53 protein-coding genes, 4 pseudogenes and 1 CRISPR repeat array (2 of these 58 running past the window's edge) are annotated in these 57671 nt (G+C 49.5%); of the genes and pseudogenes, 14 read left to right on the forward strand and 43 right to left on the reverse strand.

The window, feature by feature from the left end:
- The 7 genes from thiE to BBD42_RS03110 all read right to left on the reverse strand — a co-directional run.
- Positions 1-95: the 5' end (the start) of a thiamine phosphate synthase gene (gene thiE, locus BBD42_RS03080; protein ID WP_099516947.1), read on the reverse strand. It extends 535 nt beyond the left edge of the window; only the first 95 of its 630 coding nucleotides appear in the window; it begins with the start codon at positions 93-95; the stop codon falls past the left edge of the window.
- A gap of 124 nt (positions 96-219) precedes the next feature.
- Positions 220-1233: a ThiF family adenylyltransferase gene (locus BBD42_RS03085; RefSeq protein ID WP_056035920.1), complete on the reverse strand. Its 1014-nt coding sequence runs from the start codon at positions 1231-1233 to the stop codon at positions 220-222.
- 20 nt (positions 1234-1253) lie between these two features.
- Positions 1254-2306 carry an ABC transporter substrate-binding protein gene (locus BBD42_RS03090; protein ID WP_099516948.1) on the reverse strand — a complete coding sequence of 351 codons (1053 nt, stop codon included), beginning with the start codon at positions 2304-2306 and terminating at the stop codon, positions 1254-1256.
- 80 nt (positions 2307-2386) lie between these two features.
- Positions 2387-3154 carry an ABC transporter permease gene (locus tag BBD42_RS03095; RefSeq protein ID WP_099516949.1) on the reverse strand — a complete coding sequence of 256 codons (768 nt, stop codon included), beginning with the start codon at positions 3152-3154 and terminating at the stop codon, positions 2387-2389.
- Complete coding sequence (locus tag BBD42_RS03100; RefSeq protein ID WP_099521424.1) at positions 3151-4050, reverse strand: ABC transporter ATP-binding protein; 900 nt, start codon at positions 4048-4050, stop codon at positions 3151-3153. The genes BBD42_RS03095 and BBD42_RS03100 overlap by 4 nt, the downstream gene beginning before the upstream one ends.
- Before the next feature lie 5 nt (positions 4051-4055).
- Positions 4056-4727 carry a thiaminase II gene (gene tenA, locus BBD42_RS03105; RefSeq protein WP_099516950.1) on the reverse strand — a complete coding sequence of 224 codons (672 nt, stop codon included), beginning with the start codon at positions 4725-4727 and terminating at the stop codon, positions 4056-4058.
- 456 nt (positions 4728-5183) lie between these two features.
- Positions 5184-6482 carry an acetylornithine deacetylase gene (locus BBD42_RS03110; protein ID WP_099516951.1) on the reverse strand — a complete coding sequence of 433 codons (1299 nt, stop codon included), beginning with the start codon at positions 6480-6482 and terminating at the stop codon, positions 5184-5186.
- A 410-nt stretch (positions 6483-6892) separates the two neighbouring features.
- Here BBD42_RS03110 and BBD42_RS03115 point away from each other — a divergent pair.
- Positions 6893-7126 (forward strand): annotated as a pseudogene (locus BBD42_RS03115) (aminoglycoside 6-adenylyltransferase); the annotation flags it as partial.
- A gap of 111 nt (positions 7127-7237) precedes the next feature.
- Here BBD42_RS03115 and htpG read toward each other — a convergent pair.
- The 3 genes from htpG to BBD42_RS03130 form a co-directional block, all read right to left on the reverse strand.
- The gene (htpG, locus tag BBD42_RS03120) at positions 7238-9118 is read right to left on the reverse strand and encodes a molecular chaperone HtpG (RefSeq protein WP_099516953.1); all 1881 of its coding nucleotides are present in this window, start codon (positions 9116-9118) and stop codon (positions 7238-7240) included.
- Between the two features lie 130 nt (positions 9119-9248).
- Positions 9249-9947 carry an HD domain-containing protein gene (locus BBD42_RS03125; protein WP_099516954.1) on the reverse strand — a complete coding sequence of 233 codons (699 nt, stop codon included), beginning with the start codon at positions 9945-9947 and terminating at the stop codon, positions 9249-9251.
- Positions 9931-10605 (reverse strand): hypothetical protein, encoded by a 675-nt coding sequence (locus tag BBD42_RS03130; RefSeq protein ID WP_099516955.1) that lies wholly within the window; start codon positions 10603-10605, stop codon positions 9931-9933. Before BBD42_RS03130 ends, BBD42_RS03125 begins: the two co-directional genes overlap by 17 nt.
- 190 nt (positions 10606-10795) lie before the next feature.
- Here BBD42_RS03130 and BBD42_RS03135 point away from each other — a divergent pair, with 190 nt between their 5' ends.
- On the forward strand, positions 10796-12376 hold the full coding sequence (locus tag BBD42_RS03135; RefSeq protein ID WP_099516956.1) for a choice-of-anchor I domain-containing protein: 1581 nt from the start codon (positions 10796-10798) through the stop codon (positions 12374-12376).
- 111 nt (positions 12377-12487) lie between these two features.
- On the opposite strand, the pseudogene BBD42_RS03140 reads toward BBD42_RS03135, so the two are convergent.
- Positions 12488-12871 (reverse strand): annotated as a pseudogene (locus BBD42_RS03140) (histidine phosphatase family protein); the annotation flags it as partial.
- A gap of 374 nt (positions 12872-13245) precedes the next feature.
- Positions 13246-14859, reverse strand: coding sequence for a xylulokinase (locus BBD42_RS03150; protein ID WP_099516958.1), 1614 nt, complete (start codon positions 14857-14859; stop codon positions 13246-13248).
- A 393-nt stretch (positions 14860-15252) separates the two neighbouring features.
- On the opposite strand from BBD42_RS03150, the gene BBD42_RS03155 reads away from it, so the two are divergent.
- Positions 15253-15693, forward strand: a complete 441-nt coding sequence (locus tag BBD42_RS03155) for a GrpB family protein (RefSeq protein ID WP_237163348.1) — start codon at positions 15253-15255, stop codon at positions 15691-15693.
- A 203-nt stretch (positions 15694-15896) separates the two neighbouring features.
- Here the strand turns inward: BBD42_RS03155 and BBD42_RS03160 are convergent, their stop codons facing one another.
- The 3 genes from BBD42_RS03160 to BBD42_RS03170 form a co-directional block, all read right to left on the reverse strand.
- Entirely contained in the window at positions 15897-16175 is a 279-nt protein-coding gene (locus BBD42_RS03160; protein ID WP_099516959.1) for a DUF4085 family protein, read from the reverse strand.
- 542 nt (positions 16176-16717) lie between these two features.
- Entirely contained in the window at positions 16718-17530 is an 813-nt protein-coding gene (locus BBD42_RS03165) for an AAC(3) family N-acetyltransferase (RefSeq protein WP_099516960.1), read from the reverse strand.
- Positions 17531-17547: 17 nt separating this feature from the next.
- Positions 17548-18297, reverse strand: a complete 750-nt coding sequence (locus tag BBD42_RS03170; RefSeq protein WP_099516961.1) for a class I SAM-dependent methyltransferase — start codon at positions 18295-18297, stop codon at positions 17548-17550.
- A 171-nt stretch (positions 18298-18468) separates the two neighbouring features.
- On the opposite strand from BBD42_RS03170, the gene BBD42_RS03175 reads away from it, so the two are divergent.
- Positions 18469-18738, forward strand: a complete 270-nt coding sequence (locus BBD42_RS03175) for a hypothetical protein (protein ID WP_099516962.1) — start codon at positions 18469-18471, stop codon at positions 18736-18738.
- Positions 18739-18779: 41 nt separating this feature from the next.
- Here BBD42_RS03175 and BBD42_RS03180 read toward each other — a convergent pair whose 3' ends face one another.
- Entirely contained in the window at positions 18780-19625 is an 846-nt protein-coding gene (locus BBD42_RS03180) for a MurR/RpiR family transcriptional regulator (RefSeq protein WP_099516963.1), read from the reverse strand.
- A gap of 298 nt (positions 19626-19923) precedes the next feature.
- Between BBD42_RS03180 and BBD42_RS03185 the strand changes: the two genes are divergently transcribed.
- The 6 genes from BBD42_RS03185 (at position 19924) to BBD42_RS03205 (ending at position 26377) form a co-directional block, all read left to right on the forward strand.
- Positions 19924-20754 carry a DUF8171 family membrane protein gene (locus tag BBD42_RS03185; protein WP_099521425.1) on the forward strand — a complete coding sequence of 277 codons (831 nt, stop codon included), beginning with the start codon at positions 19924-19926 and terminating at the stop codon, positions 20752-20754.
- A complete protein-coding gene (locus tag BBD42_RS03190) occupies positions 20751-22697 on the forward strand; it encodes an ABC transporter ATP-binding protein (protein ID WP_237163349.1) in 1947 nt (648 codons plus the stop codon). The genes BBD42_RS03185 and BBD42_RS03190 overlap by 4 nt, the downstream gene beginning before the upstream one ends.
- Positions 22684-23511: an energy-coupling factor transporter transmembrane component T family protein gene (locus BBD42_RS03195; RefSeq protein ID WP_237163350.1), complete on the forward strand. Its 828-nt coding sequence runs from the start codon at positions 22684-22686 to the stop codon at positions 23509-23511. Before BBD42_RS03190 ends, BBD42_RS03195 begins: the two co-directional genes overlap by 14 nt.
- A gap of 35 nt (positions 23512-23546) precedes the next feature.
- On the forward strand, positions 23547-24305 hold the full coding sequence (locus BBD42_RS03200; protein ID WP_237163351.1) for a PHP-associated domain-containing protein: 759 nt from the start codon (positions 23547-23549) through the stop codon (positions 24303-24305).
- A gap of 302 nt (positions 24306-24607) precedes the next feature.
- Positions 24608-25060, forward strand: coding sequence for a hypothetical protein (locus tag BBD42_RS31500; RefSeq protein WP_150131502.1), 453 nt, complete (start codon positions 24608-24610; stop codon positions 25058-25060).
- 75 nt (positions 25061-25135) lie between these two features.
- Positions 25136-26377 carry a sialidase family protein gene (locus tag BBD42_RS03205; protein ID WP_099516964.1) on the forward strand — a complete coding sequence of 414 codons (1242 nt, stop codon included), beginning with the start codon at positions 25136-25138 and terminating at the stop codon, positions 26375-26377.
- Positions 26378-26668: 291 nt separating this feature from the next.
- A CRISPR array of direct repeats spans positions 26669-27175; the repeat unit is 33 nt; unit sequence GTTTCAATCCACGCACTCCATACGGAGTGCGAC.
- Positions 27176-27380: 205 nt separating this feature from the next.
- Here the strand turns inward: BBD42_RS03205 and cas2 are convergent.
- The 11 genes and pseudogenes from cas2 to BBD42_RS03260 all read right to left on the reverse strand — a co-directional run bounded on the left by cas2 (position 27381) and on the right by BBD42_RS03260 (position 40626).
- A complete protein-coding gene (gene cas2 / locus BBD42_RS03210) occupies positions 27381-27671 on the reverse strand; it encodes a CRISPR-associated endonuclease Cas2 (protein ID WP_099516965.1) in 291 nt (96 codons plus the stop codon).
- 8 nt (positions 27672-27679) lie between these two features.
- Positions 27680-28711 (reverse strand): type I-C CRISPR-associated endonuclease Cas1c, encoded by a 1032-nt coding sequence (cas1c, locus tag BBD42_RS03215; protein ID WP_099516966.1) that lies wholly within the window; start codon positions 28709-28711, stop codon positions 27680-27682.
- On the reverse strand, positions 28708-29367 hold the full coding sequence (cas4, locus tag BBD42_RS03220; RefSeq protein WP_099516967.1) for a CRISPR-associated protein Cas4: 660 nt from the start codon (positions 29365-29367) through the stop codon (positions 28708-28710). Before cas4 ends, cas1c begins: the two co-directional genes overlap by 4 nt.
- Positions 29354-30220: a type I-C CRISPR-associated protein Cas7/Csd2 gene (gene cas7c / locus BBD42_RS03225; protein ID WP_099516968.1), complete on the reverse strand. Its 867-nt coding sequence runs from the start codon at positions 30218-30220 to the stop codon at positions 29354-29356. Before cas7c ends, cas4 begins: the two co-directional genes overlap by 14 nt.
- Positions 30221-30272: 52 nt before the next feature.
- Positions 30273-32197, reverse strand: a pseudogene (gene cas8c / locus BBD42_RS03230) (type I-C CRISPR-associated protein Cas8c/Csd1).
- Positions 32194-32916, reverse strand: a complete 723-nt coding sequence (cas5c, locus tag BBD42_RS03235) for a type I-C CRISPR-associated protein Cas5c (RefSeq protein ID WP_099516969.1) — start codon at positions 32914-32916, stop codon at positions 32194-32196. The pseudogene cas8c and the gene cas5c overlap by 4 nt, the downstream one beginning before the upstream one ends.
- Positions 32917-32933: 17 nt before the next feature.
- On the reverse strand, positions 32934-35402 hold the full coding sequence (gene cas3 / locus BBD42_RS03240) for a CRISPR-associated helicase Cas3' (protein WP_348272586.1): 2469 nt from the start codon (positions 35400-35402) through the stop codon (positions 32934-32936).
- 473 nt (positions 35403-35875) lie between these two features.
- Positions 35876-36406 carry a DMP19 family protein gene (locus BBD42_RS03245; RefSeq protein WP_099516971.1) on the reverse strand — a complete coding sequence of 177 codons (531 nt, stop codon included), beginning with the start codon at positions 36404-36406 and terminating at the stop codon, positions 35876-35878.
- Between the two features lie 168 nt (positions 36407-36574).
- Positions 36575-37576: a FecCD family ABC transporter permease gene (locus BBD42_RS03250; protein WP_099516972.1), complete on the reverse strand. Its 1002-nt coding sequence runs from the start codon at positions 37574-37576 to the stop codon at positions 36575-36577.
- Positions 37569-38579 (reverse strand): FecCD family ABC transporter permease, encoded by a 1011-nt coding sequence (locus tag BBD42_RS03255; protein WP_099516973.1) that lies wholly within the window; start codon positions 38577-38579, stop codon positions 37569-37571. Before BBD42_RS03255 ends, BBD42_RS03250 begins: the two co-directional genes overlap by 8 nt.
- Positions 38580-38661: 82 nt before the next feature.
- Positions 38662-40626 carry an AraC family transcriptional regulator gene (locus BBD42_RS03260; protein ID WP_237163352.1) on the reverse strand — a complete coding sequence of 655 codons (1965 nt, stop codon included), beginning with the start codon at positions 40624-40626 and terminating at the stop codon, positions 38662-38664.
- Between the two features lie 214 nt (positions 40627-40840).
- Between BBD42_RS03260 and BBD42_RS03265 the strand changes: the two genes are divergently transcribed.
- A complete protein-coding gene (locus tag BBD42_RS03265; protein WP_237163353.1) occupies positions 40841-41068 on the forward strand; it encodes a helix-hairpin-helix domain-containing protein in 228 nt (75 codons plus the stop codon).
- Between the two features lie 348 nt (positions 41069-41416).
- Here BBD42_RS03265 and BBD42_RS03270 read toward each other — a convergent pair whose 3' ends face one another.
- From BBD42_RS03270 to BBD42_RS03315, 10 genes are all read right to left on the reverse strand, one after another.
- The gene (locus BBD42_RS03270) at positions 41417-41926 is read right to left on the reverse strand and encodes an SMI1/KNR4 family protein (RefSeq protein WP_099516974.1); all 510 of its coding nucleotides are present in this window, start codon (positions 41924-41926) and stop codon (positions 41417-41419) included.
- Positions 41927-41963: 37 nt separating this feature from the next.
- The gene (locus tag BBD42_RS03275) at positions 41964-42353 is read right to left on the reverse strand and encodes an iron chaperone (RefSeq protein WP_099516975.1); all 390 of its coding nucleotides are present in this window, start codon (positions 42351-42353) and stop codon (positions 41964-41966) included.
- Between the two features lie 753 nt (positions 42354-43106).
- A complete protein-coding gene (locus tag BBD42_RS03280) occupies positions 43107-43571 on the reverse strand; it encodes an OsmC family protein (protein ID WP_099516976.1) in 465 nt (154 codons plus the stop codon).
- A gap of 48 nt (positions 43572-43619) precedes the next feature.
- Positions 43620-44651 carry a cysteine peptidase family C39 domain-containing protein gene (locus BBD42_RS03285; RefSeq protein WP_099516977.1) on the reverse strand — a complete coding sequence of 344 codons (1032 nt, stop codon included), beginning with the start codon at positions 44649-44651 and terminating at the stop codon, positions 43620-43622.
- 267 nt (positions 44652-44918) lie between these two features.
- On the reverse strand, positions 44919-46313 hold the full coding sequence (locus tag BBD42_RS03290) for an ADP-ribosylglycohydrolase family protein (protein WP_099516978.1): 1395 nt from the start codon (positions 46311-46313) through the stop codon (positions 44919-44921).
- A gap of 2 nt (positions 46314-46315) precedes the next feature.
- Positions 46316-47272 carry a nucleoside hydrolase gene (locus BBD42_RS03295; protein WP_099516979.1) on the reverse strand — a complete coding sequence of 319 codons (957 nt, stop codon included), beginning with the start codon at positions 47270-47272 and terminating at the stop codon, positions 46316-46318.
- 178 nt (positions 47273-47450) lie between these two features.
- Positions 47451-48392 (reverse strand): ABC transporter permease, encoded by a 942-nt coding sequence (locus BBD42_RS03300; protein WP_099516980.1) that lies wholly within the window; start codon positions 48390-48392, stop codon positions 47451-47453.
- Entirely contained in the window at positions 48385-49431 is a 1047-nt protein-coding gene (locus BBD42_RS03305; RefSeq protein WP_099516981.1) for an ABC transporter permease, read from the reverse strand. The genes BBD42_RS03300 and BBD42_RS03305 overlap by 8 nt, the downstream gene beginning before the upstream one ends.
- Positions 49428-50984 carry an ABC transporter ATP-binding protein gene (locus BBD42_RS03310; protein ID WP_348272587.1) on the reverse strand — a complete coding sequence of 519 codons (1557 nt, stop codon included), beginning with the start codon at positions 50982-50984 and terminating at the stop codon, positions 49428-49430. Before BBD42_RS03310 ends, BBD42_RS03305 begins: the two co-directional genes overlap by 4 nt.
- A gap of 105 nt (positions 50985-51089) precedes the next feature.
- The gene (locus BBD42_RS03315; protein WP_099516982.1) at positions 51090-52214 is read right to left on the reverse strand and encodes a BMP family ABC transporter substrate-binding protein; all 1125 of its coding nucleotides are present in this window, start codon (positions 52212-52214) and stop codon (positions 51090-51092) included.
- Positions 52215-52464: 250 nt separating this feature from the next.
- Here BBD42_RS03315 and BBD42_RS03320 point away from each other — a divergent pair, with 250 nt between their 5' ends.
- Both BBD42_RS03320 and BBD42_RS03325 read left to right on the forward strand, forming a co-directional pair.
- The gene (locus BBD42_RS03320) at positions 52465-53217 is read left to right on the forward strand and encodes a helix-turn-helix transcriptional regulator (protein ID WP_099516983.1); all 753 of its coding nucleotides are present in this window, start codon (positions 52465-52467) and stop codon (positions 53215-53217) included.
- Positions 53218-53253: 36 nt separating this feature from the next.
- Positions 53254-53642, forward strand: a pseudogene (locus BBD42_RS03325) (formylglycine-generating enzyme family protein); the annotation flags it as partial.
- Positions 53643-53720: 78 nt separating this feature from the next.
- Here BBD42_RS03325 and BBD42_RS03330 read toward each other — a convergent pair.
- Together BBD42_RS03330 and BBD42_RS03335 are read right to left on the reverse strand one after the other, a co-directional pair.
- The gene (locus BBD42_RS03330; protein ID WP_046231510.1) at positions 53721-54011 is read right to left on the reverse strand and encodes a hypothetical protein; all 291 of its coding nucleotides are present in this window, start codon (positions 54009-54011) and stop codon (positions 53721-53723) included.
- Between the two features lie 331 nt (positions 54012-54342).
- Positions 54343-54525: a DUF3934 family protein gene (locus BBD42_RS03335; protein ID WP_046231511.1), complete on the reverse strand. Its 183-nt coding sequence runs from the start codon at positions 54523-54525 to the stop codon at positions 54343-54345.
- A gap of 494 nt (positions 54526-55019) precedes the next feature.
- On the opposite strand from BBD42_RS03335, the gene BBD42_RS31680 reads away from it, so the two are divergent.
- Positions 55020-55247 carry a hypothetical protein gene (locus BBD42_RS31680; RefSeq protein ID WP_172455376.1) on the forward strand — a complete coding sequence of 76 codons (228 nt, stop codon included), beginning with the start codon at positions 55020-55022 and terminating at the stop codon, positions 55245-55247.
- A 259-nt stretch (positions 55248-55506) separates the two neighbouring features.
- Here the strand turns inward: BBD42_RS31680 and BBD42_RS03340 are convergent, their stop codons facing one another.
- From BBD42_RS03340 to vanT, 4 genes are all read right to left on the reverse strand, one after another.
- Positions 55507-56166, reverse strand: coding sequence for an alpha/beta hydrolase (locus tag BBD42_RS03340; RefSeq protein ID WP_099516984.1), 660 nt, complete (start codon positions 56164-56166; stop codon positions 55507-55509).
- Entirely contained in the window at positions 56141-56296 is a 156-nt protein-coding gene (locus BBD42_RS31685) for an alpha/beta fold hydrolase (RefSeq protein WP_172455377.1), read from the reverse strand. Before BBD42_RS31685 ends, BBD42_RS03340 begins: the two co-directional genes overlap by 26 nt.
- Positions 56297-56334: 38 nt before the next feature.
- Positions 56335-57012: an ATP-grasp domain-containing protein gene (locus BBD42_RS03345; RefSeq protein ID WP_237163354.1), complete on the reverse strand. Its 678-nt coding sequence runs from the start codon at positions 57010-57012 to the stop codon at positions 56335-56337.
- Between the two features lie 174 nt (positions 57013-57186).
- Positions 57187-57671: the final stretch of a serine racemase VanT catalytic subunit gene (gene vanT / locus BBD42_RS03350; RefSeq protein ID WP_237163355.1), read on the reverse strand. The gene runs 763 nt beyond the window's last position; only the last 485 of its 1248 coding nucleotides appear in the window; its start codon lies off the right edge, out of view; the stop codon is at positions 57187-57189.

Consider the following 57671-nt stretch of genomic DNA (forward strand, 5'->3'; position numbering starts at 1 on the left):
ACGCCGCCGTAAATCGCTTCCTCCATTACCTCGATTAAATCGCGGCCCGGATGAAATTCCTCGCCTGTAATCGCATATAAACGAAAATCCTTCATATTCACACATTCCCTTCGCTGTTGGAGACTATGACGAAATAAAGTGCCGCTAATTTATTGACAACACTCCCAAAAGCGTGGAGATTTTGCCAACAAAAGCGGGTACTAATTTTCTCGCAGCTCCTTAGTTTCCGATATAACGGGCATATAAGGTTTTGGCACGGACCATATCTTCCGTTCCCTGCACAAGCACACGCCCATCGGGGAACAGCACGAGCCGCTCGCCTTCCGGCAGCTCGGCTTTCAGCAAATAAGCGTTATGCGTAAGCTCCACAGCAATCGGTTCCAGCCTTTGCCGCCACTGCTCCAAATGAAGCGGAGCGCCGCCGGAAATTTGCACGGTGCTGCGTCCGCATAGCGAGACCGCCGCATCCTGCTCTGCTACCTGCAAAGCCGGATACTGCTTCAGCTGGCAGCAAGGGCACTGCTTCGCAGGCTCGCCCAGCTTCATCTCGAATGCGTGATTTTGCCATAAATCGAAGGTCATTAGGCTGTTTCTTCTTTTATCCGCAGCTCCGACCAAATATTTAAGCGCCTCTACCGCTTGGTAGGAAGCGACAATATCCACAACTGGCGAAATAACGCCAATCATATCGCAGGTTTGTCCGCCCGCATCCGCCGATTGAATAAAGCAGCGCAGACACGGCGTAGCGCCCGGCACGAGAATCGCGCTCATGCCCCGCGAGCTGACCGCCCCGCCATAAGTAAACGGAATGCCGCTGCGGAAGCAAGCATCGTTGAGCAGAAAGCGCGTCTGAAAATTATCCGTCCCATCAAGCACGAGATCGATATCCGCCAGCAGCGCGTCGATATTTTGAACGGTGACGTCAGCGACAATCGCTTCAATTTTGACATCGGAATTGATTTTGCGCAGCTTCTTCTCGGCGGCAACTGCCTTCGGATAGCCGTTCTCGACATCCTCTTCGTCGTAAAGCATCTGCCGCTGAAGATTGCTGCGTTCCACATAATCACGATCCACGAAACGGACGAGCCCGACCCCCGCTCTGACCATATGATTGGCCAGAACAGTGCCGAGCGCTCCCATTCCTATAATAAGCACAGCGCTTTCGCTTAGCTTGCGCTGCCCTGCTTCACCAATTGGCGTAAACAACATCTGTCTTGAATAGCGTTCGTCCATACGCCGTATTCCCTCCACCATTATAGGTTGCGGAATGCATCCTCCGCCTTGATCTCTTTCGTCAGCTGGCCATGCTCCTGCAGCCATGAAATGACATTGCTCCACGACTCCGCCGTCTGGCTGCCGAAAGCTTCGGAGCCCGCATCCATGAGCGGCAGCAATACCTGCAGGCTTTGCTTCTCGATCTCGGCATCGAGCGGATAATCCGCGCTTTGCTTGTCGAGCAGCACCTGAAGCGCCTCATCCGGATGGCTAGCCGTATATTCCTGCCCTTTAGCCGCAGCGTCGATAAACTTCTTGAACACTTCGCTTTTGCTGGCAACGCCATCCTCGCTCGCTGTCATAACAAGCTCGTAATAATCCGGCACGCCATAATCGGCAGGGTTCAGCGCAATCAGCTTCTCGCCTTCCTTCTCCAGCAGCAGCTTCTCGTGGTTCACATAGCCGCCGATAATCGCGTCAACCTTCTTCGTGGTCATGGCCGGAATCAGGTCCCAGCCCACATCGATATAGTTCAGTGCTGACGGATCGCCGCCGTCGGTTTTCACCATCGTGTTCACGTACGCTTCATCCAGCGGAATCGACGGGTAGCCGATTTTTTTGCCGACCAAATCCTTAGGCATCTTCACGCCGGACGATTCCAGCACGAACAGCTGGTTCAGCGGGTGGCGCACGAGCGAGGCAACCGATACAATCGGAATTTCCTCTGCGCGGGCAACAGCTACCTGCATTTGATAGCTGATCGCCAGATCCGCTTTGCCTGTTGCGACCAGCTTAAGTGCATCATTCGTATCGGCCGGCACCTGCAGCTTCACATTGAGACCCGCTTCCTTGAAATAACCTTGCTCCTCCGCCGCATACAAGAACGTGTGCACCGCATTCGGATACCAGTCGAGCAGCACCGTCAGTTCTTGCGTGCCTTCAGCGCTATTTGCCGTGTTTTTATTATCCGAGGAGCAGCCCGCCATAATGGCTAGCGTCAAAGCCAGACATGCTGCAACCCATGAGCTGCGTTTCCATTTGGAAGCTTTATTTTTCGTAAAATTACGATTACCTTCATTCTGCTTACGCATAAACAACTTACCTCTTTCTTGTTCTATTATAGTATATAAAAGGCCATAAAGCTTGAGCGGCACTCCGCTCTGGGGCCCCCTTACTGGCCTACTTTCGATTCTTTCCGATAGGATAGGCAAATTCGCTCAAGCGCCAATACGGCCAAAAATAGCATAATGCCCATTGCCGACAGCAGCAGCACGCCGGAAAAAACACTTTCGCCGCGCAGCATATTCGCCGCCCGCTTCGTGTACATGCCCAGGCCCGCTTCGCCGCCCAGCCATTCGCCAAGCGTAGCGCCGCCGATGCTGATTGCCGCTGCCATTTTCAGCCCTGTGAAAAACTCCGGCAGCGCCGAAGGGATTTTCCACTTGAGAAACAGCTCGCGCTTGCCTGCTCCCATCGTCCGCAGCAGCTCTCCGATATCCGGGTCCGCCGAGCGGAAGCCGTCCGCCGTATTCATCGCAATAGGGAAAAAGGTGAACAGCATGACAACCGCGATTTTACTGCCGATTTCATAGCCAAACCACATGACCATAATCGGCGACAGCGCAATAATCGGAATCGTCTGCGAGGCGACAACGAGCGGATACAGCGTTTTGCGTGCAAGCGATGAGCTGTCGATCCAGATCGCCGACAACGTTCCCAGCACGATTGAAATCGCCAGCCCCAGCAGCGCCTCGCCTAATGTGATGACGAAATGCCGCGCCAGCAGCCCGCTGTTCTCCGCCATGGAGACGAGCACATCAGACAGCCGCGGGATAATATAATGGGGAATTTGGAATATTCGCGTTCCGGCTTCCCACAAAACGGCTAGCAGGAGGATGAACAGCACAACTGGCATATGCTTCTTGAAAAAGCGCTTCATCGGCTTCCCCCCTCTAAACTAGCCGCTGTGTGCGCATGCCCGAAATGCCCAAGCAGCTGGCGTTTTAACGCCACAAACGGCTCGCTCAGCATCGTCTCGTAGGTGCGTGGACGCGCCAGTGCCACCGGATATTCTACCAGCTCGGCAACCGGCGCCTTCGCCGCCACCAGCACCCGGTCCGACAGAAGCAGCGCTTCATCTATATCATGGGTTATAAAAACAATCGTTTTGCGGTGCTGCTCCCAAATTTGCAGCAGCCATTCCTGCATGCTGACTCTCGTCATCGCATCAAGGGCGCTGAACGGCTCATCGAGCAAAAAGAGCTCGCCGCCGCCCAGCAGCGAGCGAAGAAACGACACCCGCTGGCGCATGCCGCCCGACAGCTCATGCGGATATTTCGCCTCGGTTCCGGCGAGGCCGAAATCCGGCAGCAGCTCCCGTACCCGCTGGCGCGCTTCCTTCTTCGGCGTTCCTGCCAGCTCCATGCCGAGCGCGGCATTATCCAGCACCGTCCGCCACGGCATAAGGCAATCCTTCTGCGGCATATAGCCGATCTTCGCCGCCTGCTGCTGGCGATTCACGCCGCCAATCGTAATCGTTCCGGCTTGCGGCTCCAGCAGCCCGGCCAGCAGACGAAACAGCGTCGTCTTGCCCATGCCGCTCGCCGCAAGCACGCTGACGAACTCGCCCTGCTTAATATGCAGGTCAAGCCCTTCAATCAGCGGCGGCCCGCCGGGAAAAGCATACGTCAGTCCGCTGACGCTAAGGCCTGCTGGCTCGTTGTTTTCGCTATGTGCAGAAGCGGTCGTTCTCGCTGCTGCTTCTGCTTCTGCATCTGCTGTCTCGCTTGCCCCAGCCGCTTTTTTAAGCCCCTGCTCTCCCGGCTGACCTTTCATTACGCTCACACTGGCCACTCCTCACGGCGATATGCCATATCCCAAAATAAATATTCCATCTTCGATGTGGTGACAAAATGCTCCTCCAGCTTCGCAAGCTCCCGCTCTGGAAGCCCTGCTGCCAATTGGTCCATTAGGCCAATGCACCAGTTCGTCAGCTCGCCGAACTCCTCCGAGCTGTACATGAGGATCCACTCCTTATAAAGCGGATGCTCCAATGCGCCCGGATATTCAGCGAAGGTTACGCCAATTTCGCGGTAGCTCCACATGCATGGCAGCAGCGCTGCCACAACCTCCGCGAGCGAGCCATTCGCCGCCACGTCGAGCATATATTTTGTATACGCGATATTGCTTGGCGCAGGCTGCGTGCCTTCGAGCTGCTCGCGCGTCACGCCAAAACGGTCGGCATACTGGCGGTGAAGCTCCATTTCCACATGCAGCGTGGAATGATACAGCCCGGCGAATTTGACCATTGTTGCCATATCGCCAGCTTTTATACTGCCGTAGGCGAACAGCTTTGCATAGTCGATCAAATAGACGTAATCCTGCTTGAGATAATAGATGAAGCGCTGCGGATCCAGCGTGCCTTCCCGCATTTCCACGAGAAACGGATGCTCATGGCTTTTCTGCCACACTTCGCGGCTTGCTTGATATAATCTATCGCTAAATTTGCTCATCATGTCCTCCGGGCGCCGGATGAGCAAGGATGCTGCACTGCGTAAAAGTTCAGCCTCCGATCGCTGCGCTTCTCCAGCTCAAACCTTTCACTCCGCTCTGCCCTTTTTCATCCGGCTTTTTATTTAACAGAGAGTGATTCTTTAACTCTCATAAGCTCATCACATTTACTCAAAGACATCTATTTCAATAAAAACTGCTACTTTTAACTTACTCTCATTAATCCGACTTATGTTCGAGGACTGACGTTCCGCTATTTCCGCGATTTGGCCACTTTAATCTTGTTCGCGGACAGGAAATCCGCTATTCAGTGAAAAACGGGGACTATATAGGCTTTTTGCAGCCAATAACTGCATCTGAGTCCGCGAACAAGGCAAAATCATTGTTTTTCACAAATTAACGGCTTCTCTGTCCGCTCGACAACTACACGCTGCATAATGCACGCTACTCACTACACGCTACACGCTGCTCTCTGCTTCCGCTTTCGGGCGGTTGCACCAGTCGGCGATGAAGCCGAGTATAACTTTTGTATAATAAATGAGCTCGTTGCTGTCGACACTCTCGTCTACCGCATGGGCATGCTCCAGCTGGCCTGGACCATAGATGACCGTCGGAATGCCTTCCCTGCCGATCCAGCCCGCATCGGTTACGCTTGGGCTCATGCCAACCACAGGCAGTACGCCGAGCACTTGCTGATGGCTTTGCTCCAGCGCCTTCAGCCCCGACCACTGCGGATTCAACTCCTGCGAAGGGAAAATTTCGCCGCGCTCCTCGATCATCGAGCGCCCTCCCCAGCGGAAGGTTGGCGGATTGTGGCGCATCCACGGATCGCCCTGCGCCACGCCTAGCAAATGCTCTTCAATCTCGGAAGCTATCGTTTCATAATCTTCATTCGGGTAAAAATGAACCGTAATCCATAACGAACAGCGGTCCGCAATAAAAGCGGCATGACGCCCGCCTTCAATGACCGCAGGGTTAATCGTATTGGAGCCGGGAGGAAAACCATCATAGGATTTGCTCACTGCCCAGTGGCGCTCCAAATCTTGAAGCCCGGCGATCAGCTTGGCCATTTTTTCAATCGTGCTGGCTCCTTGAACGCCGCCTCCGGCATGGATCATGCGCGAACGCATACCATCATGGAACGTCTCCGGACTTTGCAAGGTGACCCAGCCGGTTATAACGCCGCCCTGGCCTTGAATCGCCAGCCCGCTCGTATCAGCGACGATGGCGAAATCCGCTTCGCAGCCGCGCTCCATACAAGCGCGAGTGCCTGCCTCGCCCGCTTCCTCGCCAATAACGGCTTGGAACAGCAAATCCCCTTTCAGCTCCACACCCGCTTCGGTCAGCAGCTTGCTTGCAAACAGCAATGCCGCAAGCCCGCCCTTCATATCGGCGGTTCCACGCCCATAGGCGCGTCCATCCTCTAGCACCAGCTTGAACGGATCACGCTTCCAGCCGCCGCTGTCGCCCACCTCGGCAACATCCATATGCCCATTGAGCAGCAGGCTGCGATAACGCTCGCTATCGGTGCCCCGTTTTACCGCTGTCACGTTCGGATCGCCCGGGTAAACCTCCCACAGCTCAGTTGCAAAACCGTTCGCTTGCAGCTGCTTCTCCAAAAACTGCTGCGCTTCCAGCGTATTGCGTGCCGGAGGGCTGACGGTTGGATACGCCACCAGCTCGGCTAACAGTGCGAACAGCTCATCCTGGCGCTCATCCACCTGCTGCTGCAATGCTTCAATCCACGCTTCTGTCATCTACTTTCTCCCCTTTCCTGAAGGAAAGCAATGCTCGCAGCTTGTCCAAAATACCGCCCTAGACAAAGCCGCTTTTTTCCGCGGAGAAATACAAAAAAACCATTCGAGAATACACGAATGGCTAGGTTTCGTTATGTTCTCTACGCCAGCATTACCTGGATCAGATTAACGGTCAGGAAAACAAGTTCCCTATCTCAGCCAGACTTTATCCAGCACCCGCATTTCGTATGAAATTAGTTTAACTATAACGGAATACTTGAGAATAGGCAACGGTTCTATTGTGATTGCAGCTGTTTCCTTTTTGGCGGGCAGTAGCCTAAGCAGCTGTAAGCTATAATGAAAATAGAATTTTCTTTATAAAAAATATATAAAAAATGGAACGACAAATTTTAGAAGGGAGTATTCTACCATTGCGAAGCGAACAGGAAATGATGAAGATGCTTATCGATTTTGATGTTTCCTATTTTGTGACCGATATGGAGCTATTCCCGCCCGAATTGGGCAATTGGTTTTCTGATCTCATTATTTTTGAAGATGTTGTGCAAAATGAAGTGCTCCCAACTGACCGTCAATATTGGACGAAGCCGCCAACTGCAAAAGAATTTGACGATTGCTGCAATGAATTTTGGATGGTTTCTACTTACTACGATACAGCCATCACCACATATACAGAACGCATCTATAAAAAAGAGGGCCTTCTCTAAAGCAGCTTAACGCTGCTCTAGGGAAAGCCCTCTTAAGCATGCTTATGGCTGTTACACCATAATTTTGCACATTGCGTTCGTAAATTCAACCGGATCTTGAATTGGCAAACCTTCGATAAGCAGCGCTTGGTTGTACAGCAGGTTCGTGTACAGGCCGAGCTTCTCTTCATCGCTGGCGAAAGCGGTTTTGAGCGACTGCAAAATCTCGTGGTTGACATTGATTTCGAGCACCTTGTCCGCTTTCACATTTTGGCTGTCCGGCATCGCTTGAAGAATTTTCTCCATTTCAATGGACACTTCGCCCTCCGAGGTCAAACATACCGGATGCGATTTCAAGCGCTTCGAAGCGCGAACACCGGATACTTTGCCTTCGAGGATCGTTTGCATTTTCTCAAACAGATCCTTGTTATCAGTCGCCTCCGCCTCTGTCGTTTCCTCGCTCGGATCCGCTTCAATGCCAAGATCGCCGCTCGATACGGATTTAAATTCTTTATCCTTGTATTTCAAAATCACTTTAATCGCAAATTCGTCGATATCGTCCGTGAAGTACAAAATTTCGTACCCTTTGTCCAATACCATTTCCGTCTGCGGCAGCTTCTCGATGCGGTCAATCGAAGCGCCCGAAGCATAATAAATGTACTTCTGATCTTCCGGCATGCGCTCTACATACTCATCCAGCGATACGAGTGTTTTCTCCTTGGAGGAGCTGAACAGCAGCAAGTCCTGCAGCGTATCCTTGTTTGCGCCGTAATCGTTGTAGACGCCAAATTTCAGCTGTCTGCCGAATGCTTTGTAGAACTTCTCATAGCTGTCGCGCTCGTCTTTGAGCAGGCTGATCAGCTGGTTTTTAATTTTGTTTTTGATGTTTTTGGCAATGAGGCTCAGCTGGCGGTCATGCTGGAGCAGCTCGCGGGAAATGTTCAGCGACAAATCCTCGGAATCGACCATCCCTTTCACGAAGCCAAAATAATCCGGCAGCAGATCGGAGCACTTGTCCATAATGAGCACGCCATTGGAGTACAGCTCAAGGCCTTTCTCAAATTCCTTCGTGTAATAATCAAACGGCGTATGCTCTGGAATGTAGAGAATCGCGTTGTACACAACTGCGCCATCTGCACTGATATGGATATGCTTAAGCGGCTTGTCGAAGCCATAACGCTTCTCCATATAGAAGTTGTCGTAGTCTTCCTGCGTCAGCTCGTTTTTATTTTTGCGCCAGATCGGCACCATGCTGTTAATCGTCTGCTCTTCGGAATACTCTTCAAATTCGCCTTCGCTGTCTTCCTTCGGACGTTGTCCGGCAACATCCATCTTGATCGGATAGCGAATGAAATCGGAATATTTCTTAATGATTGCACGCAAGCGATATTGCTCCAAAAACTCGTCGTAGCTGACTTCTTCCGCATTGTCTTTAATTTTCAGCACGATTTCGGTTCCGACGGTATCCTTCGTAGCCGGCACAATCGTATAGCCGTCTGCTCCTTCGGATTTCCATTTGAACGCTTCGTCGCTGCCGAGGGCACGGCTTGTTACCGTTACAACGTCCGCCACCATAAACGCCGCATAAAAACCAACGCCGAACTGGCCGATAATGTTATGGCCGTCCTTCGCTTCATTTTCGTTCTTGAAGGCCAGCGAGCCGCTCTTGGCAATAATGCCGAGATTGTTCTCCAGGTCCTCCTTGGTCATTCCGATACCTGTATCGGCAATCGTCAGCGTGCGCGCCTCTTGATCCGCCGTTACTTTAATATAATAATCCGCCTGATTGAATACCAATTGATCATCGGATAATGCTTTGTAGTAGATTTTATCAATTGCATCACTAGCATTGGAGATCAGCTCGCGCAAAAAGATTTCCTTCTGCGTATAGATGGAGTTAATCATCATTTCCAGCAATCTCTTCGATTCCGCTTTAAACTGTTTCTTGGCCACGAATAAATCTCCCTTCAATAATCATCATTATTAGGCTGCGTAAGGCTAAGTCTAGTTTAGCACTCTTCACGCCTGAGTGCTAATCCTAATTTTTATATACCATATATGAATTTGTAATGTCAACTTATGGTTAGCATTCGCTATCCCATTCGGCATAAAACTGCTCCAAGTAGGCTAGCATGAACTGATGCCGCGTTTCGGCAAGCTTTTTCCCATAGGCCGTGTTCATTAAATCCTTCAGCTTAAGCAATTTCTCGTAAAAATGGTGCACTGCCGTCGATTCGCCGCTCCGGTATTCCGCCTCCGTCATTTCCGTGCGGGGCCGCACATTCGGATCATGCAGCAGATGGCCCTTCGCGCCCGCATAAGCAAACGTTCGCGCAATGCCAATGGCGCCAATCGCATCGAGCCGGTCGGCATCCTGTACAATCTCGCCCTCCAGCGTGCTCATCGGCTTGCCTCCGCCGCCCTTGAAGGACATCGTCGATATGATTTCCATTACATGGGCGGCATGCTGTGGATGGACGTTGTTGTGCTCCAGCCAGCTCCGCACCTTCTGCAAGCCTGCGGCTTCGCTAGCATTCAGCTTGGCATCCGCGATATCATGCAGCAGCGCCGCCAGCTCGCAAATGAACAAATTCGCCTGCTCCTCGCGGGCAATCGCCTTCGCCGTCTGCGTAACCCGGCGAATGTGCTGCCAATCATGCCCCGTGTATTCTCGCTCCAGCGCCTGCCTGACGAACTGCTCGGCAGCTAATAGAATCGACTCGTTCGCCTGTTGCTCTTGATGGTCTTCTTTATGTTTCTCTTGATTATCCTTCGGATTCATCGCCTGTCCATGCCCGCCTTTCTCCTACCCATACGTCTCCAGCCTGCAGCTTGTATAACGTATCTGGTTGTCCACCCCATTGCTGCTTCTCCACATTATAAGCTCTGCTCTTGATACGCTTAACTTCCCGCTCCGTTCGAAATCCTGATGCCAGATCATCGTCTAGCTCGGACTCATAATAGAACTCGGCATCTATATGAAGCTGCCAGCCAAAATGCTCTACGCCTTTGATTTTGTGCAGCAGAGGGAGCTTAGCGAGACGTTCGTCCGCACTAGCCTGAATCATCGTACTTCGCTCAAAAGTATAATCATAAGTATGCAGCTGCTCGCCAACCGCCGCAACCACCTGCGAGGATATGAAATCCGGCTCAAACAGCCATATTTTTAAATAAAAAGCTTCGTTTCGCTGCTTTAATTGCTGATGCCACGCTTCATAAATATCCATTAGCTCCGACAGCAGTAGCCGCGAAAACCAGACAGGCGGATTACGGCGAACGAGTCTATAAAATAGGTCGATCCAAAGCTTCACATAATCCCGTTGATGATGGGCGAGATACTCCACATCCAGCCGCATATAGCGCTGCTTCCACTTCTCTATGTGCCGGACTCTGCGCTTCCAGCCCCTTATCTTGTGCTTATTCGACAAGCCCTTTTCCATCGTGCGGCCAGCGCCCCTTCGCCCTTAAAGTCCTTCTATTATATCGTTCCTTCCCTTATTTGGAAGCTGCTCTTTCGCCGTTTTTACAAAACTAGCTCCGTCTCTTGATCTGCCTTTAACAATCTATTTATATACTTAGAACGATTCTACATACGATCTTAAAAAAAGGATAAAGGGGATTTGCAAAATTATGAAAACGGTTAAGCAACTTGTTCAAATGATGTCAGTCGCCACGATGCTCGCTGCCGGGACAGGCGCCTTTGCCCCTGCCGCTCTCGCTGCTGATGCGCCCGCTGGCGATTATGTGAAGCTGCGCCAAGCGATCGAAAATATGCAAGGCGAAGTAACATGGGACGCCACCAGCCGCAGCGCTGAAATTACGGTAAGCGGTTTAAAAGCATCGTTCCCGATTGGCTCTTCTTCCGCAACGATTAACGGTGCCGCAACTGAAATTGGAACCCCTTCCCTTTTAACGAAAAGCACGACCTATGTTTCCAAAAAAGCGCTGGACAGCCTGAAAGCGCAGCTCGTCCAGCAGCAAAATAAAACCGGCTTTGAGCTTGCCGCCTCCTTCCAAATGCCAAGCGAAAGAGCCGAAATCGCAGCGTCCACGCCAGACGGCAAACGCCTGCTCGTTACCGAAGCGGACAACGGCAGCATTTCCGTGCTCGACATCGCGGACATTAACAAAGTCAGCGTGCTGAAAACCGTCAGCTTCCACGACCTTTCCGCAGATGCAGAAGTGACCAGCGTCACCGTATCCAAGGATGGCAGCTATGGACTGGCAGTCATCCGGACGGGCGATGACGTGAACAAAGCGAACAAAGGGCTGCTTGCTGTAGTGGATTTGGCTACTTACAAAACGGTAAAAACGTATGAGCTTGGCATTGGTCCTGACTCCATCGCGCTTTCGCCGGACGGGCTGAATGCTGTAATTGCGATTGAAGATGAGGAGATTGATAAAGCTGCGGATGAAATCGATTTTGCAAATGCGAAGCGCCCTGGCAGCATAATGATCGTTTCTTTTGCAGGCGGCGACCCGCTGAAGGGCGAGGTTGTGGATATTGCGACTCCATTGGACGATGTAGAGGGAGCGATTTATCCGCATGATCCGCAGCCAGAGTATGTGGCAATCAGCCCGGATAGCGCAACCGCAGCCGTCACGATGCAGGAAAACAACGCCATTGCCCTTGTCGATTTGAAAACGAAAAAGCTCATTCGGATTTTCTCGCTCGGCACGACGCAGCATAAAGCCGATTTGGAGGACGATGGGAATGTACGGTTTACACAGAATTTGACCGCCCGTTATGAGCCGGATGGCATTGCGTTTTCGCCAGATGGCAAATACGTGATGACCGCCAATGAAGGCGACTTGGGCAAAAATGAATTTAAAGACGGCGTGAAGGCCGGTGGCCGCAACATCGCGGTCTGGGATTTGGAGGGCAAGCGGGTATACGACAGCGCGAACCTGATTGACGAGGCGACAGCTAAAGTCGGCTTGTATCCCGATGACCGCAGCCCGAACAAAGGCAGCGAGGTCGAAAATCTGACCGTCGCGACAGTCGACGGAACAGCCCTTGCGGCAGTAGCGTCGGAACGCGCGGATGCAATTTTATTTTTCGATATCGCGAATGCTGCCAGCCCTGTCTACCTCGGCTTGATTCCAACGGCTGGAGAATCGCCAGAAGGCATTCACCGCGTACAAGGACGCAGCTTGTTCGTCAGCGCGGATGAGAGCACGGGCACGGTAAGCTTTTACGCGAAAAAATAAGAACGGCTGCACGCTGCACTTAGCATAGCTGTTGTCACCTGTTTTAATGAGAAAATCCCTTGAGCGCTTGTATGTGCTCAGGGGATTTTTGGCTTTTAAAGCTATGCGCCGTCAGGGCATCCAAATCCGCTTGAAGCTGGAAGCCGGACCGGTGAAGGAAAGCTCGTACACGTCGGGATTGGATAAGGCTTCCCATTCCTCAAATCCGAATGCCTGATCCAGATGCCCCAGAAGCAGCGAAATGAGGTTGCCGTGTGAGACGATTACGGCATTTTTCCAGCCGCTATTCAGCACCTCGGTAACGACTTGAACGGCCCGGCTTGTAGCGGTACGGCTGGATTCCCCGCCCTCGTAGCATAAATCCATATCGCCATAGGTTCGGCGAAGCATTTCGCGCCAGTCTGGATGATTTTGACCTAATAAAACTCGCTCGGTTAACCGCTCATCCAGCTTTATAGGCAGGCCAGTGGCGTCAGCTAATGGAGAAATCGTTCGGAAGTAAAAGTAAGCGAGTCAGCTGCTGATCGATTGCAGCTTCTCGCGTATTCCTGCTACTGGCGGGTATGCTTCTCCGCATGAATGTAAACCTACATTACATACCGCAAGACAGCTTCAAGCTTCGAGCTAAGGCGGCTTCGAGCTTTGGGCTTCGAAATTTTCCGTATCAGGGGCTTGATCCCTGCACAAAGATAGATTTGGCGGACACCAAAAAAGGAGTAGTCGTTCATGGCAAATGCATGGCCGAGCTGACGCAGCATTGTAGAAATATTGCCCATGTCTGATAAGCATCGTGCCTCTAATGGCTTATAAACTGGAATCCGCATCGTCATACTTCCATCATCATGAAATTGTAACATTTTTCACGATTCTCATTTCTTCCAATTTTCCAGAAAATGATCTACCGCTGCCTGCTCAATTGCCAGCCCTTCCGTGTAACGCTTCATAAACAAGGCAAAGCCAAACACATCTGCGCTGTCAGGATAAACCTCTTGTCCTTCTGCATCATTGAACACTTTAGTGGCAAGGTAATCAGCCAAGCCCTCATGCTTCTCCTTATTAACCATATAGGATGCCAAAATGGCCATCCCCCATGCGCCGCCCTCACCGGCCGTAGACATGACCGAAACAGGAACATTCAGTGCTGCGGCACACATTTTTTGACCGACTAGCGGCGTTTTGAACAATCCGCCATGCGCCAAAATACGGTCAATCGTTAGTTGCTCCTTCTGTGTCAAAATATCCATTCCCAGCCTTAATGCAGCAAACGCGGTAAACAGATGTACTCTCATAAAGTTAGCCAGATTGAAACGGCTTTCTGGAGAACGAACGAACAGCGGACGACCTTTTGCAAGTCCGGTAATGTTCTCGCCTGAATAGTAACCGTAGCTCAGCAAGCCGCCGCCATCAGCGTCTGCTTCCAGCGCTTTGCCCAACAGGACGCTGAATAACTGGTTCATATCGGGTTTCTGCCCCATTGCTTCATAAAATTCACGGAACAAGCCGAGCCATGCATTAATATCGCTGGAGCAGTTGTTAGCAAGAACCATGCCGACAGGGCTGCCATCAGGTGTAGTCACGATGTCAATCTCAGGGTACACCGTGGATAAATCTTTCTCCAGGACAATCATGGCAAAAATCGACGTACCTACGGAAATGTTGCCGGTACGCTTTTTGACACTATTCGTAGCGACCATGCCTGTTCCGGCATCGCCTTCTGGAGGACATAGCGGAATACCTGCTTGCAGGCTCCCTGATGGATCTAATAATTGGGCACCAGCTCCACTTAGATATCCCGCATGTTCACCTGCAGTATAAACTTTAGGTAAAATATCTTTAAGCTTCCACGGGTAGTCTTTATCGGCAATTAAATCGGCAAACTGCTTCACCATATCTTCATTATATTGCTGTGTAGATTCATCGATTGGGAACATACCAGAGGCATCCCCGATACCAAGAGCCTTGCTCCCAGTCAACAGCCAATGCATGTAACCTGACAAAGTCGTCATATAATCTAGGTGAGCGACATGCTCTTCATCGTTCAAAATCGCTTGATACAAATGTGCGATGCTCCAGCGCTCTGGAATTTTAAACTGGAATTTCTCGGTTAGCTCCCATGCAGCTGTACCCGTTGTGGCATTGCGCCATGTACGGAACGGAACCAATAGCTCCCCTGCTTGATCAAGTGCAATATAGCCCTGCATCATGGCAGAGCATCCGATTGATCCGATTTTTTGCAGGGTTACGCCATAATTATTCTCAATCTCTTGCTTTAATTGGCGATAGGTTTCTTGCAACCCGTTAATCATTTCATTGAGATGGTAGGTCCAATAACCGTCGATCAATTGATTTTCCCACTCATAGCTGCTGGAACCGATAGTTTGAAAATTGTAATCAACCAGTACAGCCTTGATTCGAGTGGATCCACATTCGATGCCAAGCGAGGTTTCCCCCTTGACTATTGCTTGTTTAATATTTTGATCCATGATTGCACTGCTCCTCTCTGAATTTGAGATTGAACCGAATGATGGATTTATTGCAGCCAGTTCGTTCCGCTCTGGACAGATGTGCTGGGTTTGACGCTTACAGAAAATCCCTTGAGTTCAATAAGCCCGATTCATATGGGCTCGAAATGCTTTCCTCTATCTGCTTGTTGTCTAAAAAAAATGCCAATTGCTGCGCATGCTCGATTCCCTCTGCGGTTAACGGAGCATCAGTCTCCTAGCCTTTTGCTTGGCAATGACGGACTAGATAAATCGTTTTCATATGCGTTACTCCTTTTTGTTTATACGATTCCTGAAACGAACAAGGCATGCAAAAAATGATGGTGTATAATGTTGGAAAGCATATATTTTAATGTAAAGGGGTGTCCGTTCCTAATGGCAGAAAGAACAAAAGTGGTTGAAGTTGTTCCTTACGATCCCGTGTGGAAGGATCAATTCCAGCTAATCAAGGACATGATTGAAGGTTATATTGGCGAACTAATTTTAGGCATCGAGCATGTAGGGAGCACTTCAGTGGAAGGACTGCCGGCGAAACCGATCATCGATCTCGACGTGGTGGTGGAAGATTACAGCGTACTGCAAGCCATTGTGGAGCGTCTCGCCAAAGAAGGCTTCGAGCATCAAGGCAATTTAGGCATTGAAGGGCGGGAAGCTTTCAAACGGGCGTTTCCGGACAATTTTATGAAATACCATCTTTATGTATGTCCCAAAGACGGCAAAGGTTATCTGGAGCATATTGCTTTTCGTGACTATCTCCGCTCCAATGAAGCAGCCCGGAGGGAATATGGATCGTTAAAGGATAAGCTGGCTGAATAGCATCGCCATGACATTGACAGCTACTGTGAAGGAAAGACCGAATTTGTTACCACAATCCTGCGGGAAACCCTTTATCGATGAAGCGCTCCATCAAATAACCCTATACCCGGCTATTCCGGCATTCTCAAGTAACTTATATGCTAATTATTTTTGTAGAGTGTCGGAATACATTTTTCCTCTTGCAAATCAGCCTTGCAGTTCTCCTAATCCTGCTTCCACTCCTTCGCCATTTCCTTCAATTCAGGAGGCAGGTACACAGTGTTGAACGTGCCGTCGTGAATGTAGAGGTGGAACGGTTCAGGAAGGTATTTTAGTAGGTGTTCTTTTTTCTCCTCCAACGATTCTCGCTGCATCCCCAAGTAGTCTACACCTTCTGAACGATAGTAGGCCAACTCCTCCTCCCACTGCTCCTCCGTTTCCGGATAAATAAGAAATGAAGTAATCTGCATCAGTTCATACCATTCTCTTGTGCAAAATTTCATGGAGGCCCTCTTTGGTTACTTGTGATTGTTGTGGTTTAAAATTGCGCACTCCGTACGAAGTGCGACTGAAGACGAACATGGCAATGAAAGTGAATGTTGATGGGTTTCAATCTACGCACTCTATACGGAGTGCGACGCTATGGACAGTGCAAAGCGTGCGTATCAGCAGGTGTTTCAATCCATGCACTCCATACGGAGTGCGACGTCAACCAGCAGCTAACCAGCAGCTAACCACGAAAGTTTCAATCCACGCACTCCATACGGAGTGCGACATACGGCTGGATGACAGCACAAGATTTTTAAAGGAGTTTCAATCCACGCACTCCATACGGAGTGCGACAGCGAAAATACATACAATTGATTCCATCATGGCATCAGTTGCATATATTTTCAAGATCATCCATACGAACAAAGTCTAAATAAAATATCGACTTTTCCCAAAGTCCTTCGTTTTCGTCATGGTTCGACAAATTTTGAGGTGCGAATCCCCTAGGGTTTTTATGGGAGCTTCCGATTCGCACCTGCATCGGCATAAACTTTCTTCACTCCATCGCACGATGGAACATCAGCCACTGCTTGGCAAAATCAACTGCCTCTTTCAGATCAAAAAGCCGGGACTCGGCGCTGCCTACCGCACCTTTTTGCACGGAGCCTTCATAGTCGTAGCACTGCCCGATCTGGGCAAAATCTGCCGAATCATAGGCGAAATCCGTGAACCATTTCCACACTCGCTCGTCCCCTTCATAAATAGCGGTTCCTAGCTGTTTCATCGGCAGCCGCTCACAAATCGCTTCAGCCAGATGAAAGCTTGTGCAGGATTCATACCCCGTCCCCAGCATCAGCACCTTGGCGCCCAAGCCATACAGCTTCCCAAGTGGCGATGCCATGCCGAATTGCGGGCTTAGCATATGCTCGGATGTGATAAGCTCCGCATACTTGCCATTGGCGCAAAAAGACACCTGCGGATGCGCTGAACGCACCGTCGCCGGGAACGTGCGGAACAGCTCGGCAATACGCCCCATTCCCCGCGTTGGCGACAAAGCCGGATCGAAAGCCGGAAGCTCCCGATAAATCGTCTCATACCACTCCTCTGGAACTGGCGGATTTCCCCATTCGGCCGGATCGCTCCAATCTCCGCTTTGCGCAGGCATAATTAATGTGCCTTCATCCCCAACCGCCTGCATAAGCGCCTGCACCATAGCCTGCGGCCCGCCGCATACCCAGCCCAAGCGCGACAAGGAGGCGTGCACCAGCACGGAATCGCCCTCTCGAACGCCTAATCTTCGCAAGTCCTGAACGATGTTGTTTATCGTAATCGGCCTTTTCTGACTGTTGATCAACTGCTGTTCTCTCACCTTTGTGCCCCCTGCTTCTACCTTTGTGCTTTAATCATAAACCGCTCTGCGTTCGTCTTGATGCCTTTTTCCGACTTATTGTCCCTAATGAACGCTTCTAATCGCCCAAAATCTTCCGGCTGCCGCCCGAAATTCGGAATAATCGGCGTATGCTTAAGCAGAAAAATCAAATCCTCCGCCGTCTCATAAAACTCCGCGACGTTCCACTCCATAACCTCAATCTTCGTAAAGCCAGCTTCCGTCAGCTCCAATAGATACCGCTCCTTGAGCGAGCCCGGCTTCTCCCCGTAAGCTTGCCCTCTTCCGAACGCCTGCTTGAGATTAAGCTTATCGTACTCGCTCACTTGCTGCGTCAGAAATGTACCGCCATTCTCCAGCACACGGGCTACCTCCTGCGCATTAAAGGCGGAATGCCTGCAAGCAACGGTCTGAAAGAAGCGGTCTGGAAAATCTAGCTTGTCCGCATTCATTTGCAATACACGAACGTTGCCTCGCCCGGCTTTCGTTATATTTTTCATTGCGGTATTGACCATGCCTGTAGATAAATCAATGCCCACCAGCAGCAGGGCACAGTCCGCAATTGATAAGATAGCCTCCCCGCCGCCCGTGCCAATATCGAGCAGAAGATCGGTTTTTCGGCTAAGCTTGACGACCTCCTGATACAAGTCCCACTTCGCTTCCTCCGAAATGCACTTCAGCCTGCTGAAATCCCAGCCATTGCTCGCTCCAACCTCATTATAAAAAGCCTCGTAGTCGATTTGATTCATTATGATTCAGCCTTTCCTTAAAAAGCCACATTAACCCATGCGTGCATAAGTGTCTAAAAGACAGCTGCTTTGTAAATTGTAACATTTTAGGGTGCGTTTTCGTAGTAAGGAGTATATTAAAGGCGGCTGCGCGCTTTTGCAGGCCAATCCTTGTACCCGGGGGAATTTGCGATGAGAAACGAAAAATTAGTTCTTGTGCTGTCGCTATTTTTAATTTTTGTCGGTTTTACCGCTATACTTTTTGGCTATTGGGAAGCCTTGCAGCCGAAAACAGGCCCCGTTGGCAACGGAGCCGCCTTGCCGACCTTCCTTCAAATACTCCCCTCAATTCTAGCCATCGTGACGGGCATTCTGAATCTAGCCCATATCGTCTATCGCCGCAGGAAAGCTTATTTTAATAACAAAGACAATCAAGAGAATACGGATCAAAATCCCTCATAGAAAAAGGCAGCTATACCAACACCCGGCTTGCTAGTCGTCCCCTACTTCGGAAGCTGCGCAGCATAGCGCTTGCGCAGCGCATGGAGCCGATCCAGCTGATTAAGCGCCTGCTGGCCTTGCCGCTTCGTCACAGCTACCGTCAATGCATCCACCAATGCAACTGGGGCCGTCATCGAATGAAAGCCCTCCAGCTCCCCCCGATCCAATTGCAGCACAATATCACTCTGCTCCAGCATATCCGAGACGAGCAAATCCGTGACCAGCACCGTCCGATAACCCGCCGCCCTGCCCTGCTCCAAAATAACCGTCAGCTCCGGCGACCGCCTGACAAAGCCAAACATCAGCACGACATCCTCTTCCCCCGCGTGAGTCAACGTTTCAAACAGCTCGCTGCCGCTGGCCTCCATCGCCACCACCTGCACGCCGATCCGATTCAGGCGGAATTGCAGTAGCGCAACGAGGCAGAACGCCGCCCCCGAGCCAAAAATATAAACTTTACGCGCGGCATGAACCGCCTCCACCGTCTGATGAAACGCTGCCCGCTCCACCCGCTGCTTCGTGACCGCAACATTATTTGCGGCTATGTCCAATATTTCGCCCACAACATCGGCGGCTTCCGAATCGACCTTATTTAAAATCTGCTTCATTTTATGAGCAGGGGTAGCATGTTCATTTTGCAGCAAATGCTTCTTGAAGGCTTTCAAATTGGCAAAACCAATCGTGGACCAAAAACGCGAAACGGTCGCCGTACTGACCCCAACTGCCTGCGCAATGTCCTCCTCCGTGCAATAGGGAATTTGCGCAAGCGCGCCCGCTACATAATTGGCTATCGCCTGCTGGCTTTTTGACATTTTGTCCAAATCCATTTTGATATTAATCGGTACCATGATGTGCCCTCCCTATGCCTGTTCCTGTGTCTCAAAAGCATGCTTTCATCAGCAGTATAGCATTCGCTGCAATTTTATGAAAGTTTTTTATCAAAAATTATTTTATGAAAATTATTTTACAGAAACGAAATAATTCGTTGATGATGCGTTAACAGTTCCTCTATATATTGAAAAAGAGTTCGCTGCTGCACTGAGGCAGGCGAAGCGAATCTCGCCTCAATCCCATTTTGCTTAGGAGGAATTTAACGTGACATCCGCGCTTAAACGCCGTTACGAATTGACGCAATCCCAGAAGCTTATGGTGTTCATACTGGCTATGTCGCTTTACGGCATTTCCAATATGTTCTCCGAGCTTATTCCCGAGCTCAAGCTTGGGCCAATTGAAATCAAGGTCGAATATTTTGCCTTCATTCCGCTCACTTTATGTATTTTGTTCAACCCGCTGTATGCCGCGCTGGGCGCTTCCTTCGGCGAAATTATTTTCGGAGAGCTGCTGCTGGGGCAATTCGGCGGACTCGGGGAGCTGGAAAAATTCATTGAGTTCTCGCTCGCCATGTACGTTGCCGGACTGCTCGTCAGCGATCCCCGCAACCGCAAGCAGCTTGCTCTAGCTTCCTTCGTTGCAGTAGGCATTGACCAAATGCTCGGCACGATTGTCGATGTCGGCAAAGTATGGTTTGGGATTGAGGAATTTGAGGCGGTGCCGGGGCTGCCAGAAAGCATTTTGCTCATTGAGGGCCTTAGCTTCCTGAACGCCATGATCATTACGGGCATTTTCTTCTCCCTGCTGCCAACGCTGTTTCTCGTACCAAGACTCTATGGAAAAATCGAGCCGCTGCTCGGCATGAAGCCGCGCGACAGCCGGGTTCCGCTCTCTCTTGGACAGCTGATGACGCCGCGCTTGCTCATTACGGGCATTTGCTTTTTCTTCCTTGCGGTCGTCGCCGAATTTCTGGCCGAGTCAGATATCAACTTCGCCGTCTGGGAGCCGGAATTTATTGAGCAATATGGCAGCGGCTATATGTGGGTGAGCATCGGTGCCGCAGCGCTCGTCCTGCTCGCCACCGTGGCATTCGCGATGCGTTCCAAAGCGAAAACCGCCCAGAAGCCGGGGGATATAAAGCTTTGAGCAACTTACAGCATCAACCTAACGCCGCAACGATGACCGCACGAGCTGCCGCCGCTGCGACTACAGCTCCTATTATTGAAATGAACGACGTTTGCTTTCAATATCCAGGTGCTGAGGGAATGGCCTTGCACGATATAAAGCTGGCGATCCAGCCTGGCGAATTTATCGCCATCGCCGGGACGAATGGGAGCGGCAAATCGACGCTCTGCAAATGCTTGAACGGCCTTATTCCTAATTATTATGTTGGCGATTTGAGCGGATCGATTCGGGTAGCTGGCATGGATGCCGCAAACGAAACGGTGTCCTCCCTTTCACGGAAGGTGACTTACGTCTTTCAGGATTTTGAAAATCAGCTCGTGCGTCCGACTGTGTACGATGAAGCCTGCTTTGCACCGCTTAATTACGGCTATGCGGACTATCGCCAGCGCGGGGAAAGGGCGCTCGCTATGCTTGGTCTTGAGCCTTTACGCGACCAATGGATTTGGCAGCTTAGCGGCGGGCAGAAGCATATGACTGCGCTGGCAGGCGCGCTCGCTCTTGATCCCGATGTCATCATCGTGGACGAGCCTGTCGCCCAGCTTGATCCTTATCATGCCAAGCTGATCTACGATAAGCTCGCCATGCTCAACAAGCAATACGGCAAAACGATCATCGTCATTGAGCATCACACTGAATTTATTGCCGATTATTGCGATAAAGTCGTATTGATGGATAGCGGCACCATTCGCTGGATTAAGCCTGTACAGGAGGCGCTGTCCCGCGTCGATGAATTGGCAGCGCTGAATATTTTGCCGCCGCAGGTCACCTTGGCGGTGCGAAATTGGGAAGCCCGGAGCGGAAAAGCAGCAGCAACGGCAGCCGATTCGCTATATCCGATTACGCTGGCGGAGGCTGCGGTTTATTTTCAGAAGGATACGGAAGCAGTGGCTGGTGCCAAAAAAGCGAATCAGTTGCAAGCCGCTTTTCCGTCTGCTAGGCAGGCCGGGTTTATAGCAAAGCAGGAATCACAAGCGCTCAGCCATTCCGCCAATTCAAGCTCAGTGCCGGCTAAGGCTGCGGATGCGGCGGCACCGCAAGAGTTGATTCGCTTCGAGCATGTATCCTACGGCTACAAAACAATAACGCGTGCGCTTCATCCTGTTATTCGCGATCTGAATCTTTCGATTTACGAGGGCGACCGAATTGCGCTTGTCGGCAACAATGGGGCAGGAAAATCGACACTGCTTAAGCTTATTTCCGGCATTCGCCGTCCCAATAAGGGCGAGCTAACCGTTTGCGGCCGCTTAACGAAGCGCCATTCGCCCGAGCAGCTGTCTGAATTCGTCTCCTTTATCTATCAGCATCCGGAGGAAATGTTTATTGAGGATTCGGTGCGCAAGGATGTGGAGTTTTTCCCAAAAGCCCGAAATAAAGCGGGATTTTCGGCCTTTACCGATGAAGTGCTGGAGCGGCTGCGGCTCACCGAGCTTCAGGATCGCGATGGCAGATTGTTAAGCGGCGGGCAGCAGCGGCGAGCTACCCTTGCAATTGGCCTCGCGATGCGTCCAACGGTGATGCTGCTCGATGAGCCGACGGCCAGTCTCGATGCTTCAAGCCGGCGCGAAATGACCGCCATGCTTGCCGAGCTGGAGGATCAGGTCAAGGCGACGCTGATTGCCACGCATGATATGCAGCTTGTTGCCGAATGGGCAAATCGCGTCATCGTGATGCATAACGGCCAGGTGCTGCTGGATACGGATACGCGTTCCTTGTTCCGCGAGCTTCACGTATTGGAGCAGGCCGGACTTATTCCGCCGCAAATTGTGCTGCTCAGCGATCGGCTTGGCCTAGAGCCGCCTTGTCTGTCCGTTGACGAATTGCTTTGCCGCCTGGCTGGGGCCGCATCTGCGGACGCAGCAGAGCAACTGCCTAGAGAGGAGTCCATCACGAGTGGAAGCCATTAAACAAAATTTGATCGACAAGCTCAGCGTCGAGCAAATCAAAATCGAGCTGATGCGCACCGCCTTCGGCCGCCAATCTACTTTTTTATCGCGCTTCGACCCGAGGATTCTTATCATCTGGTATTCCTTTTTCGCTATAGCGCCGTGGTTCATTCATAACAAATTCATTCTGCTGGGGCTGCTCGTGCCAATCGTCGCGCTCACCTTGTCCTCCAAGGTCAGCCCGCTTGTCCTCATCATTATGGGCATTGGGCTCATCAGCGAAATCAGCTACATTCTGCTTGGCTCGCTGCTGTTCGGCGGAAGTCTCGCCAGCTTCTGGCCCCTCATGACACTTACGCTGAAAATATTGCTCATTTCACTCGCCAGCATTGCTGTATTCTCCAGCATGGACCCCGAGAAGCTGAGCGATGCGCTGCTCAGTCTGGGCATGCCGGCGCAGTTCAGCTTCGGCGTCTCTTATGGCTACCGTATGCTGCCGATACTAATCGAGGAATATCACAACATTATTCACTCCTTCCGCCTGCGCGGACGCTCGCCGCAGCGGAAAGGGATTTTCGGCTGGCGCTCCCTCGTCTATTTGGCGACGATCAGCGTCCGCGCCTTTTATCCGCTAATTTTAAATACAGCGAAGCGCACCCGCACAACGGTTGAAGCGCTGGAGGTGCGCGGCTTTACGTATTCCTTGGTCAGCCCGGACGCGAAGAAGCTGAAGCTCGCCTATTTGCGCATTCGCCCGCTGGACTTTGTATTTCTCGGCTGCTCCCTCTGCTATATGATTGCGCTGGCGGTAGCAGGACAGCATTTTTCTTTATAATTGACTATCGACACGGAAATGGAGACCTCAGCTATATGATGAATCTTGATTTGCACACCCACGGCAAGCTATCGAAAAAAACGCATTTTTCGCTCGACTATTTCGCCGCCATGACGGCTGAAGCCATTGATAATGGTCTAAACGCCATTGCGTTGACCGAGCATTTTAACACATTGAACTATACAGATATGCTGGACCAGCTTGACGCAGCCTTCGCCTATCAGGACGATTATTATGATGTGAATGGCCTGAAGGTGTTTACGGGCATGGAGGTAGATGTTGCGGAGCGCGGGCATATTTTAATCATAGGCAATCGCTTGTACCTGCGCGATTTGCGCCAGCAATTGGAGCCCTATGCGGAAAAAGGCAGCTTTATCCCTTTTTCCGAGCTGATGGATCGTACGGAGGATGCTCCCGTGCTGCGGATTGGTGCGCATCCGATGCGGGAGAGCAATCCGCTTACGCAGTACGCGGCCGAGCAGCTGCGGCGGCTTCACGCGTTGGACATTAACGCGAAGGACTTGTATCAATATGGCCCCGCCATGGCCGATCAGGTTCGCCAGCTTGCGGCTGAAATCGGCTTGCCCGCCTGCGCAGGCAGCGACTCCCATCAGCCGCTCCAGTTCGGCAGCGTATGGAATGTGCTGGAGCGGGATTGCTGCACCGCCGCCGAGCTGCGCGAAGAGCTGCAAAACGGCCGCTACTCCGTAGAAATCTCCCCCTGCCTCAGCGTCAAGGTGAAAGCTGCGCAGATGATGAAGGAGCTTTTGAAGAAAACGATGACGGTGGAATAAGGTTGAGGCTTTTAGTATAAATAGGCTGCTTCCGCGTGGATGATACAACGCGGAAACAGCCTATTTTTTTCAAATTAAATGAATGTGCGCTTAGTAACTCAAATTAGTAATCGCTCGGGATGAATGGCTTGCCTTATCAACCATTGTAAAATAAGACTTAAAATATGCATGGAAATTTTAATGGAAAGTGGGGGAAATTGCTGCCGATCTTCACTTTTAAAGAATATCTCCTCTTTTATCGCCATAATTTAAGCTGAAAGAACTTACATTTATTTATCTGACGAAAGTGAGGGGTGCTTTAAATGCCAAGCATACTACAATATTCTACTCAAGATGTGCAGCCCGGTACAGGTTCCCTGCCGCTGCAATTAACGCAAGGTGTAGAAATCTTTTTGACATCAATATGGCTAACCGCAACCAATACCACAAATCAATTAACTTTTTGGGGAAATGTAGGCTGGTCTATTCAATTGTTGAATCAGGCAGTAACCCCCCAGCTGACTATCCGAATCCGGCAAAATGGCTCCAGTTCAACCGATCCTATATTATTTCAGACAACTGATTCTGAGCTATTCCCTGGAAATTTGGGGTTCATTACACTAACGAATTTTAATACCTCATTCATTCATACAAGGGTACCAGACCCTACAAAAATTGGTGTTGCAGTACCTTTTTACTTGACTGTTTCCTATATTGGGCTAGGAAATGTGGCCATATCAGGTCCCGTCAACTTGACAGGCCAAGTATTAGGCTAGCTTGCATTCCCGAGCTTTCCATGTGACTTATTGTTCGAACATTGCTACTAAGACTCGAGGGGGCGAGGCGCATATATGACTAATATTCCAGTTACAATGGGGACGTTATCTCAGCAGGAGCCATCCATAACAATAAACAGCCTGAACAACTTGACGGTAATCGTTACTTCCAGCAGCATTGCGACAGGCACTTCCAGGATCAATGTATACGTATCGCAAGATGGAGGTTTTACCTATCCTTCAACCCTCACACTCCCTCTTCCAAGCGGATTTACTACTCAAGGCAATGCGGTTGGAGCTTATGGATACAGTAATACGTTTATGATATCGAACACCCAATTAAATATTAACCCGGTCAGAGACTCCTCTATTTCTGTCTATACTTCCACAGATAACGGAGTGACTTTCTCTGGACCCGTTATAACTTGTCAAGGCTATGATGCGCAAATTTATAATGACAAACCTTGGATCTATATCGACAATTCCAATGGCAGTCCCTATCTAGGAATAGCCCATATTGCCTTCACACGTTACTATGATAATTTCGCGGCCTCTGGACAGTTTTATCAACGGTCCTTGGATTCAGGACAGACATGGTCAACTCCACAATTATTGTCCAATCAAATGACCGGAAGCGCAGGATTCGGAACGAATGTCGCTGTAGGGCCAACTGGTCAAGTTTATGTCGCATGGGCCCAATATAGCCCTGGAAACCCGCAGTTTCTCTTCCGTCGTTCTGATGATGGAGGGGTAACCTTCAATCCGATTGTATCCGTATCGAATATATCTCTTGTTCCTAGTCCGCTTCCTGTACCTGGCTGGGGATTTCGAGTTCTCACAAGCGCCTTTCTAGCCGTAGATGTTTCTCCGAATCAAGGTCAAGGGATTGTATACGCTGTGTGGCAGGATTACAGAACAGGTTTTTCACACATCTATCTTTCAAGATCCACGAATGCAGGAAATACTTGGTCTACGCCTATTCAAGTAGACGACAGCCCTCTAGGAACACAAAATTTTTATCCTAATATTTCAGTCTCTCGAGTAACAGGACTCATCCAAATTGTCTATTATACAAATCGAGTAAACTCCAGCTTGCTGGATGTATACGGTACAACCTCTGGTGATGCTGGCGCTACGTTCGCAGTCAATACACGCCTTTCCGCGGCTTCTTTCGACCCTAACGCAGACCCAAGTTACGGAGAGCCTTGCAGATCTCTAGGCGACTATATTGACGTTGCATTTTCTTACCCCGACAGACCAACTACGGTCTGGACCGGAATGATTAACAATGTTCAAAATATTATTTCGAATCTGTAAAATTAATTAAAAAAGCGTTGGGGTGTATTTGCCTTCAACGCTTTTTACGATTTAAATTTTTGGTGTATGAAATGAATTCTAACCTGGTCCAATAAGATCGTTTGATTATTCCGGTATGATTATCAAGGAACTAGTATCAAAAATGTATAACATATCGTAAAAAAGCAATAGCGGTGCTGGTATGAGCAGAGCAGCACCGCATATGGACAAGTTATAGTACCTGTTTCAACGCCGTGCACTTCATATGGAGTGCGACAGGGGCATACGAGCCAATCGATGTGTGATATACGGGTTTCAATCCATGCACTCTGTACGGAGTGCGACGAACGGATGGAAAGCACTCTGCAAAGAGCTAAAGCGTTTCAATCCACGCACTCCGTACGGAGTGCGACCAATAATACCCATGATAGTCAATAGTTATTTTGTGTTTCAATCCACGCACTCCATACGGAGTGCGACCCTACGAAATACCTTTTAGCCCTTTGTAATCGTGTTTCAATCCACGCACTCCATACGGAGTGCGACCTGGAGGCTGGTAGCACGCTGAAAATCTATGTTAGTGGTTTCAATCCACGCACTCCATACGGAGTGCGACACTCTCCGCAAGTTCCGCATTGCTTTTCAATCAGGTTTCAATCCACGCACTCCATACGGAGTGCGACACTCTCCGCAAGTTCCGCATTGCTTTTCAATCAGGTTTCAATCCACGCACTCCATACGGAGTGCGACCCGCCTGAACTGCGGGCACTGGTTGACCAGCACTACGTTTCAATCCACGCACTCCATACGGAGTGCGACAGCGAAAATACTAGTGATTGATCCCATCATGGCATCAATCACCCCATTTTTCAATAAATATAATAGCAAAAAAATCTGAATAAAACCTTGACTTTTCTTGAAATGAATCAAATTCGACAAGTTTCTACAATATTTGAGGTGCGAATCCCCTAGGGTTTTTATGGGAGCTTCACATTCGCAGAATGAACCCGCAAAAATTTTTCACTTATAGAATAAGCGCTGCTTCCATATCATAGGCTTCTTTTGCCCCAATATGCTCAACCTTGCTTTTGTGATTATCACCCAAATTGTAGAAGCGCAGGCTGTCCGTCTGCTTATCGATCAGTTCCTCTAATTCATACTTCAATTGGCGAAACTTCGTCGCATCTACAATACACTCAAATACGGAGTTCTGTACCCTTTGACCGTAATTTAGACAGGTTTTTGCCACTCGGGAGAGCCTTCTACGCCCTTCCTTGCTCGATGTACTCACATCATACGTAATTAATACGAGCATACAATCACCTACTTCCAGAAAAATGGCGGATATTCGTCCAAATCACCACGAATATGCCTCGCAAGCAATAAGGCCTGGGCATAAGGAACGAGCCCCCAGGCTATCTTTTCGTTCAAATAGGGGTGCATAATCTTCTCTTGCTTGCGTTCCTGCCACGCCTTGAGTACCGCTTTCCTCGTGTCATCGTCCATGATGACGGCTCCATTTTCTTTTTTCACGAAGCCGCTGTCGTTAACGACCTTCTTGTTAATCAGGTACAACACCATTCGGTCGGCATACACGCTCCGCAGCTCCTCCATCATATCCAGGGCAAGGGAAGCCCTACCCGGACGATCTCGATGCAGAAAGCCCACGTAAGCATCCAAGCCTACGGACTCCAGCGCGGCTGTCACATCTTTCGCAAGCAGCGAGTAGGTAAACGAAAGCAACGCATTGACATTATCCAGTGGAGGCCGCTTGTTTCGCCCATGGAAAAAAAACTGCTCCTTTTGCTGCAAAATCAACTGGTCAAACACCGAGTTGTATTGCACAGTAGCCGTTCCTTCCAACCCACGCAAAATATCCAGCTGCTCTACGCCGCGAATAAGCTTCATCGTCTCCGATAGCGAAGCACTCACCTGCTTCATTCGCTCAGTGTCCATACGCAGTGCATGATCCCGCAAGGCACGTTCAATAACCCACTTGCTGTTATACACTTTTCCCAAAATCATATTTCTGGCAAAAAAAGCGCTTCGGCGCTCATCATCAGAAATGCGGTACTGCTCCTTGCGGAGCACAACGTTCCCTTTATCCTCACCGACTACCCTTGCCAAAAATCGACCATTGCGTGTCATAAAGGTCAGTTCAATGTTATTTTCTGCGCATTTCCCCATAAGAGCTGGACTGACTCCCGCATAACCAAAGGTGCAGACTCCCTCCAAATTATGGAGGGGATAGCGTCCAGCAATTTCGTCATCTCGCTTTATAACAATATTTTCGCCATCGAGTGATAAATACGTATCCGGCATCGTAACAAACAGCGTATTCAGCAGCTTTTTCATTCGTACAACCTGCTTTCAATAAAGCTTGAAACGGGTTTTCGCTCCAGCATTTCCGGCAAACAAACGACATTCAAAGAGCAGCTCTGACAATGCGTCCCCGTCTTAGCCCGTGGTGTGTGATTCCGCTCATAGTAGTGACGCATCTCCTCAAGACTTTGCTTGACCTTCGCTTTGTCTGCTTCGGTGACCGGCACCTCAACCCGATGCTTGATTTCATCATAATAGAGATAGCCCAACGACAGCTCGCACATTAACATCTCTTCCAAACACATGAGCTGAGCGACTAATTGCGAGCGATCGGAATCGTTCCGCTTCGGCTTGCCGCGTTTGTATTCCACCGGATAAGGAAGGTAAACCCCTTCCTCACCCGCCAGCGGAACACCCGAGCTATCTCGAACAAACTCAACGACATCGCATATGCCGGAAATGCCCAGCCGCCGCGACTGTACAGGAAGCGCACGGACAATGAGCTTGTCCCCGCGTTTCTCTCGCAGCATCGGCTGGTCGGCTTTACGATGCAAATGCGCACCCTCTACCGTGCGGACATTTTCTTCCCATTGCTGCTCAATATGGATAAGCGCCCATTGCCTCCGGCAAAAGTTGAAATGCTGAATGCCAGATAGCATTAGAAAATCTTCTTCGTTATTGTCCCACATATCTTTGGGGCTCCAAGCCCTCAAGCGGCTGAATCGTCCAAGTATAGTCGTCGATCGACTTTCCTTCGACTACTCCTTCTTTCAATTGAATTTGCAAAGAGCGATGTACCTTCGCTGAGGAATATTGTCCAAGCTTGGACTGGTGTTTCCACCAGTAAAGCTGATGGACTTCCATGCTGCCGTCCGGGCGCGCGGATGAGGTATCATTTTCAAAAAGAGTAATAAGTGCCTGTCTAATCTTCTCCGTATCGTCCATAGTAAAGCCTGTTTTCTCCGCCAATTGTGTATTGATGCTGCCATAGATGACATACACGCCAAAATCCACTCTATGCTTCATCCCCATCGTGTCTGAGCCCTTCTTGTTTGGGTCCCTGCCCGTCACCGAATTGACGCTTTTCGTAATTTGCATGCTGGAAATAGAGATTGGCTCGACGCTGAAGGCTGTATGAATAGATACCGGGCCCCGAATACCAACAGACACATCGGTACCGCTAAAAGCAAACACCTGACCGAAGCTCCGTACATCAATCCATGCCTTGCAGGCTGCCTGGGCGTAAAGCTCATTGTTTTGCTTTTTACCCTTGGCATACTCTTGAATGTCGGCATTCGCATCAACGCGCTCTTTAATGCTGCGGTACCCATCGTCCCGACGCTCATCCGACTGTACGAGAATCGCTTCTCCCATGTCCTGCAACCTGTTGCGGATTTTGCGCTTTAGGCACACATCGGAAATTTCGCCATTCCCTTCATAGGTTTGCCTTGGACGATTGCCATTCAATGGATCGCCATTGGGATTGGCATTTTGGACGGACAGAATAACGGCAAAATCAATTTTATGGTCAAGTACGCTCATTTAAATCTCTCCCTGTATATTTATTAGTAAACTCGTAGATTGCTAGACTTGGCTATTCCTCAATATCGTCTTGGTCACTGTCCTGACCCTGTGTTATGTCGCTGCCTTTATCTTTCTTGCTCGTATACAGATCGTGGCGCTGGCTATAAAAACCAAGCAGGTACAACCCGCTAAGCGGACTATCCGTAAACTCCTCAGGCTTCAGCATCGCACCCACTTCATCCAGCAAACTATTGTAGTACCTAGCATCCGTCCCCATCCGCGCCTGATAAGGTTGAAGGTTGGATTGGATAATACTCCATGTACGTCCCGGACGCTGGGCAAAAGCGTTCATGTAGCGCACTGCGTTCGTTGCCCGCTTCTCTTCTTTGCCTAACGCCCTTCTCTCAAGCACATCAGCAATCGCAAGCATTCTGCCAAACAGATAGCTGCGATCATCCAATTGTTTATTCAGGCTCACTTGGAAGGCCCCCTTCTTATTCGTTTTATTGACGAGCGCACAGGTGATGCTCAGCGTCTTCTCCCATTCCCATGGCTCCATACCTACAGGATTAGAGGCGCGGCTTATCGCGCTGCGAACGATATCTATCGGGATCGGACGCCCATCTACGATGCAGGGCAGCATCCGCTCCAGCAGCCCTTTCACCACCTTGTCGCTTGCCCGCGGCCCGTAAGCGGCAAAACAATATCCTTTGTAGCTGGCGCTCCTGTAAATGCTGCATAGCTATCCTCCTCGTTTTTGCGGTACCTATGGCGCCAAAAACAGGATTCATGCCATTGCTGCAATCGATCCATGAACAGCTCGCGATTCATATCGCGGTAATATACAATAGACAGCCGTCCCGGAGTAGCTGCATCCAGCGTCATAATAATGACATTCGATTTATATTCGCCGTCGTAACGGTAGCCGCTAAGTGCCTTTCTTACTTCTTCTGCATGCTCCCTATGCGCTGCATTTCCAACCGACAGCTCGTCATCCTCCTCCTTATCCAGATAGTCGAACAAATCCCCCGCCGGGTCTGGCACTTCGATCCGATCTGGTCCCCACACCAGAAAAACTTTACCGTCGAGCGTGAAGGATTGACGGTCAATCAGCCATTTCAGCGCATTATGCGCCTTCTGCGAAGCCTCATAGCTGACGGAGGCTGCATCACGGCTCGTACGAAATCTCCCCCGAAACGTGAAGCCGCTTGAGTCATTCGCTGAAATAAGCTTCGTTTTATCGCCAGAGTTGCGGATTTTCGAAGCATGCTTGTCCGCATAAGGAAGCTGCTCGCCTGTCACATAACATAAGTCCGTCTCTGCAAGCTGCCCATTATAAAAATCAATAAAGGACTGCTGAACTTCCCGGTCCCGCCACAGCCTTGGCTCAGTTTCACCTGGAATTTGCACAGCGAATCGTACAAAAGCCGAGCTTTGATCAGAGGCAATCACTTTGAAAATATCTGGCTTCTCCTTGCTTTCCTCGCCTTCCGGTGACACCCATTTTTCCAGAAGCTTGCCCTTGTTATCTGTCCATAGCACGTTATGCTCTACTAAATCCGCTATCAACGTACCTTTCTGCAAATATTGATAGACACTCTCCACCTTTGGATGTGAAAAAGCAGACGTACACCATTTACGCAGCTGCTCCATATAATCCGCATAAGGCGTATGCTTTTTCACCTCGCCAACATATTGCTCATAGTCGCCAGCGACATACATAAGCTTATCGAACAACGGATATGGAACGGGCGCGCTTGTCCGGCTTGCCGCAGCCTCAGTGCAAGGAATGATTGTGCTTCCTTCCTCCTTTGCAATGGGTTTTGCTCCTTGAAACACGCCCTTCCCGTTCAAATTCACTTCAATATGCGCACTCTGCGTCGTATGTGAAATCGGGATGAGCGCATATTCACGGCCATTTCTTTTTTTCTCAAAAACTCCTATAGCATCTGTATGGTTGTCATAGGTTTTGCTCAAATTTGCTAGCCAGCTCATGCATTCTCCCCCTCTGCAAATATTTGCTCATGCAGTTGGTCGACAGGCTCCATATTTTCAGGGCCAAATGCTTTTGCGGCACCTTCCCCGGTTTTGCGAGTCAGAAGGCAAGCCTCTGGACGAATGAATTTGATGATGCCATGCTCCATCCTGGCTCTCCAAAGCCTGGTCTCGCGTTCCGAGCTTCCCGTTTCATCCGGATAGCTAATGCCATGCACCATATGGCCAAAGTCAATTTCCGGCACCTTATCATAAGAGCCTTCTCCTATGCCAAATTCGCAAGGCTCTACATACCCCTGACATTCACGAGTCCCGAGAAAAATATCCCTGCGCCCTCCTGCCTGAACCGATCGTTTAGCAATATTATGATGCTTATGTTCATTGCGATCATAGACGAGATCTTCCCGATAAGGATTAAACTCAAAATAGGCGCGAACCTGATATTTCACATCCTTCAAATAGGTATAATAGGCAAGCATATTTCCGCCGTTATATTCAATGGGGCGAATTCCCTTGGACTCCGTCTGAATGACGTTCATGATACGAACTTCATCGATGTACCAAATGAATGTGGGCTTCCAGTAAATCGATTCCACAATCCCTTTCAGAGCTTGATAAGTAGGAACCTGATAGCTGAATTTCTCTCCCCCGATTTTGGTCAATGGGTCTGTAAATAACGCGTATTTCCCGTTTACCTCGAACTCAATTTGATTACGCATGGATATCCTCCCTTCCTTTAAATAATTGCAGACGAAAACTCTCCATCGCCATTTGTCTCCACGCCAAACCGCTTAGAATAAGCCGTTTCACTTAATGCCAGCACCTCGCCATGCAGAAGGGGCTGAATATTGCCATTTTTATCAAGCTTCCTAAACTCATGCTCATAAATGTTGACGACATATGGCTGAAGCTTACGCAGCAGTATGCCCAGCTCCCCTCCCTTCAGATCGCCGTTTAAATCAAGAATCAGCTCTCTCGCTTCCTCGTTATAAGGAACAAGCACCGTTCTCGCCATATTGCTAATGACTTCAAAATACTGCTCAGCCGTAGCTAACGCCGAAAAGCTTACCAGTTCAGGAAGCTTGCCGTGCTTCCCTTTGTAACCAGCAGCGTAATTTTTGTTTTGTTGCAGCAGCTCAAAAATATTTTGATCAAGCTTCTGTACATGGTACTGCATGTCGTCTTTTATCAGGCCATAGTAGTAGCTAAAATAAGCCTGCATTGCCGCCTTTGATAGCAGATCACCCCCATAGAGTTTCGGGTCTTCCTTCATCTCGTTCAATATGCGCTGTGCCTGCTCCGCCCCAATGCTAATCTCCTTCAAATGCGTCAGCACCTCATCCGCAGACTTAATTATATAAACGCTCCGAATAGCGTCCTTCCCATGCCGGTTGCATCTGCCCGCTGCTTGCGCAATGGAGTCAAGTCCCGCCAGAGAGCGGACAACACATTCAAAGCTAATGTTGACGCCTGCCTCAATAAGCTGCGTACTGACGCAAATGACCCGCTCCTTCCCATCCGAGGCGAGTGCTTCCTTCAGCTCTTTCAGCACATCCTTACGATGAGCCGCGCACATATTCGTGCTGAGATGAAACAGCCTTGCATCACAGTCCCCTGGCCTCTGACGTTCCTCCAGCTCAGCGAACAGCTTGCGCACAGCCGGCTTCGTATTCAAAATCACCAGCGTGCTGTCGACCTCTTCCATTCTACTCAGCACAAAGTCTGCCAGCTCCTCTGCCTTCCAGCCGCTCGGAGTCGTTCGATCCACAACCTCCACCCGCTTAAAGCTCCGACCTACTTCGTCCAGATTACCGATTATTTCAGCATCCTCCTTCAAATGCAGGCGATGCTTCACTCCCTCCAGAGCAGGCTGCGTCGCCGTGCAAAGCAGCAGGCTGGACCGCCCAAATGCATGCAGAAAATTCAATGCCGCATTAAACAACGAGATACATTTGATTGGTACAGACTGCACCTCGTCGAAAATAATGACCGCATTCGAAAGCTGATGCAGCCTCCGAACATTCCGCGTTCCCTTCGCATAAAACGTATTCAGAAACTGGACCATCGTTGTAAAAATAATCGGGCGGTCCCACGTATCTCTCGCCAGCTTTATTTTCTTGCGCCGGACCTCATAGGCGTCGGCTTCCTCCACTTTTTCAGGCGGATCAGGCTCCTCAATGACATTCGAATGATGCTCCAAAATCATATCTTGTTCCTGCAAAATATCCCGAATCTCCTGCGCATTCTGCTCAATAATCGTTGTATACGGCACGATATAGATGATGCGCTGCTTTCCTGTCTCTATCGCATGCTTTAACGCGTAACGCAAGCTCGCCAGCGTCTTGCCGCCCCCTGTAGGAATCGATAATGTATAGATGCCTGACGGACGAAGCGCGAAAGCATCACATTGCAGCGACATTTCCCGTCTCAGGCGGTTAATCGGATGGTCGGCATCCTCCGCTTCGTCCATTTCGTCCAGCTTATTCATTAAAGCCTCATAGCTTCTCTTGAAAAATGGACCATGATCCTCCGCGGGCTCTGCTGCTTCCTCCTCTTCAAACTGCCGCGAATTGGTGCGGTCCGCATCAATCAGGCAGCTGAAAATATACTTGATCAGCAGCGAACAGGTAATCCTGGGCAGTTTATATTGCTGCATAACCGCTACAAGCTGTTCAAGCTCGGCTGCTGCCTTGGCAAAATACGCATCCAGTTCAGCCTCGGTATGCTGCTCGAAGAAAACCGCATTGGCTTGCTCATAGCCCTGCTCAATATCTGCCTCCTTCTTTTCCTCCACTCTTTTTAGGAATGGCGATGTTTTGCCCGGATCAATAAAATCCCGCAGCCCTTGATGATGGGAAATAATGCAGTTGGCGATCCATTCTGCCGCCATCTTATGCGTATTTTTCGTACTTTTCTTATGGTACCTGTGATAAATCAGCCTGCCGCCCGCAGTTGAATGATCGACTGAGCCTCTTTTCGGTGCCTTGCCCCCAGCCTCATCATTCGCCGCCGCTACTGCGAGCTGGATATAATTTTTAAAAGCAGTCGTATTTTTACCGAGGTCATGAAGCCAGCCTGCTAGTCCTGCCAGATGGCTTGCACCAATCTTTCCTCCAAGCTGCTCGCAGCCTTCCTTTACTTCTATTAAATGTTCTTTGACCGTTTGAATTTTGCCGTCTTTCTCTCGAATATGTGCAATATACACCAAAGCGCCTCCTGAACTGGATATAAAACACACATTCGACAATTTCCAACATATTCCTCTATTTCCAACTAAAATTTTCTATAAATTGATAAAATTTAACTTTTTTCAAACACAAAAGACCACTCCTTTTGGGAGTGGTCTTTTGTATCAAACAAATAAATAGCTATAGCTGTCGACTATCCAACGCCGCCAGCATCGTTTCACCCAAATAAGACAAGGGCAATTTCAACATGGGAACTTTGTTAATTTTGCGGTTCAATTTGCAAAACCACTGGGCATGTATCTCTCCCTTTTCTTCCATTTAAAATCCATCATCCCAAGCTCGCTTTCAAGCTTTTTCGTACATTGTAAAGTAAACATATCCGCTCATCTCCTACCTGAAGTGTTTATTGAAAAGAAATGCTGGATTCGGCCCTAAACATCGCTATTTTTCCATACAAGCTGCTAACCGTCTCCCATCACCACAGCGCTGCCTAAAGCCCACTGTTCTCCCATTGTACAAACTGCTGCGGATTCGCCCGAATGTACGTACGGATGAGCCTTAAGCTCTGCGGGGCGATTTCATTTAAATGTGAAAATAATCGGCTGGCCGCAGCCATAAGGTCATGATCCTGCTCCAAATCTTTCAAAACCGCATCGCTCCACTGCAGGCCGAGTCTCACTCTTCTCTCCTCGAAAATCTCCTTCGTCTCCTCAAGCAAGCGCAGCATAGAGCTGTCGCCAAAAAATTGCAGCCCGCTGATTACACCTGACCAATAGCCCGGTTCGGCAAGCAGTTGAGAAACCCACCCATAATATTCGCTGACCGAATTTTTGGCATGATCGTAAAACACTCGGAACATGCATAACGCCCGTTGGCTCTCATTGAGCCCGGCCATCGCTTCGGTTTTCGCCTGTCTATCTTTGCCGCGAATTTCCAGAAGAATATGCTTGCTGCAAGCCCAGCCAAGCCTTTCATCGTTCAAGGTATCAAAATCCTGTTTGCTCATTACGGCTAACACCATCTAAATACCACCCCTTTTTAGACTATCATCTATGTCAATCAAAGTGTTATAGAAAAACCCATGCATTGTCAATAGCTGGTTAAGCCGATACAAAAAACGCCAAACGCCCACTATTTGAATAGTAGAGAGGCATTTGACGCTTTGCTCGATTAGCTATCAATCACAATTCTAAACACCAGCCTTGCGTTTAAACAGCAAATACATAAAAAACGGAGCCCCGACTCCTGCCGTAAACACACCAGCGGGAATATCGAGCGGCATAAACAGCATTCGCCCAGCTAAATCGGCAAGCAGCAGAACAATTGCGCCCAATAGCGCAGACACCGGGATAATCATTGCATACGAATGGCCCGCAACCCTTCTAGCCATATGAGGCGCAAGCAGCCCGATAAAAGAAATCGTTCCGGCAATGCCAACCGCCGCTCCGGCAAGCGCCACACTAAAGAACAGCAGCAGCAAGCGGCTTAGTTGAAGCCGGCTTCCCAAGCCGCGCGCGACGTCCTCGCCTAACGACTGCACATTCAATTCCTTGGCAAAAAGCAGCGCCAATGGAATAAACACAACGACCCACGGCCAAAGCGCTTGAATATACGACCAATTCGTGCCGTAAATGCTGCCCGTCATCCAGTTCAGCACCTGCGCCGCCAAATAAGCGGGACCGCTTATGAGCAGAAACATCGTAAGGGCGCTCATCGCCGTCGATATGCCAATGCCGATCAGCACGAGCCGCAGCGTGGAGACACCTTTTTTCCAGGCCAAGCCGTAATTGAGCGCCGCTGCGACAAAAGCGCCCAAAATCGCAATGACCGGAACGAAGTGGATGCTGTAGCCGGTGAACAAGGTCATAAAACCAACGACCGCGACAGACGCGCCGCCCGTTACACCAAGCAAATCCGGCGATGCCAGCGAATTGCGAATGACGCCCTGCAGCAAGGAGCCTGCAACCGCTAATGCTGCGCCAATGAGCAAGGCGGCTAGGATCCGTGGCAAACGGAACTGCATAATAATTAAATCGCTGTCCTCCGTATTGCGGCCCAACAGCGACAGCAGCACTTCTTTAACCGGAATAGCGACGCTGCCCATAGCTAAGCATAAAATACTTAAACCAACGAGTACGATGCTTAGCGTAAGCAGGATGGAGATATTTTTCCCTGTACGCTGCTTAGGCATATTTCTTCCTCCTCGCCACATGAATCAGGAACGGAACGCCAATAAGCGCCGTTGCAACGCCTACTGGAACCTCCTTCGGCAGGAGCACGAATCGGGACAGCAGATCGGCCGCCACCAGCAGCAAAGCCCCTGCCACTGCAACGTAGGGAAGCAGCCAGCGGTGATCATTTCCGACCAGCGCCCGGCATAAATGAGGAATAACCAGCCCGATGAAAGCAATCGGCCCCGCGGCAGAAACAGCACTGCCCGCAAGCAGCACGACAGCTGCCGTACATAGAAGACGGATTAGCATGAGACGCTGCCCCAGTCCCTTCGCATTATCGTCGCCGAGTGCCATTACATTCAAGGAGCCCGAGAGCAGGAATGCGAGCAGCAGCCCGGCGATTATGTATGGCAGCACCATCACAAGATGGTTCAGTTCCCTCCCTGACACGGAGCCGACCATCCAGAATAACGCCGATTCAAGCGACTGCTTATTGATTAAAATAAGACCCGAGGTTACCGAGCTCGAAAATGCCGCTACACAAGCTCCTGCCAAGGTGAGCCGAATCGGCTCAAAGCCTCCTCTTCCCTGCATGCCAAGCGCATAGACGAATACGGCCGTGACCGCCGCCCCGATAAAAGCAAGTCCAATCATATGACTCATCGTCAGCGACGAGCCGAACAAGGCTAGCCCAACGACAATAAACAGCACCGCACCGGAATTAATGCCAAAAATCGACGGCGACGCAAGCGGATTGCGCGTCAGCACCTGCATAATGGCGCCGGCCACCGCCAGGCTCGCTCCTACTGCAGCCGCAATAAGCGCTCGGGGCACGCGGGTATGGATCAAAATCAGGTGCTCATTCGAGCCATCGAACTCGCTGTAGGCGAGCCACAAATCTTTTAAGCCAAATTGCTGGAGCCCGAACAATACGCTCGCAAGCATGCAAATAAGCAGAATCACGATACCCGCTGCGAGAACAGCAAGCTTGCTGCCTGGCCTCTCCATCCACTTAGACATCCTCTCTCCCCTTCCCTATATTTCAAAAAAAAGCTGACGCCAATAAAAATGACGTCAGCCTGCTCATTTGTTTCAGTCTCTTTTATTGAATGTCGAAATATTTCACAATCTCATCGAGCAGTAGATTAGCCGCCTTGTAGCCTCCGGCCGTATTCCAAATCGCTTCATCTACTTGAACGACTTTGTTATTTTTCACGACCTCCAGGTTTTTGAACAGCGGATCATTCATCCACTCTTCCACTACTTTAGCCGCATCCGTCTTTCCTGCTGCTTCCGTTACGAAGTAGAACAATACGTCCCCGTCCATCTTCGGAATGCTTTCTTTAGTCATGACTTCAATAAAGGAATCCACATCCTGGGATTCTGGACGGGCAAAGCCGAGCTGTTCAAGTAGCACACCAGAGAACGTCTGCTTCTGGTAAATGCGCACTTGGGAAGCCGAGAAGCGGGCTACGGACACTTTCGTTGCCGCTTTATCGCCAATTTTCGCTTTCACCTCAGCGACGCGCTTATCGAATTCCTCCATCGCTTTGTCGCCTTCATCCTGTTTATTCACTGCTTGGCTATATAGCTTGAAGTTAATTTTCCAATCGCCGCCCAAATCTTCTGCGAATACAGTAGGTGCAATCTGGTTCAGCTGCTCGTAAATTTTCTCTTGTCTCACCTTGTTCCCGATAATTAAATCCGGCTTCAGGCTGGCAATCAGCTCGATGTTCGGCTGCAATTCATCGCCGACAACCGTCACATCCGCCATTTCCGTTTTAATATGCTCGTACCATGGATCGCCGATCCACGATTGAACCGCGCCAACCGGCTTAATGCCTACCGCAAGCAACGCCTCTGTTCCTTCATTCGTCAAAATAACGACACGCTCCGGCGTTCCCGTCAAGGTCACCTCGCCCATCGCATGCTTAATGACGCGGGAAGCGTCCGCTGTAGCCGTATCGGTAGAAGCTGGCGAAGCAGCTGCCGCATTGCTGCTTGGCGAAGCCGAGCTCGTATTTGTCGTCGCGTTCGTGCTTGGTGTACCTGCTCCGCAGGCGCTAAGCAGAAGTGTAAAGCAAATAAGCACCGCTGCCATCATCGATATTTTTGATTCTCTGTACATAAATAAAGGCCCCTCTTCCTTGTAGTGAGAATGATTTTCATAACCATACTCACTATACCGTTTGAGCCTTCGCGGGACAAGGGCATATCTTGAACCGGGTACAGGATTATTTTGAACCTTTGCTTTGTATTGCCCCAGCGACATGCCGGTATGTTTTTTGAATAAGCGATTAAAATAGCTGTCATCCGGAAAGCCGACGCTTTCGGCAATTTCCTGCAGCGTCGCCTCCGTTCCAAGCAGCAGCTCCTTCGCCTTGCCGATGCGCAGCGCAATCAAATAGTCGATCGGACTTTGTCCAATCGCCTGCTTGAACTTGCGGGACAAATAGCTGACGCTGCAATCCAGCAGCTCGGCAAGCTCGTCAAGCGCAATACGCTTCGCGTAATGCTCCTGCATGTAGCGAATGGCTTGCGAGACGTAGTCCGCTTTTTGCACATGAATATCTTGATTGGATAGCTGCTGAAATAATTCATGAATGAATTGGTAGAACATCGTCTTAATATATAGTTGATCCAGCACGTTCGGATGCTGCCATTCCCGCTCCATGCGCTGGATTTTATCGAGCAAAGCAATTGGCTGGCGGGAAACAAAGCTATATTGCAGTTGAAACGGATTATGCTGCTCCATTAACTGAACCAGTTCCTGACGGCTCGGCAGCGGCAGCACCGCTTTGTACAAAATCAGGTAATATTCGAGCCCATCATCCGGCACAATGTCCAGACACATGCCCTTCCCGCCATGCAGCATATGAAAACGCTCCACCAGCACCGTCTTGCCATCCAGCCGCACTTCAGCATGGCCACGAGTCGTATACAAAAAAGCGCTCGCCGGCAGACGATAAGAACGCAGCTCCTCCCCTCGCGTCATGATCGTATGCCGCACGTCCATCACGCGGATGGAGGCTTGGTTCCACAGCAATATATGCTCACTCTGATTCAAAGTGCCCTATCCTTCCTTTCCTCATGCTGCTAGTATGCAACCATGTCGATCCCCATCGAATGTTCTTGTCCTCCTATTATAAGTGATAATAATTCTCACACACAATGGTTGATTGTGAAATCATGCGAAGTGTTTATCGGAAGGAAGGAAAAAATAAAGGCTTTCCCGAATGATAAATATTAAGGAAAGCCTACATTTAGAAGGAGGGATGAACGTGGACGCATCTAATCAGAAGCCTGATCAAGACCGGGCAAGCGATTTGCCCAATATCGGAAAGCCCGCAACACGCGCGCTCACTGCAGCCGGATACGTGCAGCTGGAGCAATTCACAAACCTCACCGAGGCAGAGTTGCTGAAGCTGCACGGAGTCGGGCCTAAAGCAATAAGGATCATCCGGGAAGCGCTCGCTGCCAACGGACAATCCTTTGCTGAACAAGCGTAAACGGCCGATAGCCATCCTCTGGCGGTATAGCTAACGTTTCGCGGTGAAAAATAAGCGCAGTATAAGAGGGATACTTATACTCCGCTTATTTTCAAAAAAACTAATTACTGCTGTTGCAGATCGGTTATGAACGCTCGTCGATTAGCTTCTCTAAAAACTGGGCGAACGATTGCGCATACACTTCGACATCCCCAACGTGGTAGCCCTCGCGCATGACCTCGCCCTCATTTTCTCCGCCCCAAGCCGTCCTATCAAAAAAATAAGCTTCTGCCTGCAAACCATTTTATCGCAGTAGGCTGCTCCAGTTTATTTTTCAGGGATGGGTACATGATTCCCTTCCTCATCTATCTAGTCTGTCTCGTCTACATCGTCAGTCTCGTCTGTCGCGAGCTTCAACGCTGCATGAAACATCTCGAAATTTTCGCACAAAACGGATAGATTGCCTTCCATCAGCTCTTCAACCGTTGTATTCTCGCTTTGCGCCTCCGATTCCGCATCCTCTAAACAGAGAGCCATTTCATGATCGATATATAAAAGGCCAGGGCTCTCATTCGACTCGCGATAATCAAAAATAAGCCAGTCTCCGCTGCTGATGCTCCATGCGAATGGAATTAATTTGCGCGGCTGAAGGACAACCTCGGCTATCGCTTCGAGATTTTCAGCATAGGAAGCATCCAGCTTAATAAACCGAATGCCCCAAGCGGTGTAGCCGTTAAAATCGACGAGGTTGTATTCTGTATTAGGATTAGCAGACTGCAACTCATCCGTTGTCATAAATGCCTTATACGCTGCTGGAAAAGCAAGCTGTAGCGATTGTTCAATATCATGAATGTCCGATAGCTGCTGAGAAATATCCATCTCGTTAATTGCTCACTCCTTATCGGCGTTATGCCTTTTATTTTTTCTTGTTCAACTTTTCTTGTGCTTTCTTCGTATTCTCAGCCACTCTAAATGCGACAATTCTGCTGATCAATTCATAAGGCAGCGGCTTGTCCAGCGGAAACTGAACCGAGCCCTTCGCCCCTTTATATACGGACAATTCCTCTTTGAAGGCTTCAATGCCTCTAGGAGCGGGATAAAATCCGATATGCTTTTTAAACGCTGCAAAATGTACCAAGTTGCCATGCAGCTCAAATGTCGGCATTTGGTAGCTGATTTTCTCCGTCGCTTCCGGCGCCGCCTCTTTAATGACCTTCCGCATCGCCTGCAGCAGCTCTTGGATTTCTTGCGGGAAGCCGGCGATATATTCGTCGATCGTTTCAAACGTCAATTGGTTACCGTCCATCATTAAGCTCCTTTCCATTCATTAATTTCAAAATGATAGCGCCCCAGCCTGTATGATGGATTATAAGTGTAATAGAGACGACGAAAAAAAGGATTGCACTCGCATCTACTTCAAATGACAAGGAAAGCATGAAAGGGCTCCATTTGTTGTTTCAATGAATATACGTATACTATTGATTATACTATTATATCCATTTTTTTCATCCGTAATTAGACCTTAATCTAACACTAAGGTAGATTCATGCTCTTCGCTTCAGAAGATTACTCCTGCACAGAGACAGGTTTGGCGGACACAGCAGCCGCTATTTCAGCAGAATCACGGTTATGGCACAGGTGGCGGACTCAGGAGCCGCTAATGCGCAGCTTTTAGCCATTTTCACGGGTTGAGGAGGTCAATAGCGGATTTCCTGTCCGCGTGCGGCCTGAAATCGGGGCAAAAACCAGAATAGCGGAATCTGAGTCCTTCAAAAAAGGATATTCCTCCCAGGTATGCACACTCTCAGATACAGTACTCGCAACAACAGCACGTACAGCAACCGTACTCTCAGCAGCCGTACTGCCGGCCACAGTATTTCCAGCCGCTATCGCATGCTGCGTTTCACAAACCTTGAGTCATCAGACGAGATTGGTTTGACATAAGCCGTAGGCAAGCAGCAGCGAGCTGGTTCCGACTTGCATACACAACCTAGATAAGGCCCGTCATCTCCTAGGAGACCACGAGCCTTATATTTTTCACAAAAATAGCGCAAACAGCCTACAGCGCAGCTGTCTCTGTATTTTCAATAATAATCTGCTCTAGTTTCATCTGAACCGGGTTAGCAATGGTATCCCCCACTGGGCATTTGCTCTCTAAAAATTGAACGAAGGCATCCACCTTTTCCTTAGGCGAATCTGTTTTGATCTTGAACGTATAGCGAATGTCGGAATAGCCCGGGCGAACCTCGCTTTTATTGAAAAATCCATCGAGATCCAAATCGCCTTCAACCTCAACCTGGAAATCGTCGAGCTTCACATCAAACTTAGGAGCATACACCCGGGCCACAATAGACTGGCACGCGCCTAATGAGGCAAGCAGCGCTTCTACAGGATTCATCCCCGTATCTGTCCCGCCAAGGCTCTTCGGCTCATCAATAGTCAATTCGAACTGTCTCGCTGTCGCCTTCACTTTAACCCCCTCTTGTAAATGTGCTGTTGCCTTAAACGTTTGTACATTAGCCATTATTAACGCTCCTTATGAATCATATTTTATGTCCGTTCTAAACTCGCTCTATACTCGCACCCAATCCGTTGTCGGAAAATAGCTCTTGCAAGCTAGCATTTCGTCATGCAGACGGTTAAGAACTTCTCGTTCCCGGTCTTTAATCCGGTTCAGATTACTGTTAATCGAATGAAGGATGTCATTGTTATTGGTCTGTCTATATTTCATGAGGGCCACCCGTTGCAGGTTGACGTCCCGCTCGATTGGTTCATAACCGGATAACAGCGTTTCGTCCTTGATGTAGCCTTGGGCCAGCATGAATTCGATTTTCGCCCGCATACACTTCTTGTGCTCCCATAAAATATGCAGCGGCCGGCCGTCGGGCGCTCGGGTTCCATCGGTTACTTTCACTTGCTCCTCCGCTATGTACTGGTACACGTCCATGCCGAAGGCCAGATTGCTCTCATTGGCAAATAGGGTTTTCAGACGATTCGTGGCGCTGAGGTAGTCCTTCAGAAAATAGAGCACGGAATCCGCCGTGAACACATACTTGTGGTCGGTAGCGCGGTATAAGCAAATTCTAGTCTTATATTCTTCGTAATTGCCGTATTCGTCAAAAAAAGCTGCATTATTGAATGCGTTTTCATAATCGTCATAAGAAACGGAGAAGGTCTGATATTTGCCATCCACGAAATTGGTCACCAGATAGCTCTGCTGCTCGCTATCGTACCCGCTGATTAACAAATCATGCGTGAAATTTCTCACCCCAAAAAAGTCGCTGTAGGGCATATAATACTCATTGATGAAAGAGAGAACATGATAGCCTTGTTCAAGACTCGTTTGAATGAAGCGGTGGATGTCCGTTAAGGAATTGACGAGTGAACGGGATATCGCCTGGGTCTCCCGCAGCGGGCAATTATCCAATTGGTAAAAATTCACTGGACAAGCTAGCTCCACGAAATCCTTTGCGCAAAATAATTGGGTGTAATAGCTGTGCATCCACGGTTGGAAGCTCTCGGAATGTCCGATAATACCGAACAAATACGCGTGGTGCAAATAGCCGTAAATAGGTGAATCAGCTAGCGGCAGATGAATTTTCATAGAAACATATCTCCCTTATTCACATTGTATAAATCACCCAATATTGGTAGAGTCGAAGCTATTATCCCACTCCTATTTAGCGCTGTCAATTGGCAAGATTCATACAACGGTATGGTTTGAACTTTCAAAAACAAAGTTAACAACCGGGATTAATATGAATTCTATCATTTCCAAGATTTCACTGTCAATATGATTTCTATTAGGGGGCCCTTTCCATAAAAAAAAGACACTGGAGGGACAACGCCCTCCAATGCCTTTTTCGCTATATTAGGAATGATTCAATTCCGCCTCTATTTTTCGAAAAACGTTATAGCTCCGCCGTGCGACCTCGGAGATTGCAATCGGATGAAAGCCGCTCAGCTCCGCATACAGCGTGTCATTCAGCGGATCAATCCATGACTTCGGCAGCGCTGCCGCGCCAAGCTTCGCGCCCATAATCGAGCCAACCGTCGCGCCATTGCAATCCGTGTCCATGCCGCCATAGACGGCCGTCGTCACGGCCTTCTCGAAATCATCGCCTGCATACACGAGCGACGCCGCGACAAGCGCTGCATTATTGTTCGTGTGCACTGCATCGTAATGGCTGAACGAATTCCAGATTTGGCTCACCAGCTCGCGGTCGCTGCTTGCTTTCTCCGCAATGGAAACCGCTTTGCGCACATCATAAGCCAGTCTGCTCGTTGCCGGAATTTCGCTGAGGCCAATCTCGACAATTCGCTTGCTGTCCTTCTCAACGAAAGCAGCTGCAATCATCGCCGCAACGAACATTTCGCCATAGATGCCGTTCTTCACATGCGAGAACGATGCATCGCGCCAGCCAAGCTCCGCAGCCAGCTCCGGCTTTCCGGCTGCGCCGTAAGCGAGCCCGTCCGCACGGATTTGCGCGCCAATCCACTCTCTGTAAGGGTTCATATGCATCCGCACCCGCTCTAGGCGTTCAGCCCAATCGGCAGGCTTGTCCCCGTTCAGATGAGAGGTCTCATGAGCAAAATTCAAATAAGACTGCGTCTCCGCTGTACAAACCTGGCTGTAGGTCAGGTTTTTGTGCCATAGCTTGCCGATGTCCCAAGAGTCGAAAGCGAGCCCTTTTTGCTCAAGCAGTAAAAGCCCCAGCACCGTATAGCGGATGTCATCATCGCTCTCCATATACTGAATGGTCTCGCTTGTGCTCATGGGCGACCAATCATTCAGCCCCAGCCCATACTGCTCTTTTGCTGCCGATTCGCCCGGTGTATAACCTTTAATCGGCCAAGCGCCAGCGCCGCGAAACCACAGCTCAATATTTTCCCAGCCCGGCCGGCCGTCTTTGCCATACAGATAGTCCCAAAACTCCAATGGCTTGCCTAGCGCACAGCCCACACTGCGTCCGAGCCAGGCACCGTAAAACTTGTCCATCCACTGCTCATCGGTCAAATTCGCTGCCAGCGTTCTTGGCCCTTCGGGGCGCAGCCTGCGGATCTCCTCCAAATCGGAAGGCTCCTCATAAGGGAAATCCGCACTCACTTCCAGTGCAGACAGCTCGTTATAAATCTCCATAAGCGCATCATGGCGTTCACCCGCCGCAGCCAGCTTTTCCGCAAAGCCGTCTACGTTGCAGCCTTCTTCCCCGCGCTGAATAATCTCAAACCGGACAATTTCCTGAAGCTTATCCCAGCCTGCCATAATTAAGCCTGCCCTTTCCGAGCTTTGGCGTTCTCATCATGTACAGCCAGAGCGTCAAAAATCAGCTTAATAAAGGCTTCACGGTCCACATCCATCAACACCTGCACATTCGCCGTTTCATCGGTTTTTTTGCGGCGGTCTGCTACGGTCATGCCTCTCGTCACCCTGCCGTCCGTCTCAATCGAGACGTAATAGCTTTCACTTTGGAACAGCTCCGGGCGAAGCAGCCAAGCAATTGCGCACGGATCATGCAGCGAGCTGCCTTCAAAGCCCAGCTTGCGGCTGTAGATGGAATAGAAGTCCAGCAGCTCGCCTACCATATGGGAAACCTCGCCGCGCTGCTTCAGCGCATCAATATCCTCTTGATAAATAGCCGCCTTATCGGTCACATCCAGACCGCTCATCGTAATCGGCACGCCCGATTCAAACACCATTCGTGCAGCCTCCGGGTCCACGTAAATGTTGAACTCTGCTGTTGACGTGACATTGCCATAGCTGATGCCTCCGCCCATTAGGGAAATCTGCTCGATGTTCTCTTTTACATCGGGGAAGCCTTTGAGCAGCAGCGCAATATTCGTCAGCGGGCCGATCGGCACGAGCGTTACCTTCTGCTCCGAGGAGCGGATAATTTCGACCATCAGCTCAATCGCATGTTTGTTGACCGGCTTAAACCGGGAAGGCGGCAATTCTGGGCCGTCCATGCCCGAATCGCCATGCGCCTCTTCTCCGGTTACGAGCTTGCCTAGCAGCGGTCCGGGCGCGCCTTTCGCCACCGGAATATCTTTATCTATAAAGCTGAGCAGCTTCAGTGCATTATTCGTAATTTTCTCCAGCACCTGATTGCCGCCAACCGTCGTAATCGCCTTTACCTCCAACTGCTGCGGATTGGCAAGTGCGAGCAAAATAGCGATCGCGTCATCATGCCCGGGATCACAGTCGATAATAATCGGTCTAGCCATCGTGTTAATCATCCTTTCACTTTCGTTTTAAAATCTTGGTGAAAAAGAGTCTACGTTGCGTAAAAAAAACCGTTTCCGATCGCCATTGCCCTTGAATTTCTGTGAATTAACCTCTTCGGTAGAAATTCAAGGACAAAAGCGAGCACTATCGTTTCTCCAATCGGTCCTTTTTACTCCACTACGACTTTTTCTCCAATCTTTTAAGCTTTCTATTTCTTTTACGGGATTCGCTGATTGCGTATACGATGAGACCAATAACGGTCGTGACGTATGGGAGTGTGCCGATCAGCTCTGCCGGAATTTTAAGCACCTGAAGCGCATTGGCCAGCGCATCCGCCGCGCCGAACAATAGCGACGTCAGCGTCGTGCCGACCGTCGTGCTGCGCCCCATCGACTCCGCGGCAATCGCAATCCAGCCCCGGCCGGCGGTCATATCCCGCGTGAACAGCGATAGGTAGCCCATCGACATATATGCGCCGCCAAGCCCGGCGAAAAAGCCGCTCAGCAGCAGCGCCGTATACTGCACCTTCACTACGCTGACTCCTACCGACTGGGCAGCCTGCGGATTTTCGCCGACTGAGCGAATGCGCAGGCCGAGCGGCGTTCTTTTCAGCATGTAATACACAATAAAAACCGCCAGTATCGACATATAGGTCAATACATTATGGCCGGAGAAAATCGGTCCCAGCACCGGAATATCCTTAAGCAGCGGAATGTCCACGCTAGGCAGCACCTTGCTCGGAAGCGAGGTCGAGGAGCCTTTGTCCCCGCTTAGCAAATACAAAATAAATACGGTTCCCCCGGAGGCGAACATATTGATCGCGACCCCGCCAAGAATGATATGCGTCTTGAAATGCAGAGTAAAAAAAGCCAGTATGCCGGAAATAAGCGTGCCCGCCATTACCGCGCCCAGCAGCCCCACCCATGAGCTGCCCGTATAAGCGCTGACTACGACGCCTGAAAGGGCCGCCACCAGCATAATGCCCTCAAGTCCAATATTGATAATGCCCGCACGGTTGGAAATGAGTGCTCCTAGTGCCGCGAACAAAATCGGAGTCGTTACCCGGAGGACAGAAAACGCAAATTCAGTCGTGAAAATGACATGAAACAAACTAGACATTACGCTGTGCCTCCTTGAGCAGCATCCGATTTTTCCAGAACTTCAAAAACTGCTCTGCCGAAATCAGCAAAATAATAATCGCCTGCACAATCGAAATCATTTCGGCCGGCACATCGGAGAAACGCGCCATCTGGTCGGCTCCGATTCGGATATAAGCCAGGAAGAGCGCTGCGCCAATGACCGAAAACGGGTTATTTTTCGCCAGCATCGCTACTAGCGCACCATCCAGGCCGTAGCCCGGCAGCGACGACCACTGAAAGCGATTGTACATGCCCAGCACTTCGACCGAGCCGCCCATGCCCGCAATAAAGCCAGCAATTAAATGTACGATAATGATGACCTTGGCCGTCTTCATGCCGGAATAGCCCGCAAATTCGCGATTGGCCCCCGTCATCCTCAGCTCATAGCCCCATTTGGTTTTGTAGAGAAAATAATGCGCGGCTACGATCAGCACCAGCACGATAATCAGTCCCGTATGAATACGCGTGCCCGGTATCAGCTTGGTGAGCATCGCTGTTTTCTCGAACTTAAAGGATACAGCGGCAAAGGCCTGGGCATCGCGCAGCTTATAGTTCAAAATATAAAGCCCGATGCCGAACAAAATATTGTTGAACATCAGCGAGCTGACGAGCTCATTTACATTCCATTTAGCCTTGAGAATACCTGGAATAGCGGATAACACCGCACCGACGAGCGACCCTGCAAGGATAGCCACAATCGGATGCACAAAGCTGTTCAGACTAAGATGAATCGCAAGCGAAGCTGCAACTACCCCGGAAAAATAAAACAGCCCTTCCGCTCCGAGATTGAATAAATTCGCTTTAAACAGCAGCGATACCGCAAGTCCTGTGAACATGAGCGGAATCGCCATTTCAATGACGTTGCCGATATGCCCCTTCGTATTCAGCGGCTCCCATAGAAAGATGCGAATGCTCTCCAGCGGCTGCTCGCTGACAATGGAAATAATAATAAAAGCGAGAACAAGCGCAATCAGAATGACCGCTGTCGTTCGGATGACTTCAAAATATTTTACCTTCATGCTTCCACGGCCCTCCTGATTTGCTGCTCGTCCTGCCGGTTAAGACCCAGCATGTATAATCCGAGCTCTTCCTCGCTTACCATTGACGGCTGTTCCAAATAAGCGACGATTTGTCCTTCATACATGACGAGCAGGCTGTCGCTCAGCTCCAATATTTCGTTCAAATCTGCCGAAATGAGCAGCACGCCGCTGCCGCCATCCCGAAGCTCAATGAGCTTCTGGTGAATAAATTGGGCTGCCCCGATATCGACGCCGCGAGTCGGCTGCTCGGCAATGAGCAAATCCGGCGCTGTCGAGCATTCGCGAGCGACGACGACCTTCTGCATATTGCCGCCTGAAAGCATGCCTATCGGCTGATTCGGGCCCGAGCAGCGCACGCGGAATTCCTCAATGAGAGTGGCCGCAAGCTGCGCTATTTTTTTACTTCTCAAAAAGAGGCCCTTGTTCATCGCTTTCGTATTGTATTGCGTAGAAATCAAATTATCGGAAATGCTCGCGTCTTTGGCTGCCCCTTGGCGCATGCGGTCCTCCGGAATATAGGAAACGCCGAGCGAGCGAATTTTGCGGATATCATAGCCTTGTATGTCCGTGCCTTTAACGGCTACATTTCCGCTGCGCACAGCCAAACTGCCCGTTAAAGCTTCAACGAGCTGCGTTTGCCCATTGCCCTCGACTCCAGCAATGCCAACGATTTCGCCGCCGCGCACCTTGAACGCTACCTTGTCGAGCAGCGCCTTGCCCGTCTCATCCGCCAATGAAAAATCAGTAACAGACAGGATTGGCGCACCGTAAGGCTTCTGCTCCTTGTCATACCTCAGCACGACGTCGCGGCCGACCATCAGCTTGGAAATTTCCTGCTCGGTAACGTCCTTGGTCCAAAAAACGCCTTCGCTTTTGCCTGCGCGCATAATCGTGATTCGGTCGCAAATCGCTTTAACTTCCTTCAGCTTGTGGGAAATAAACACAATCGTATGCCCCTGCTGCTTAAGCTGCGTCAGCTCGCGGAACAGCTCCTCGGTTTCCTGCGGGGTCAGTACGGCCGTCGGCTCATCAAGTATCAGAATCTCGGCGCCACGCAGCAGAGCTTTCAAAATTTCGACCTTCTGCTTCATGCCGACACTAAGGTCCTCAACCTTCGCCTTCGGATTAACGAGCAGATTGTATTTTTTGCTCATCTCCTCAGTCATCCGCACCGCTTCGTTGTAATTAATGCTGACGCCCTTCTTTGGCTCCATGCCCAGCACCATATTTTCCGCAACGGTGAACGAAGGCACCAGCATAAAATGCTGATGGACCATGCCGATGCCATGATCTATCGCATCCTGTGGCGAAGCCAACGACACCTGCTTGCCCCGAAGAATGATTTCGCCTTCGCTCGGCTCTTCCATGCCGAACATCATTTTCATCAGCGTGGATTTGCCGGCGCCATTTTCGCCAACGATTGCGTGTATCTCGCCCTCGGCAAGCGTAAACTGCACCTTCTGGTTGGCGACAACCCCGTTCGGGTAAACCTTCGTAATATTTTTCATTTCGAGCAGCTGATTCGGCATCATCGTAAAACCCCTTTACCTTTCGGAGGTCATTATAAAGAGGCAGCTGGCCTTCTTCCTGATGGAAAGAGAAGAATGACCAACTGCACTAAGCTTTGCGGATCGTTATTATGGTTTAACCGCGTTGCGGATGGCTTCGATTTGCGAAGTTTCCATACCCATCGCATTGTCTACTTTAATCTCTTGCTTAGCCAGCTTTTGCTTGATATCTTCTACTTGCTTCTGCATATCAGCCGTGAAGATCGATTTGTAAATGTCATTTTCAGCAATGCCTACGCCATCTTGATCAAAGCTGAGCACTTGGCGTTGTCCATATTCGAGCGTGCCCTCTTGCGTTTTCTTCACTGCGCCAAGAATAGAGGTATCGATTTTTTTAATAGCAGACGTCACGATCAGATTCGCTTTTTCTTTATCCGTTTCCTGAAGCAGGAACCCTTGGTCGGAGTCAACGCCAATCGCGTAACGCTTCTTGTCCTTCGCTGCATCGAAGATGCCCAGGCCCGTCGCGCCAGCCACGTTGAAAATCACGTCGACGCCAGAGTTGTACTGAATGAGCGACAGCTCCTTGCCTTTCGCCGGGTTCACGAAATCGCCCGCATAGGAAACGGCTACCTTAATGGCAGGATCGACGTATTGTGCCCCTTGGATATAACCAACCAGGAATGCATTAATGCCGGGAATGTCCATGCCGCCGACAAAGCCAATCACATTATCTTTGTTCGCATTTGGAATATCGGACTTCGTCGCAATTGCAGCTACTGCGCCTGCAAGGAAGGAAACCTCGTTCGTTGCGTAAGACATCGCATATACGTTAGCCGGTGTTTCTTCAATATCCGTGTCGTAGTTGATGAATTTTTTGTCCGGATACGTTTCTGCGGTCGCATTAAACATCTCGGTAATTTCAGATCCGCCGGAGATAATAATATCCCAGTCCTGCGCTGCTATATCTTGATAAGTAGGTTCCCACTTCGTTTTGTCTGTTCCCATTTCAATCACTTTCGTATCTGCGCCCAATTCGGATTTAACAAGCGTCAATCCCTTGTTCGCTGCATCAAAGAAAGATTTATCCCCAAGTGTACCCGGTACGAGCAGAACAACCTTCAGCTTCTTATCCCCGCCTGTACTGCCTGAGCCTGCTGCATTGCCGCTGCTTGTCCCCGTATTTCCTCCACCGCAAGCTGCCAGCACCAATAGAACCGAAACCATGAGTAATGCCATCACATTTTTCTTCATTCTCTGTTCCCCCACTCTCTGTCGATTAAAAGACGTGTCCCCTTTGAAACTAGCCGCCCGCGCTTGCTGTCCTGAAAAGAATGCTTACCCCAAGTGTAATGTAGAAAATAAATAGGTTATAATAAAGGTACGCTTTTACGAATAGCTTGTTCGGGATGATACGATCATATCAAATTCGAAATCAAATAATTATCTCGATTCGGTCAACTTTTTATACGATTCGGCTATATACACGCGAAGGAGGGCTGTTATGAATCGATTATTGTATTTAGCAAATGACATACATGAGAGAAATACTAACATCCCTCCTCATCAGCATGAGTGCTACGAGCTTGTTTATTACATTCGCGGTATGGGTCCAACCGTCATTGCAGGCCGTAAATATCGCTTTAAAGAGCATACGATTGCCCTCATCGCTCCTCGGCATATTCATAGCGAGATTCATGAGCTGGAGGGCGAGGTGCTGTTCATTGGTTTTAACGCTCCTGATGTGGAATTAAAAGGATTAAGCGGGGTTTATGACGACGATGCGAGCCATACGATTTTAAAGCATTTATGGCGCATAAAAGAGGAGTTTTTCATCCGTCCGAGAACCGACAGCGAATCGCTGAATGCTCTCCTCAATGAGCTGCTTCCGCCGCTGCAGCAAATTTTTGGAAACCGAAAAACACCCCATCCATCAGAAGATCGGGTCAAATACGTGCTGCAATATATGGATGACCATTATAAGCAGAAGCTCACCGTTGAGCTGCTTGCCGACATGTCCGGTTACAGCTATGACCGGTTCCGCCACCTTTTTAAGGAACGCTACAATATTGCGCCTCTCCAGTATATTTTGCTAAAACGTCTGGAATATGCAAAATCGCTGCTCATAGGTACCCAGATGCATATTTCTGAAATTGCCGCCGATGCCGGCTTTGCCAATGATGCGCAATTTTGCAGCATGTTTAAACGGGAAATTGGCTGTACGCCTCGCACCTATAGGAAGGGCAAAATTTTGTGAGGGTTTGAAAATATTAATCTATAGAGGGAAGGGAGTGACTGGAATGCCAATGGCTATCGCCTGCCTTCAGAAGCGGAATGTGGCAATATGCTTGCAAAGACGGTACAACAGGCTACAGATATGGAGAGCTTGATCAAATTGCTTGGTATGATGAAAATTCGGGAGGTGTCACTCACGAGGTCGGGCAGAAGGAATCTAACGCTTGGGGACTTTATGATATGCTCGGGAATACGTGGGAATGGTGCTGGGATTTATATGATGCGGAAGTATATGGTCCGTACCGTATTTTCCGTGGTGGCAGCTGGGCTGAAGAGGCCCGGGGCTGTGGGGCTACGTGCAGGCGCCGCAGTCATCCATCCTTTTGCATCGACGACCTTGGCTTTCGCCTTGCCCGATCCGTTGCACCATCGCATAGGCCAAATTAATGAGACGAACTCACCAAGCATGGCGTGTGGGTTCATCTCATCTATCCATTAACAGCCTATTTCATGTTGACGCTTAAGCTAAGCTTTGCCTTTATATGTCTTCGTGGCTGTATCGAGCATGGATTTCCAATCTGCAAACTCGGTCTCGCGCGCAACATGGCGATCAAACAGCTCATCAGGAATGTTGTCGATCTCCTCATGCGTTTCTGCTTGAAAATTGCCTTTCTCCAAAAACTGCCCAAAGCTGCTGCTGCTGGAATGCTTGCTCATAAATGCATCGTTAAACAGCTCGTTTAATGATACCTCGTTCGGATCTTCCTGGTTTGTTTTCTGTCCCTGCAGTTCCTTCAACAGGTCGTCAAATGACATTGGTTTTTGCTTTCTCAGATTACCACTCCTTCAATTTGTGCGATCGACTCCAGGCCCATGCAAAATCCCTATACATGGAGTCTGATCTTTTTAAAAACCTTTTAAACATTCAAACGTAAACGGCTGAAGCCGGCCTTTGGCGGCAAGGCTTCCGTTTCGCAGGTGGAATATAAGTTCATTTATAAGGGTCAAACTTATAAAGTCTTATATTTTCAAAAAAAACCTTCTGGAAAGCACGGCTTTACGCTCACCAAGATTTCAGTTACTTCTATAATATCATTATTCATGCTATGCGTTAATATATGGATCGTTTAAGTTTTTTATTTTTGGGCTAAACGCTGGGCTTCTCGCCTTTTTGAGTACTTGAAGCAGCGGCTCCATCCTGGTTTTTAGTCCCTTTGCTTTTATAAGGCTTAGGCGCGTTTTTGGCTTTATTGGCACTAGCCTGCCACCGATTCCAGCCCTTCTTGTCCGTTCCCCTGCCTGTTCCACCCTTGCCCTTCGCCTTGCTCAAAAAATCACTCCTTTATGGTTGGCTCAAAATCGAGACCGTTGCTTGATGCCTAAATCCAGCTAAGGTGAAACGGCTCTCGCCGTCCTCTGGCCGCGGCGCGTTTCATTCCAAGAAATATAGAGAAAGTATGGCGAAATCATATGCTTTCCTATATTTTAAAAATGAAAAAGCATCTCCTACGCCTGTATTAGCTGACAGACCTGCTGTGCAGCCAATGGAATAGACAGATGCAGACTCAGTATAACAATGAAACGCTTGATTTGCCAGAGGTAGCGATTATTAATGATCGCTTTTCATAGCGAAAGCAGGGGAACGGGGGCCAATGCCGGACAAAAAAGCAGCTTCAACAACGTCGATTCTCAGGTAAAGATGCTATATAATATGGTGGATTCAGGCACAGTGCTCTTAGCAGCAATCGCATAATGTGGTGCCCGGCTACTAATCGTCAGATGAAATTGGCCTCGAATAAGCGCTAAGCAAGTAGCAGCAGAGAGATGAACGACCGGACATTTGCTGAGACCTTGAAGCTTGAGAAGACGTTTGGGATTCTCGGGACGCTTGGGACGTTCGGGGCGCTTGGGACGTTTGGGATTCTCGGGGCGTTCGGGGCGCTTGGGGCGTTTGGAATTCTCGGGACGTTTGGGACGTTCGGGACGTTTGGGACGTTCGGGAAACTCCCTCCTTTTTTTCAAGGACTGAGAATCCGCTATTGTGGCTTTTAAATCGATTTCAGGGTGAACGCGGACAGGAAATCCATTATTGCCCCAATTTTCCCGTCAAACTGGCTTTTCGCAACGCATTAACGGCTCCTGAGTCCGCCAGTTATCCTAAACCCTTGAAATTGTTGAAATAGCGGCTGCTGTGTCCGCCAACCCTAGCTTTGGGCAGGGATTCGGTATAACCCCTGAAACGGAAAACATGAAGCTGCTCTTCCGCCCGCGTCGATTTAAAAAAGCAGCGGCATAGTTATAGCCCGCTCTGTTATTGGGTCTGCCTGAATGCTTCTGTTTGATCCATGCTTTCGCAGAATGCTAAAGCCCTCTGTACCCATTCCTCAGGGCGATGCGCGCTTAATTCCCCATGCTTATAGCCTGCTAATTGCTCGACCTTGCAATTAGGTGTATTTTTTTGAAGGATTAAAGCCGCTTCCTTAAGGGGGCCTGGATCTTTACTTCCATACCAGCTAAGGATCGGCACCTCGCAGGTATTTATTTCTTTCCTTAAAGCATAGGCAAAATGGGAGTCAAAAATCGCATCCGCGCTGTCCACATGAAATACGGACAATTCACGCAAATACATATCCATGTATGCTTTTGGCAGGTGTATGGGCTTCGGCGTCATGCGATCCGACAATCTTGCCATGATTCCGGTCGAAAGAAAACGCAAATACGTCCGGTGAAGAAATTTGCCATATTTCAATATGCGCGGTTGAGGCATGCATGAGGCGCTCTCAATAATCGCTTTATCAGCCAACCGGCTACGCTTAGTCAACATCTCAATAACGATCTGCCCGCCTAGCGACACGCCGGCTATTGCAAACAGCTTTCCATTGCAATGCTCATCTATATAAGCAAGCAGTTTATTGGCTGATTCAATCGTCGAGCTATACCGTTCATTACTCTCTTCGCCATGCCCATCCAAATGTAGGCAAAATCACATGATAGCGATGCTGGAGCATCTCAGCTTGTCTATCGAACATTCTGGACCACATCGCGCCATGCACGAGCATGACTGCCGGCAGATTTTTGTTGCCATAGGTACGAAATTTCATGGGTTACACTCCTTTACTGCTGCCTGTACTTCATTATGTTAAAAATCGCATTCATCTCTAGTACCGGTCAGCTCTGCCCATCTCGCCATCAAAAGCTTCGCATAATCGACGGAAAATAGTCCATAATGCCCTAATGCATATCCATCATTCACTTCTATTAACAAGGTTTCCCCCTTATCCGTTAAGCCAAAATCTATCGCATTTCCTTTAGGCGCAGAGGTGAACTGTGCAACCGCGGTTTCAACGACTTTATAGTCAAAATGCATTCTCCAGTTTCCTTTGTACCTGCGTATATCTAATATTTCTCCGTATCTGACGAAGCATCTCCATTCCGCTACAAAATGAACGACCTCGGAGCATAATATATCAGGATCTTCCCCGTATGTGCCACAGCCTACTAAGTCCTTTGTCCCGCGAACAACGACGCCAGTGAACTTTTTGTCCTCAATTGGCTTTATAAATATGTTCCAGCTGTCTGGATTGTTTGCAATCGCGCTTAATTTAGATGTCCATATTTTTCTGCCCAAGTAGCCTTCCAGCTCCTCTGGATAATCCATTTCAGGCGTAATGATGTTATGTTTAAAAAGGGCTTCTCTCACTTCATTCACATAACCAACGACGGACGATGTCTTCTTTTTGATTTCCTGACAGCTCGCTGACCGTTTCAAAATAATGAATTTCAAAACCCATTTGCTTGAATCCGTCAAAAGCGGCATAAAAATTATGGCTCGCAATTTCATTATCGCTATTTTTTCGAATATACGCCCTCATCTTATTCACCTTTCTATCATGCTCTACTCGGCTATTAAATCTATATCACGATTATATCATTCCCTTTTTTGGAAAAAACAAAAAAAATAGACTGCTCCATGTGAACAGTCCATTACTTATTAATAAAGCAGATTTGTCTTTCTCTTTATTTGCGCAAATGCTTTAGCCTTCTCCATGCCTAAAGCATTAGAGATATACACATTTTCCACTCTGCTGCTGAGTGCGCTAACCACTTCATTCGTTATCGTTCCAACTCGCTTGGCGATTTCTCCGGCTGTTAGGCTCTCCTTGCCATCTTGTCCGATCAGCGTTGCCGTATCCCCTTGCTGAACCCCCGCTATCGAGGTCACATCGACCATCAACTGATCCATGCAGATTTTCCCTACTATTAAAGCCCGCTGTCCATGTATGAGTACACAGCCTCCCTTTTGGGACAGCTCGCGCGGAATGCCGTCGGCATATCCAATCGATACCGTTGCGATTTTGCTGTCTCGTGAAGGCGTATAGCACCCATTGTATCCGACGGGCTCGCCTGCATGAATGCTCTTGACCAACGTAACGGTCGCTTTCAGTGACAAAACCGGACGCAGCTCGACGTTCGCAT

Source organism: Paenibacillus sp. BIHB 4019 (genome assembly GCF_002741035.1).
Lineage (GTDB): Bacteria > Bacillota > Bacilli > Paenibacillales > Paenibacillaceae > Pristimantibacillus.

Bases quoted from the DNA above. Each gene is read 5' to 3' on its own strand.
- cas1c (WP_099516966.1), bottom strand. From the start codon at position 28,711: ATGAAAAAGCTGCTGAATACGCTGTTTGTTACGATGCCGGATACGTAT.
- BBD42_RS03160 (WP_099516959.1), bottom strand. From the start codon at position 16,175: ATGAAATTTTGCACAAGAGAATGGTATGAACTGATGCAGATTACTTCA.
- BBD42_RS03090 (WP_099516948.1), bottom strand. From the start codon at position 2,306: ATGCGTAAGCAGAATGAAGGTAATCGTAATTTTACGAAAAATAAAGCT.
- BBD42_RS03130 (WP_099516955.1), bottom strand. From the start codon at position 10,605: ATGGAAAAGGGCTTGTCGAATAAGCACAAGATAAGGGGCTGGAAGCGC.
- BBD42_RS03290 (WP_099516978.1), bottom strand. From the start codon at position 46,313: ATGGCAGGCTGGGATAAGCTTCAGGAAATTGTCCGGTTTGAGATTATT.
- BBD42_RS03250 (WP_099516972.1), bottom strand. From the start codon at position 37,576: ATGCCTAAGCAGCGTACAGGGAAAAATATCTCCATCCTGCTTACGCTA.
- BBD42_RS03185 (WP_099521425.1), top strand. From the start codon at position 19,924: ATGGTGTTCATACTGGCTATGTCGCTTTACGGCATTTCCAATATGTTC.
- BBD42_RS03320 (WP_099516983.1), top strand. From the start codon at position 52,465: ATGAATCGATTATTGTATTTAGCAAATGACATACATGAGAGAAATACT.
- BBD42_RS03135 (WP_099516956.1), top strand. From the start codon at position 10,796: ATGAAAACGGTTAAGCAACTTGTTCAAATGATGTCAGTCGCCACGATG.
- BBD42_RS03125 (WP_099516954.1), bottom strand. From the start codon at position 9,947: ATGAATCCGAAGGATAATCAAGAGAAACATAAAGAAGACCATCAAGAG.
- BBD42_RS03200 (WP_237163351.1), top strand. From the start codon at position 23,547: ATGATGAATCTTGATTTGCACACCCACGGCAAGCTATCGAAAAAAACG.
- BBD42_RS03280 (WP_099516976.1), bottom strand. From the start codon at position 43,571: ATGGCTAATGTACAAACGTTTAAGGCAACAGCACATTTACAAGAGGGG.
- BBD42_RS03170 (WP_099516961.1), bottom strand. From the start codon at position 18,297: ATGAATCAAATCGACTACGAGGCTTTTTATAATGAGGTTGGAGCGAGC.
- BBD42_RS03310 (WP_348272587.1), bottom strand. From the start codon at position 50,984: ATGATGCCGAATCAGCTGCTCGAAATGAAAAATATTACGAAGGTTTAC.
- BBD42_RS03345 (WP_237163354.1), bottom strand. From the start codon at position 57,012: ATGCCGCTTTTGACGGATTCAAGCAAATGGGTTTTGAAATTCATTATT.
- BBD42_RS03245 (WP_099516971.1), bottom strand. From the start codon at position 36,406: ATGGTGTTAGCCGTAATGAGCAAACAGGATTTTGATACCTTGAACGAT.
- BBD42_RS31685 (WP_172455377.1), bottom strand. From the start codon at position 56,296: ATGAAATTTCGTACCTATGGCAACAAAAATCTGCCGGCAGTCATGCTC.
- cas7c (WP_099516968.1), bottom strand. From the start codon at position 30,220: ATGAGCGTACTTGACCATAAAATTGATTTTGCCGTTATTCTGTCCGTC.
- BBD42_RS03095 (WP_099516949.1), bottom strand. From the start codon at position 3,154: ATGAAGCGCTTTTTCAAGAAGCATATGCCAGTTGTGCTGTTCATCCTC.
- BBD42_RS03110 (WP_099516951.1), bottom strand. From the start codon at position 6,482: ATGACAGAAGCGTGGATTGAAGCATTGCAGCAGCAGGTGGATGAGCGC.
- BBD42_RS03150 (WP_099516958.1), bottom strand. From the start codon at position 14,859: ATGGATCAAAATATTAAACAAGCAATAGTCAAGGGGGAAACCTCGCTT.
- BBD42_RS03285 (WP_099516977.1), bottom strand. From the start codon at position 44,651: ATGAAAATTCATCTGCCGCTAGCTGATTCACCTATTTACGGCTATTTG.
- BBD42_RS31680 (WP_172455376.1), top strand. From the start codon at position 55,020: ATGAACGACCGGACATTTGCTGAGACCTTGAAGCTTGAGAAGACGTTT.
- BBD42_RS03205 (WP_099516964.1), top strand. From the start codon at position 25,136: ATGACTAATATTCCAGTTACAATGGGGACGTTATCTCAGCAGGAGCCA.
- BBD42_RS03300 (WP_099516980.1), bottom strand. From the start codon at position 48,392: ATGTCTAGTTTGTTTCATGTCATTTTCACGACTGAATTTGCGTTTTCT.
- cas4 (WP_099516967.1), bottom strand. From the start codon at position 29,367: ATGTGGGACAATAACGAAGAAGATTTTCTAATGCTATCTGGCATTCAG.
- BBD42_RS03275 (WP_099516975.1), bottom strand. From the start codon at position 42,353: ATGGACGGTAACCAATTGACGTTTGAAACGATCGACGAATATATCGCC.
- BBD42_RS03175 (WP_099516962.1), top strand. From the start codon at position 18,469: ATGAGAAACGAAAAATTAGTTCTTGTGCTGTCGCTATTTTTAATTTTT.
- BBD42_RS03315 (WP_099516982.1), bottom strand. From the start codon at position 52,214: ATGAAGAAAAATGTGATGGCATTACTCATGGTTTCGGTTCTATTGGTG.
- BBD42_RS03295 (WP_099516979.1), bottom strand. From the start codon at position 47,272: ATGGCTAGACCGATTATTATCGACTGTGATCCCGGGCATGATGACGCG.
- BBD42_RS31500 (WP_150131502.1), top strand. From the start codon at position 24,608: ATGCCAAGCATACTACAATATTCTACTCAAGATGTGCAGCCCGGTACA.
- BBD42_RS03180 (WP_099516963.1), bottom strand. From the start codon at position 19,625: ATGGTACCGATTAATATCAAAATGGATTTGGACAAAATGTCAAAAAGC.
- cas2 (WP_099516965.1), bottom strand. From the start codon at position 27,671: ATGCTCGTATTAATTACGTATGATGTGAGTACATCGAGCAAGGAAGGG.
- BBD42_RS03085 (WP_056035920.1), bottom strand. From the start codon at position 1,233: ATGGACGAACGCTATTCAAGACAGATGTTGTTTACGCCAATTGGTGAA.
- BBD42_RS03155 (WP_237163348.1), top strand. From the start codon at position 15,253: ATGGCAGAAAGAACAAAAGTGGTTGAAGTTGTTCCTTACGATCCCGTG.
- cas5c (WP_099516969.1), bottom strand. From the start codon at position 32,916: ATGCGTAATCAAATTGAGTTCGAGGTAAACGGGAAATACGCGTTATTT.
- BBD42_RS03330 (WP_046231510.1), bottom strand. From the start codon at position 54,011: ATGTCATTTGACGACCTGTTGAAGGAACTGCAGGGACAGAAAACAAAC.
- BBD42_RS03270 (WP_099516974.1), bottom strand. From the start codon at position 41,926: ATGGATATTTCTCAGCAGCTATCGGACATTCATGATATTGAACAATCG.
- BBD42_RS03305 (WP_099516981.1), bottom strand. From the start codon at position 49,431: ATGAAGGTAAAATATTTTGAAGTCATCCGAACGACAGCGGTCATTCTG.
- tenA (WP_099516950.1), bottom strand. From the start codon at position 4,727: ATGAGCAAATTTAGCGATAGATTATATCAAGCAAGCCGCGAAGTGTGG.
- BBD42_RS03255 (WP_099516973.1), bottom strand. From the start codon at position 38,579: ATGTCTAAGTGGATGGAGAGGCCAGGCAGCAAGCTTGCTGTTCTCGCA.
- BBD42_RS03100 (WP_099521424.1), bottom strand. From the start codon at position 4,050: ATGAAAGGTCAGCCGGGAGAGCAGGGGCTTAAAAAAGCGGCTGGGGCA.